This window comes from Bradyrhizobium sp. HKCCYLS3013, assembly GCF_051167615.1.
Classification (GTDB): domain Bacteria; phylum Pseudomonadota; class Alphaproteobacteria; order Rhizobiales; family Xanthobacteraceae; genus Bradyrhizobium.
Genome location: NZ_JBNPTK010000003.1, coordinates 397,599 through 455,269 on the forward strand (window position 1 = coordinate 397,599; position 57,671 = coordinate 455,269).

Annotated in this window: 50 protein-coding genes, 1 tRNA gene and 1 pseudogene (1 of these 52 only partly in view); 34 read left to right on the forward strand and 18 right to left on the reverse strand. The window is 65.4% G+C overall.

Going from position 1 to position 57,671, the window contains the following annotated elements; genetic code table 11:
- The 4 genes from ACQR1F_RS08585 to ACQR1F_RS08600 all read right to left on the reverse strand — a co-directional run.
- On the reverse strand, positions 1-597 hold the 5' portion of the coding sequence (locus tag ACQR1F_RS08585) for an isocitrate lyase/PEP mutase family protein (RefSeq protein WP_434912828.1). The gene continues 270 nt to the left of window position 1, outside the view; 597 of the gene's 867 nt are visible here — the first part of the coding sequence; the start codon lies at positions 595-597; the stop codon falls past the left edge of the window.
- A gap of 112 nt (positions 598-709) precedes the next feature.
- Positions 710-2,725: an acetyl-CoA carboxylase biotin carboxylase subunit gene (locus ACQR1F_RS08590; protein WP_434847795.1), complete on the reverse strand. Its 2,016-nt coding sequence runs from the start codon at positions 2,723-2,725 to the stop codon at positions 710-712.
- Between the two features lie 157 nt (positions 2,726-2,882).
- The gene (locus tag ACQR1F_RS08595; RefSeq protein WP_434912829.1) at positions 2,883-3,110 is read right to left on the reverse strand and encodes a hypothetical protein; all 228 of its coding nucleotides are present in this window, start codon (positions 3,108-3,110) and stop codon (positions 2,883-2,885) included.
- Positions 3,111-3,178: 68 nt separating this feature from the next.
- Positions 3,179-4,306: a zinc-binding metallopeptidase family protein gene (locus ACQR1F_RS08600; protein ID WP_316182146.1), complete on the reverse strand. Its 1,128-nt coding sequence runs from the start codon at positions 4,304-4,306 to the stop codon at positions 3,179-3,181.
- A 226-nt stretch (positions 4,307-4,532) separates the two neighbouring features.
- Between ACQR1F_RS08600 and ACQR1F_RS08605 the strand changes: the two genes are divergently transcribed.
- From ACQR1F_RS08605 to ACQR1F_RS08635, 7 genes are all read left to right on the forward strand, one after another.
- Complete coding sequence (locus ACQR1F_RS08605; RefSeq protein WP_434912830.1) at positions 4,533-6,998, forward strand: PAS domain-containing protein; 2,466 nt, start codon at positions 4,533-4,535, stop codon at positions 6,996-6,998.
- A gap of 116 nt (positions 6,999-7,114) precedes the next feature.
- Positions 7,115-8,560, forward strand: coding sequence for a sensor histidine kinase (locus ACQR1F_RS08610; protein WP_434912831.1), 1,446 nt, complete (start codon positions 7,115-7,117; stop codon positions 8,558-8,560).
- Positions 8,545-9,900: a sigma-54-dependent transcriptional regulator gene (locus ACQR1F_RS08615; RefSeq protein ID WP_434912832.1), complete on the forward strand. Its 1,356-nt coding sequence runs from the start codon at positions 8,545-8,547 to the stop codon at positions 9,898-9,900. The genes ACQR1F_RS08610 and ACQR1F_RS08615 overlap by 16 nt, the downstream gene beginning before the upstream one ends.
- A gap of 112 nt (positions 9,901-10,012) precedes the next feature.
- Positions 10,013-10,714 carry a hypothetical protein gene (locus ACQR1F_RS08620; RefSeq protein ID WP_316182202.1) on the forward strand — a complete coding sequence of 234 codons (702 nt, stop codon included), beginning with the start codon at positions 10,013-10,015 and terminating at the stop codon, positions 10,712-10,714.
- Positions 10,715-10,759: 45 nt separating this feature from the next.
- Positions 10,760-11,413 carry a hypothetical protein gene (locus ACQR1F_RS08625; protein ID WP_434912833.1) on the forward strand — a complete coding sequence of 218 codons (654 nt, stop codon included), beginning with the start codon at positions 10,760-10,762 and terminating at the stop codon, positions 11,411-11,413.
- 40 nt (positions 11,414-11,453) lie between these two features.
- A complete protein-coding gene (locus ACQR1F_RS08630) occupies positions 11,454-12,728 on the forward strand; it encodes an MFS transporter (protein ID WP_434838318.1) in 1,275 nt (424 codons plus the stop codon).
- 22 nt (positions 12,729-12,750) lie between these two features.
- Entirely contained in the window at positions 12,751-14,004 is a 1,254-nt protein-coding gene (locus ACQR1F_RS08635; protein ID WP_434912834.1) for an arsenic transporter, read from the forward strand.
- A gap of 13 nt (positions 14,005-14,017) precedes the next feature.
- Here the strand turns inward: ACQR1F_RS08635 and ACQR1F_RS08640 are convergent, their stop codons facing one another.
- The gene (locus tag ACQR1F_RS08640) at positions 14,018-14,512 is read right to left on the reverse strand and encodes a ferritin-like domain-containing protein (protein ID WP_316216083.1); all 495 of its coding nucleotides are present in this window, start codon (positions 14,510-14,512) and stop codon (positions 14,018-14,020) included.
- A gap of 204 nt (positions 14,513-14,716) precedes the next feature.
- On the opposite strand from ACQR1F_RS08640, the gene ACQR1F_RS08645 reads away from it, so the two are divergent.
- Positions 14,717-16,573 carry an alkaline phosphatase family protein gene (locus ACQR1F_RS08645; protein WP_434894043.1) on the forward strand — a complete coding sequence of 619 codons (1,857 nt, stop codon included), beginning with the start codon at positions 14,717-14,719 and terminating at the stop codon, positions 16,571-16,573.
- Positions 16,574-16,761: 188 nt separating this feature from the next.
- Here the strand turns inward: ACQR1F_RS08645 and ACQR1F_RS08650 are convergent, their stop codons facing one another.
- On the reverse strand, positions 16,762-17,886 hold the full coding sequence (locus tag ACQR1F_RS08650) for a S1C family serine protease (protein WP_434912835.1): 1,125 nt from the start codon (positions 17,884-17,886) through the stop codon (positions 16,762-16,764).
- A gap of 172 nt (positions 17,887-18,058) precedes the next feature.
- A complete protein-coding gene (locus ACQR1F_RS08655) occupies positions 18,059-18,628 on the reverse strand; it encodes a hypothetical protein (RefSeq protein WP_434838322.1) in 570 nt (189 codons plus the stop codon).
- A 366-nt stretch (positions 18,629-18,994) separates the two neighbouring features.
- On the opposite strand from ACQR1F_RS08655, the gene ACQR1F_RS08660 reads away from it, so the two are divergent.
- Positions 18,995-19,654 (forward strand): peroxiredoxin, encoded by a 660-nt coding sequence (locus tag ACQR1F_RS08660; RefSeq protein WP_315804903.1) that lies wholly within the window; start codon positions 18,995-18,997, stop codon positions 19,652-19,654.
- A gap of 108 nt (positions 19,655-19,762) precedes the next feature.
- On the opposite strand, the gene ACQR1F_RS08665 is transcribed toward ACQR1F_RS08660, so the two are convergent.
- The 3 genes from ACQR1F_RS08665 to ACQR1F_RS08675 all read right to left on the reverse strand — a co-directional run bounded on the left by ACQR1F_RS08665 (position 19,763) and on the right by ACQR1F_RS08675 (position 22,827).
- Positions 19,763-20,164 (reverse strand): DUF2177 family protein, encoded by a 402-nt coding sequence (locus ACQR1F_RS08665; RefSeq protein WP_434886679.1) that lies wholly within the window; start codon positions 20,162-20,164, stop codon positions 19,763-19,765.
- 58 nt (positions 20,165-20,222) lie between these two features.
- Positions 20,223-22,211 (reverse strand): DEAD/DEAH box helicase, encoded by a 1,989-nt coding sequence (locus ACQR1F_RS08670; protein ID WP_434912836.1) that lies wholly within the window; start codon positions 22,209-22,211, stop codon positions 20,223-20,225.
- 109 nt (positions 22,212-22,320) lie between these two features.
- Entirely contained in the window at positions 22,321-22,827 is a 507-nt protein-coding gene (locus ACQR1F_RS08675) for a Spy/CpxP family protein refolding chaperone (RefSeq protein ID WP_315804900.1), read from the reverse strand.
- Between the two features lie 112 nt (positions 22,828-22,939).
- Between ACQR1F_RS08675 and ACQR1F_RS08680 the strand changes: the two genes are divergently transcribed.
- From ACQR1F_RS08680 to ACQR1F_RS08705, 6 genes are all read left to right on the forward strand, one after another.
- Complete coding sequence (locus ACQR1F_RS08680; RefSeq protein WP_315804899.1) at positions 22,940-23,449, forward strand: DUF6789 family protein; 510 nt, start codon at positions 22,940-22,942, stop codon at positions 23,447-23,449.
- Positions 23,450-24,237: 788 nt separating this feature from the next.
- Positions 24,238-26,322, forward strand: coding sequence for a hydantoinase/oxoprolinase family protein (locus ACQR1F_RS08685; RefSeq protein ID WP_434847782.1), 2,085 nt, complete (start codon positions 24,238-24,240; stop codon positions 26,320-26,322).
- A 2-nt stretch (positions 26,323-26,324) separates the two neighbouring features.
- Positions 26,325-27,980: a hydantoinase B/oxoprolinase family protein gene (locus ACQR1F_RS08690; RefSeq protein WP_434893563.1), complete on the forward strand. Its 1,656-nt coding sequence runs from the start codon at positions 26,325-26,327 to the stop codon at positions 27,978-27,980.
- Between the two features lie 269 nt (positions 27,981-28,249).
- On the forward strand, positions 28,250-29,251 hold the full coding sequence (locus ACQR1F_RS08695) for a TRAP transporter substrate-binding protein (RefSeq protein WP_434912837.1): 1,002 nt from the start codon (positions 28,250-28,252) through the stop codon (positions 29,249-29,251).
- Complete coding sequence (locus ACQR1F_RS08700) at positions 29,244-29,849, forward strand: TRAP transporter small permease subunit (RefSeq protein WP_434912838.1); 606 nt, start codon at positions 29,244-29,246, stop codon at positions 29,847-29,849. Before ACQR1F_RS08695 ends, ACQR1F_RS08700 begins: the two co-directional genes overlap by 8 nt.
- Before the next feature lie 373 nt (positions 29,850-30,222).
- On the forward strand, positions 30,223-31,527 hold the full coding sequence (locus tag ACQR1F_RS08705) for a TRAP transporter large permease (RefSeq protein ID WP_434912839.1): 1,305 nt from the start codon (positions 30,223-30,225) through the stop codon (positions 31,525-31,527).
- Positions 31,528-31,536: 9 nt separating this feature from the next.
- On the opposite strand, the gene ACQR1F_RS08710 is transcribed toward ACQR1F_RS08705, so the two are convergent.
- Positions 31,537-33,240, reverse strand: a complete 1,704-nt coding sequence (locus ACQR1F_RS08710) for a methyl-accepting chemotaxis protein (protein ID WP_434912840.1) — start codon at positions 33,238-33,240, stop codon at positions 31,537-31,539.
- 126 nt (positions 33,241-33,366) lie between these two features.
- Between ACQR1F_RS08710 and ACQR1F_RS08715 the strand changes: the two genes are divergently transcribed.
- Both ACQR1F_RS08715 and ACQR1F_RS08720 read left to right on the forward strand, forming a co-directional pair.
- Positions 33,367-34,812, forward strand: coding sequence for a cryptochrome/photolyase family protein (locus tag ACQR1F_RS08715; RefSeq protein WP_434912841.1), 1,446 nt, complete (start codon positions 33,367-33,369; stop codon positions 34,810-34,812).
- A gap of 72 nt (positions 34,813-34,884) precedes the next feature.
- On the forward strand, positions 34,885-35,190 hold the full coding sequence (locus tag ACQR1F_RS08720; RefSeq protein ID WP_434900230.1) for a histone: 306 nt from the start codon (positions 34,885-34,887) through the stop codon (positions 35,188-35,190).
- 249 nt (positions 35,191-35,439) lie between these two features.
- Here ACQR1F_RS08720 and ACQR1F_RS08725 read toward each other — a convergent pair whose 3' ends face one another.
- Complete coding sequence (locus ACQR1F_RS08725) at positions 35,440-35,883, reverse strand: hypothetical protein (RefSeq protein ID WP_315804890.1); 444 nt, start codon at positions 35,881-35,883, stop codon at positions 35,440-35,442.
- Positions 35,884-36,106: 223 nt separating this feature from the next.
- Here ACQR1F_RS08725 and ACQR1F_RS08730 point away from each other — a divergent pair, with 223 nt between their 5' ends.
- The 3 genes from ACQR1F_RS08730 (at position 36,107) to ACQR1F_RS08740 (ending at position 38,015) form a co-directional block, all read left to right on the forward strand.
- Positions 36,107-36,367: a hypothetical protein gene (locus tag ACQR1F_RS08730; protein WP_316182112.1), complete on the forward strand. Its 261-nt coding sequence runs from the start codon at positions 36,107-36,109 to the stop codon at positions 36,365-36,367.
- Between the two features lie 116 nt (positions 36,368-36,483).
- Positions 36,484-36,560: transfer RNA gene (locus tag ACQR1F_RS08735), tRNA-Arg, on the forward strand.
- Positions 36,561-36,788: 228 nt separating this feature from the next.
- Positions 36,789-38,015, forward strand: coding sequence for a tyrosine-type recombinase/integrase (locus ACQR1F_RS08740; protein WP_434912842.1), 1,227 nt, complete (start codon positions 36,789-36,791; stop codon positions 38,013-38,015).
- Between the two features lie 33 nt (positions 38,016-38,048).
- On the opposite strand, the gene ACQR1F_RS08745 is transcribed toward ACQR1F_RS08740, so the two are convergent.
- The 3 genes from ACQR1F_RS08745 to ACQR1F_RS08755 form a co-directional block, all read right to left on the reverse strand.
- A complete protein-coding gene (locus ACQR1F_RS08745; RefSeq protein WP_012044950.1) occupies positions 38,049-38,273 on the reverse strand; it encodes a helix-turn-helix domain-containing protein in 225 nt (74 codons plus the stop codon).
- A gap of 428 nt (positions 38,274-38,701) precedes the next feature.
- Positions 38,702-39,415, reverse strand: a complete 714-nt coding sequence (locus tag ACQR1F_RS08750; protein ID WP_434912843.1) for a hypothetical protein — start codon at positions 39,413-39,415, stop codon at positions 38,702-38,704.
- A gap of 667 nt (positions 39,416-40,082) precedes the next feature.
- The gene (locus ACQR1F_RS08755) at positions 40,083-40,673 is read right to left on the reverse strand and encodes an RNA polymerase sigma factor (RefSeq protein WP_434912844.1); all 591 of its coding nucleotides are present in this window, start codon (positions 40,671-40,673) and stop codon (positions 40,083-40,085) included.
- A 115-nt stretch (positions 40,674-40,788) separates the two neighbouring features.
- On the opposite strand from ACQR1F_RS08755, the gene ACQR1F_RS08760 reads away from it, so the two are divergent.
- From ACQR1F_RS08760 to tnpC (ACQR1F_RS08780), 5 genes are all read left to right on the forward strand, one after another.
- Positions 40,789-41,697, forward strand: a complete 909-nt coding sequence (locus tag ACQR1F_RS08760) for a protein-L-isoaspartate O-methyltransferase family protein (RefSeq protein WP_434912845.1) — start codon at positions 40,789-40,791, stop codon at positions 41,695-41,697.
- Between the two features lie 613 nt (positions 41,698-42,310).
- The gene (locus tag ACQR1F_RS08765; protein WP_434912846.1) at positions 42,311-42,784 is read left to right on the forward strand and encodes a hypothetical protein; all 474 of its coding nucleotides are present in this window, start codon (positions 42,311-42,313) and stop codon (positions 42,782-42,784) included.
- Positions 42,781-43,167, forward strand: coding sequence for an IS66-like element accessory protein TnpA (gene tnpA, locus ACQR1F_RS08770; RefSeq protein WP_434912847.1), 387 nt, complete (start codon positions 42,781-42,783; stop codon positions 43,165-43,167). Before ACQR1F_RS08765 ends, tnpA begins: the two co-directional genes overlap by 4 nt.
- The gene (tnpB, locus tag ACQR1F_RS08775; protein ID WP_434912848.1) at positions 43,164-43,517 is read left to right on the forward strand and encodes an IS66 family insertion sequence element accessory protein TnpB; all 354 of its coding nucleotides are present in this window, start codon (positions 43,164-43,166) and stop codon (positions 43,515-43,517) included. Before tnpA ends, tnpB begins: the two co-directional genes overlap by 4 nt.
- Before the next feature lie 69 nt (positions 43,518-43,586).
- The gene (tnpC, locus tag ACQR1F_RS08780) at positions 43,587-45,113 is read left to right on the forward strand and encodes an IS66 family transposase (RefSeq protein WP_434912849.1); all 1,527 of its coding nucleotides are present in this window, start codon (positions 43,587-43,589) and stop codon (positions 45,111-45,113) included.
- Positions 45,114-45,547: 434 nt separating this feature from the next.
- Here the strand turns inward: tnpC (ACQR1F_RS08780) and ACQR1F_RS08785 are convergent, their stop codons facing one another.
- The gene (locus ACQR1F_RS08785) at positions 45,548-46,636 is read right to left on the reverse strand and encodes an IS110 family transposase (protein WP_434912850.1); all 1,089 of its coding nucleotides are present in this window, start codon (positions 46,634-46,636) and stop codon (positions 45,548-45,550) included.
- A 741-nt stretch (positions 46,637-47,377) separates the two neighbouring features.
- Between ACQR1F_RS08785 and ACQR1F_RS08790 the strand changes: the two genes are divergently transcribed.
- The 4 genes from ACQR1F_RS08790 to ACQR1F_RS08805 all read left to right on the forward strand — a co-directional run bounded on the left by ACQR1F_RS08790 (position 47,378) and on the right by ACQR1F_RS08805 (position 49,342).
- A complete protein-coding gene (locus ACQR1F_RS08790; protein ID WP_434912851.1) occupies positions 47,378-47,971 on the forward strand; it encodes a glycosyltransferase in 594 nt (197 codons plus the stop codon).
- Between the two features lie 316 nt (positions 47,972-48,287).
- Entirely contained in the window at positions 48,288-48,572 is a 285-nt protein-coding gene (locus ACQR1F_RS08795; protein ID WP_434912852.1) for a hypothetical protein, read from the forward strand.
- Positions 48,569-48,946, forward strand: a complete 378-nt coding sequence (locus ACQR1F_RS08800; RefSeq protein WP_434912853.1) for a hypothetical protein — start codon at positions 48,569-48,571, stop codon at positions 48,944-48,946. The genes ACQR1F_RS08795 and ACQR1F_RS08800 overlap by 4 nt, the downstream gene beginning before the upstream one ends.
- Positions 48,947-49,108: 162 nt before the next feature.
- On the forward strand, positions 49,109-49,342 hold the full coding sequence (locus ACQR1F_RS08805) for a hypothetical protein (protein WP_434912854.1): 234 nt from the start codon (positions 49,109-49,111) through the stop codon (positions 49,340-49,342).
- A gap of 477 nt (positions 49,343-49,819) precedes the next feature.
- Here the strand turns inward: ACQR1F_RS08805 and tnpC (ACQR1F_RS08810) are convergent.
- Positions 49,820-50,524: pseudogene (gene tnpC, locus ACQR1F_RS08810) on the reverse strand (IS66 family transposase); the annotation flags it as partial.
- 211 nt (positions 50,525-50,735) lie between these two features.
- Positions 50,736-51,038: a hypothetical protein gene (locus tag ACQR1F_RS08815; protein ID WP_434912855.1), complete on the reverse strand. Its 303-nt coding sequence runs from the start codon at positions 51,036-51,038 to the stop codon at positions 50,736-50,738.
- 109 nt (positions 51,039-51,147) lie between these two features.
- Here ACQR1F_RS08815 and ACQR1F_RS08820 point away from each other — a divergent pair, with 109 nt between their 5' ends.
- The 5 genes from ACQR1F_RS08820 (at position 51,148) to ACQR1F_RS08840 (ending at position 57,632) form a co-directional block, all read left to right on the forward strand.
- A complete protein-coding gene (locus ACQR1F_RS08820; RefSeq protein ID WP_434912856.1) occupies positions 51,148-52,791 on the forward strand; it encodes a hypothetical protein in 1,644 nt (547 codons plus the stop codon).
- Between the two features lie 306 nt (positions 52,792-53,097).
- A complete protein-coding gene (locus ACQR1F_RS08825) occupies positions 53,098-54,267 on the forward strand; it encodes an asparagine synthetase A (RefSeq protein ID WP_434912857.1) in 1,170 nt (389 codons plus the stop codon).
- Complete coding sequence (locus ACQR1F_RS08830; protein ID WP_434912858.1) at positions 54,264-55,142, forward strand: class I SAM-dependent methyltransferase; 879 nt, start codon at positions 54,264-54,266, stop codon at positions 55,140-55,142. The genes ACQR1F_RS08825 and ACQR1F_RS08830 overlap by 4 nt, the downstream gene beginning before the upstream one ends.
- A gap of 143 nt (positions 55,143-55,285) precedes the next feature.
- Positions 55,286-56,221: a radical SAM protein gene (locus ACQR1F_RS08835; protein WP_434912859.1), complete on the forward strand. Its 936-nt coding sequence runs from the start codon at positions 55,286-55,288 to the stop codon at positions 56,219-56,221.
- A gap of 13 nt (positions 56,222-56,234) precedes the next feature.
- On the forward strand, positions 56,235-57,632 hold the full coding sequence (locus tag ACQR1F_RS08840; RefSeq protein WP_434912860.1) for a B12-binding domain-containing radical SAM protein: 1,398 nt from the start codon (positions 56,235-56,237) through the stop codon (positions 57,630-57,632).
- The last annotated feature ends 39 nt before the right edge of the window (positions 57,633-57,671 follow it).

The window sequence follows — 57,671 nt, forward strand, 5'->3', positions numbered from 1 at the left end:
GGCCGCGATCGCGTCGAGCTGGTCGCGCGCGGTGATGCCGGTGAAGAACAGGCCGTCGACGCCGCACGCCTCATACGCCCTGGCTCGCGCGATCGCGTCGTCGAGCGAGGTGATGGAGACCGCGCCCGTCCGTCCCAGGATGACCAGCGCGGGATCGTCGCGGCCGTCGAGCGCGGCCTTCACCTTGCCGACCCCCTCGGCCAGCGAGATCAGTTGCGGCTTCGCTTCGCGATAAGCCTGCGGCAGCAGCGTATCCTCGATGGTGAGTCCCGCGGCGCCGGCAGCCTCCAGCTCCTGGACGGTACGGCGCACGTTCATCGCATTGCCATAGCCGTGATCGGCATCGACCAGCACCGGCAGCGCGGCCGCGCGCGACATCCGCCGCATCTGCTCGGCGAGCTCGGTCAAGGTGATCAAGGCAATGTCGGGATCGCCGAGGACGGCGAGCGAAGCCGCCGAGCCGCCGAACATGCCGAGTTCGAAACCGAGGTCCTCGGCAACGCGGATCGAAATCGCGTCGTAAACGGAGCCGGGATGGACGCAGCGATCGCTGGCGAGGATTGTGCGCAACGCTTCTCGGCGAGTACGGAACGTCATCACGCCCTACCTCTCTCCGTCATTGCGAGGAGCGAAGCGACGAAGCAATCCAGAGTCTCTTGCTGGGCCCTGGATTGCTTCGCTTCGCTCGCAATGACGGCGGTTAGACTTACTACGCAAACTCCAGGATCAGCGCATCCACCGCGAGCGTCGCGCCGGCGGTCGCGTGGATCTTCTTCACCGTGCCGTCCTGTTCGGCGCGCAGCACGTTCTGCATCTTCATGGCTTCGACCACGGCCAGCGTCTCGCCGGCCTTGACCTCCTGCCCTTCGGTCACGGCGATCGAGACCACGAGGCCGGGCATCGGGCACAGCAGCTTCTTGCCGCTATCACCCGCGGTGACGACCGGCATCAGCCGCGCCGCGGTCGCCTCGGTTTCCGTGTAGACGTAGACCGGTGCTTCGACGCCCTGATGCGCGAGCCGCACACCGTTCGCAATCAGGCGCGTCTGCACGGCGATGGCCGCGCCATCGATGGTGCCGTGCCAGACCGCATCGCCCGGTTTCCAATCCGACACCAGCTGATGCGCCGGGCCGACCTTGCCGTCGCCCCCGACGAAGCGGACCGTGATCGCGCCGTTCTCCCTGGTGATGTCGAGCAGGATCTCGTCGCGCCCGAGCCACACCGCGCGGCGGCCCTGCCGCTTCACAGGCCGGCCGATCATCTGCTGCGAAATCTGCCGCTTGCGCTCGCCGAGCACGTGGTCGATCGCAGCACCCACCGCCGCCAGCCGGCGCGCGATCTCGCCTTCCGGCGCGCGCGCGGCAAAGCCCTTGGGAAACTCCTCGGCGATGAAGCCGGTCGACAGCCGGCCCTCGCGCCAGCGCGGATGGTTCATCAGCGCCGACAGGAACGGGATGTTGTGACGGATGCCGTCGACATAGAACGCATCGAGCGCGGTCGACTGCGCCTCGATCGCGGCAGCCCGCGACTCCGCATGGGTGACGAGCTTGGCGATCATCGGATCGTAATAGATCGAGATCTCGCCGCCCTCCTGCACGCCGGTGTCGTTGCGCACGGTGATGCCATCAGCCTTGCTCTCGGCCGGCGGGCGATACTTCACGAGGCGGCCGATCGACGGCAGGAAGCTCCGGAACGGATCTTCCGCATAGACGCGGGATTCCACCGCCCAGCCGGTCATCGTCACGTCCTTCTGCGCAAGCGAAAGCTTCTCGCCGGCGGCGACGCGGATCATCTGCTCGACGAGATCGATGCCGGTGACGAGCTCGGTCACGGGATGCTCGACCTGCAGGCGCGTGTTCATCTCAAGGAAGTAGAAGCTCTTGTCCTGGCCGGCGACGAACTCGACGGTGCCGGCGGAGTCGTAGTTCACGGCCTTGGCGAGCGCCACGGCCTGCTCGCCCATCTTGCGCCGCGTCTCCTCGTCGAGCAGCGGCGACGGCGCCTCCTCGATGACCTTCTGGTTGCGGCGCTGGATCGAGCATTCGCGCTCGCCGAGATAGATCACGTTGCCATGCTTGTCGCCGAGCACCTGGATCTCGATGTGGCGCGGATCCGTGATGAACTTCTCGATGAAGACGCGATCGTCGCCGAACGAGGCCTTGGCCTCGGCCTTGGCGAGATTGAAGCCCTCGGCCACTTCGGCAGTCGAATGCGCGATGCGCATGCCCTTGCCGCCGCCGCCGGCGGAGGCCTTGATCATCACGGGGTAGCCGATCTCGTCGGCGATGCGCACCGCGTGCTTGTCGTCCTCGATGACGCCGAGGAAGCCGGGCACGGTCGAGACCTTGGCCTTGGCGGCCGCCTTCTTCGATTCGATCTTGTCGCCCATCGCGGCGATCGCGCCTGGGTTCGGGCCGATGAAGACGATGCCGGCCTCGGCCAATGCCCGCGGGAAAGCCTCGCGCTCGGACAGGAAGCCGTAGCCCGGATGCACCGCCTCGGCGCCGGTCTTCTTGCAGGCCTCGACGATGCGGTCGATGAGGAGATAGCTCTCGGCGGCGGCGGGCGGGCCGATCAGCACGGCATCATCTGCCATCTCGACATGCAGCGCATCGCGGTCGGCTTCCGAATAGACCGCAACGGTTCGGATTCCCATGCGGCGGGCAGTCTTGATGACCCGGCAGGCGATCTCGCCGCGGTTCGCAATCAGAATGGTTTTGAACATGTTCTTGCTTGATACCTTTGGGCGGGCTCCCCGCTCGTGGCACAGGCGTCACACCGCGAGCTTGATCGGTTCGTCTATACCAAAATCGCCCGCGCGCAACCCGCCTCTCGTTCCGACCGTGCCGTCCGGCGAGGCATGCCAGCCGCAGGCATTGCCGTTACCCGGAATAGCTGTGGAAACGTCCGCGGGCATAGGCGTGGGACACCGCCTTCATGAGCTCACCGACCTCGGTCTCGAGAAAATCGTTCGCAACAATCAGGGCCCGAATGGCCGCGCGCAGATCGCCGCCGCAGGCAGCAATGGCCTGGTCCACGGCGGCCTCCAGCGCGAGGTGTTCAGCGTCCGCGGCTTGAGCATCGATGTTGGATTGCGATCTGGGCTGCATGCGCGATGACGGTCCTCGCTCCGGTCACGCCGCCATGTTCACTTTATGTTCGCTGGAGTCAAGGCGGATCACGCCGCCCCGATCTCTTGATGCTGCGGCTCGGCCTGCGGCTTTTCGGGCGCCAAGGTGACGGACGTCTCCCGGCCGCCCTGCCGCACCAGGCGGTGGATGAAGCCCAGCTTGCCGATGACCGGCGGCGTCAGGATGAAGGGATAGAGATCGCGCGCGCCCATCGCCCGGGCGACACTGTTCATGGCGAAGGTGAACGGCAGCCAGGCGTTGACGATGGTGTCGAAGTCCTCCGCGACATACGGATCGAAGGTGACGCGCGCTGTCAGTCCGCCGATCTGGTCGGCGGGCGGATCGATCTCGATACCGAACTCGGAGGCCATCTCCAGCGTATCGACGATGTGGAGGTAGTGCGCCCAGGTCTCGGCAAAATCCTCCCACGGATGCGTGGTGGCGTAGGCGGAGACGAAATTGTCCTGCCAGTTCACCGGCGGCCCCTGCTCGTAGTGCCGCTTCAGTGCCTCGCCGTAGTCCTGGGTATCGTCGCCGAACACCGCCCGGCATTCGTCGAGCCGGCCGGCATCGCGCACCAGCACGTCCCAGAAATAGTGCCCGACCTCGTGGCGGAAATGACCGAGCAAGGTCCGGTACGGCTCGCCCATTTCCAGCCGGCGCCGCTCGCGCTCGAAATCGTCGGCCTCGGCCAGCGCGATGGTGATAAGGCCGTTGTCGTGGCCGGTCATGACCTTCTGCTGGCCGGCGGGGTCGTCGGCGAGGAAGTTGAAGATCAGCCCGTGCTCGGGATCCTCGATGCGTGTCTTCACAGGGAGTTTCCAGCGGATCAGCGAGTAGAACAGCCGGTGCTTGGCCACCTCCAGCTCTCGCCATCCGGCGAGTTGCGCGGGATCAGACAGATTGGGAATCGTGCCGTTATGCCGGCAGGCGCGGCAGAAGCCTGCGGTCTCACCGATCTCGAGCAGCCAGTTGCAGGCGTCGTGCTCGGCATTGGCGCAGAAGAAGCGCCCCGACCCGTGGTCGGCGAGCGTCCGAACCCCCTCCTCCGCCGGCTCGATCGCCGACAGGGTCTGGCGCTCCGGCATGAAGGCGAGCTGATGGCCGCAGCGACCGCAGCTGCGATTCTCGAAATACAGGATGTTCTTGCAGGCCTGACAGACGAAGAGCTTCACGGTATGGACCTACGTGTTGCGGAGTTCAGGGCCTGACGACGCACGACAGTAACAGTCCGTTCCGGGAGCGCGGAACTTTTTATCTGCCCCGACGTTCACGTCATGCGGTCGTTTGCCCGCCTTAATCTCTGCCCAGTTTGCTTTCCTTGAACCCAATGTCGCCACGCTTCCGAACACCCGCGGTGGAATTCTCGGACGACTGCTCGCCACACCAGTACAGGTCAGCATGAACAGCGCGGATGCGCCCAGAGACGACGTGAGGCCGGAGGCTGCCGCCGACGCGCTGCGCCAGCATATCGAGGAGATCGCCCGCGATCGCGATCAGGCCTACCGGGCGCTGCAGGAGCGCGAGGCGGAGCTCGCGCGCATTCAGCGCATCGCCCGGGTCGGCGGCGTCGAGGTCGATTTGCGCGAGGGCTACCGCAACCGCCGCTCCCCCGAATACCTGATCATTCACGGCCTGCCGCCGGAGGCCGTCCACGAGACTCACGAAGACTGGGTCAGGCGCGTCCATCCCGACGACCGCGTCAAGGCCGAGCGGGACTTCATCGCCGCGGTGAAGAGCGATCAGGAGGACTACACCACCGAATACCGCATCATCCGTCCCAGCGACGGCGAGATCCGCTGGGTCCGCGTCATCGCCCGCATCGAGCGTGACTGGAACGGCCGTGCGATCCGTCTGGTCGGCGCGCATATCGATGTCACCGACCAGATGCTGGCGCAGGCCAAGCTGCGCGAGAGCGAGGAACGCTTCCGGCTGATCGCCGACAGCGCGCCGGTGCCGATCTGGGTGACGAAGCTCGACCGCACCCGCTCCTTCGTCAATCGCGCCTATATCGATTTCCTCGGCCTGCCCCCTGACGAGGCGCTGGCCTTCGACTGGCGCAAGGTGCTGCATCCCGAGGACCTTCCGCGCATCCTCGCGCAGCAGCAGTCGGGAGAGTGCTCGCTGAAGCCGTTCTTCCTCGAGGCGCGCTACCGGCGCGCCGACGGGGAATGGCGCTGGCTGCGCTCGGAATCGCAGCCACGCTGGGATGCGAACGGCAAACATGTCGGCTTCATCGGCGTCGCTCACGACGTCACAGCCGCCAAGCAGGCCGAGATCGAGCTGCGCCGCGTCAACGAGACCCTCGAAGAGCGTATCAGGGAGCGCACCGCCCAACTCGAGGCCAATGAAGCGCGCATGCGCGCGATCTTCGACACCAGCAATCAGTATCAGGCCATCCTCGACGTCGAGGGCCGCGTGATGCATGCCAACCGCATCGCGGTCGCCGGCATGCGCGCCGGTGAAGTGAACGTCATCGGCCAGCCGCTCTGGGATGCGCCCTGGTTCACCCATACGCCGGGCGTGACCGAGATGCTGCGCAAGGCGTTCGCCCGCGTTCTCGCCGGCGAAAGCTTCCGGACCGAGATGCGGCTCGACTTCGCCAGCGGCCAGCGACATTTCGAGCTGTCGATGCGGCCGCTGTTCGACCAGCATGACGTGGTCACCGGCGCGGTCGCCGAGGCCGTCGACGTCACCGAGCGCATCCAGGGCGAGGAGCTGCTGCGGCAGTCGCAGAAGATGGAGGCGGTCGGCCAGCTCACCGGCGGCGTCGCCCACGACTTCAACAACCTGCTCACCATCATCCGCTCGGCCACCGACTTCCTGCGCCGCCGCGATCTTCCCGAGGAGCGGCGCCGGCGCTATGTCGACGCGATCTCGGAGACGGTGGAGCGCGCCTCGAAGCTGACCGCGCAGCTCCTGGCCTTCGCCCGGCGGCAACCCTTGACGCCGCAGGTGTTCAATGTCGGCGAGCAGGTCGAGAACGTCGTGCAACTGATCCGTCCTCTTGTCGGCAGCCGCATCCAGATCGAGCTCGCGGTCACGGACAGCGGGCTGTTCACCCTCGCCGACGTCGCGCAATTCCAGACTGCGCTGATCAATCTCGCCGTCAATGCGCGCGACGCCATGAACGGTGAAGGTCATCTGCAGATCGGCGTGCAGCGAACCGAGAGCATTCCGGCCTTGCGCGGCCAGGGCCCCCGCCCCGGGGCCTTCATCGCGATCTCGGTCACCGACACCGGCGGCGGCATCGCGCCTCAACATCTCAACGCGATCTTCGAACCGTTCTTCACCACCAAGGAGGTCGGCAAGGGCACGGGTCTCGGCCTCAGCCAGGCGTTCGGCTTCGCCAAGCAGTCCGAAGGCGACATCGCGGTCGACAGCCGCATCGGCCACGGCGCGACCTTCACGATCTATCTGCCACAAGCCGCGGCAACGGAATCCGGCGCGGAAGCGGGCGCCGCGCGCATCGAGCCGGCGACCATCGGGCGCGGCTACCGCGTGCTCGTGGTCGAGGACAATGACGAGGTGGGGCAGTTCTCGACCGAGCTGCTTGAAGACCTCGGCTACGTCACCCGCCGCGTCGCCAACGGCGCCGATGCGCTGGCGATCCTGGCGAACGATGAGTTCGCCGTCGATCTCGTGTTCTCCGACGTCATCATGCCCGGCATCAACGGCCTCGAGCTTGCCGGCATCATCCGCGACCGCTATCCCGGCCTGCCGGTGGTGCTGACATCCGGCTACAGCCACGTGCTGGCGGAAAATGCCCATCACGGCTTCGAGCTGATCAAGAAGCCCTATTCGGTGGAATCGCTGTCGCGCATCCTGCGCAAGGCGATGGCCGAGAAGGCGCCGCTGCCGCGCTGAGCCGGCATCGGGAACCAACATTGCCGATCGGACGTTCTGTTCCGCAATGAGGTGCCGTGAGCCGCGTCCGCGCGTCGCGCCGCACTCGGTCATCCGATGTCATTGCGGACCATTTGATGCGCTCCCTTCGCTCGCGGCTGTCGGCGCTCTGGCTCATGCTGGCAGTTTCCGGCGCGGCGACGGCGTATCTTCTTGTCGAGTCGTTCCAGCAGTCGAACGACGCCCGCGTGGCGCGCGCGCAGGACCTGGTCACGCGCGGCTGCCGCGACATCGCCGACCGCTATCAGTTCTTCGTCTCGGGCTGGCGCGGCGCGCCGGTCGACGACAGCCTGAAGCAGGACCTCATCCCGCTGCTGCAGTCCGCCTTGGCCGCGACGCCCGGCGTCGAAGGCGGCATCTGGCAGACGGAGACCGGGTCGCTGGCCTACGCCTATCCGACCTACGAAGGCACCGGACCCAAGACCGACCTGCCGGCCGCCGAGCTCAGCGTGATCAAGCAGATCAACAGCGACGCGCAGCGCAGCGGCCGCCCCTTCACGACAAAGAATGCCGGACGGTCGCAGACCCTGATCGTTCATGCCTGCCCGTTGCGCGGTCCGCTCCAGAACGTCACTGCCTGGACCATGACCCGCGCCGCCGCGGCCGAAGGTCCGGCCTACACGCATCTGCTGATCGGGCTGATCGTGCTGGCGGCGACGCTGCTCGGCTCGGCGATCTGGCTGGCCTGGATCCTGGTGTCGTGGTCACGCCGCATCGCCATGATCGAGACGGCGCTGGGCGAGCCGACGGACAATGCCGACCTGCCGCAACTGCCGCACACCGGCGCCCGCGAGCTCGACCGCCTCGTCGACGCCGTCAACGATGCCGGCCATCGCCTCTCGGCAGAGCGCATGCGCGCAACCGCCGCCGAGCGCCTCGCAGCCGTCGGCCGGCTGTCGGCCACGCTCGCCCACGAGATCCGCAATCCGATCGCGGCGATGCGCCTGAAGGCGGAGAACGCGCTCGCCTCTCCCGACCCTGCGCGCAAGGCCGGCGCGCTCGAAGCGATCCTGCAGCAGGTGGCGCGGCTCGACGCGCTGCTGCGCGATCTCCTGGCGATGACCCAGGCGAGCCAGCCGAAGACCCGTCCCGTCGAGCTCGACGACTTCCTGCAGGCCACGATCGAAGCGCACCGCGATGTTGCCGCGCGCCACGGCCAGTCGCTCCGCGCCGTCGCGCCCTCCTCCGCGCGGTGCTGCTTCGATCCCGCGCAGCTGCAGCGCGCGCTCGACAATCTGATCCTCAATGCGATCCAGAACACGCCCGAGGACGGCGAGATCGTCGTCGCAGCCGAGATCGCCGATGGACGCCTGCTGTTTCGCGTCACCGACAGCGGCCCGGGCATCGCCCCCGGCATCAGGGATCGCCTGTTCGAGCCGTTCGTCAGCACCCGCGCCGACGGCACCGGGCTTGGACTTGCCATCGTGCGCGAGATCGCGCGCGCCCATCATGGCGATGCGCAACTCGCCCCTGTCAGCACCGGCACCAGCTTCGAGATCTCCCTGCCATGGCAACCATCCTGATCGTCGACGACGATGCGGCGCTACGCGACGGGCTGGCGGAGACGCTGACCGATCTCGGCCACGAGGCGATCACGGCGGCCTCCGGCCGCGAAGCGACCGGCATGGTGTCTCCCGCGACCGATGCCGTGCTGCTCGACCTGCGCATGCCGGGGCTCGACGGCATCGAGACCTTGCGCCGCATCCGCGCCGATGGCGATGCGCCTCCGGTGATCGTGCTGACCGCCTATGCCAGCCCTGAGAACACGATCGAGGCGATGCGGCTCGGCGCGTTCGATCATCTGGTGAAGCCGATCGGCCGCGACGCGCTGCGCGAGCTGATCGCGCGGCTGCCGCCGCGCCGGTCTCAGCAGCAGGACACGGCCTCCGCCGACGACAGCGGGCTGATCGGCACCAGTGAGGCGATGCGCCGGGTGCAGAAGACGATCGGCCGCGCTGCCGATGCCGATGCCACGGTGCTGATCCGCGGCGAGACCGGGACCGGCAAGGAGCTGGTCGCGCGCGCGCTTCATGTCCACAGCCGGCGCAGCGCGTCTGCCTTCATTGCCGTGAACTGCGCCGCGATCCCGCGCGATCTGCTCGAGAGCGAATTGTTCGGCCACGTCAAGGGATCGTTCACCGGCGCCAGCTCCGACCGCGCCGGCGCCTTCCGCGATGCCGGGGCCGGCACCCTCTTCCTCGACGAGATCGGCGACATGCCGCTGCCGATGCAGGCCAAGATCCTCCGCGCCCTGCAGGAGCGCGTCATCACGCCGGTCGGCGGCAAGCCGGTGATGGTGTCGGCCCGCGTCGTCGCGGCCACGCATCGCGATCTCGCCAGGCTGGTCGCGAGCGGCGCCTTCCGCCAGGATCTGTACTACCGCCTCAACGTGATCCCGATCGAGCTGCCGCCACTGCGCGAGCGCGTCCAGGACATCCTGCCACTGGCCAGCCATTTCCTGGCGCTGGCATCGGAGGGACGGCCGCGCCCACGCCTGAGCGACGCGGCCATTGACAAGCTCGCTCACGCGCCCTGGCCCGGCAATGTCCGCGAGTTGCGCAACCTGATCGAACGCGCCTGCGTGCTGACGCAGGGCGCCCTGATCGACGCCGATGACCTCGACATCGCCGACGCGCCACATGACGAGGAAACGGAACCTTCTGATCTGCCGGCGGCGGTGGCCAGGCTGGAAGAACGCCTGATCCGCCGCGCGCTGGCAGCCTGCGGCGGCAACCGCACCGAAGCGGCGCGACAACTCAAGATCAACCGGCAACTGCTCTACACCAAGATGCAGCGCTACGGTCTGGGTGACGAGCCGGCGTCAGGAAATCCGACGCGAGCCGTCGGGAAAGACGACGCCTAGCGCCGCAACCCGTCATGCAACCCATTGATTTGTCGTCGTCCGGCACTTGGCACGGCCGTTGCGAACCATCTCGCGTCACCCCTGCCAAAGGAGTTCCAGGATGACGCGAAAGATGACGCCGATCATGGCCGCGCTGATGCTCGCCGCAGCAGGCTGCGGCATGACTGCGGCCAGCGCCCAGGCCCCGCTGTCCCCGCCGGATGCGACGTGGGATGCATCGCAGCTTCCGGAGACACGCGGGATCGTCAAGCAATACACGCTGACGCCGCGCGGCGATGTCGACGGACTGATTCTCAACGACGGCACCGAGGTGAAGCTGCCGCCGCATCTGACGGCTCAGGTCGTGTTCACGATCCGGCCGGGCGACGGCGTCTCGATCCGCGGCCTGCGCGCCCGCGCGCTGCCGCTGGTCGACGCGGCCTCGATCACCAATATCGCGACCGGCAAGACCGTCGTGGACGACGGTCCGCCCGACCGCCCCGGCCGGCACGGCGCCGACCAGACGGTCAGCGGACGGATCGCCACGGTGCTGCACGGCAAGCGCGGCGAGGTCAACGGCGCGGTGCTCGATGACGGCACGTCGCTCCGCCTGCCGCCGCCCGAAGCCGAACGGCTGGCCGACTGGCTGCATCCCGGACAGACGATCTCGGTGCGCGGCGACCTGCTCGAGACCGCCCTCGGCAAGCTCGTCGACGTCAAGGCCATCGGCACCTCGCCGGATCAGATGACGGAAATCGACGGTCCGCGCCCGCCACGCGGCCCGAGGGGCGGCCCCGACCGGCTCGGCCCGCCGCCGCCTCCGCCGCGCGGCTGATCTCTTTCCTTTCGATCACGAACGAACGCACCACAGGAGACGAACATGCATTGGATCGATCCCGAAAGCCTGCCGCTCGTGAACGGCGTGCTCGAACGCTTCGTGCTCAATCCGCATGGCGAGGTCGACGGCTTCGTCATGCGGGCAGGTGACAAGGACATCCTCGTCCATACGCCGCCGCATATGGCGGCGGAGCTGACGCGCCACATCAAGGCGGGCGATACGGTCGGCGCGCGGGGCGTCAAGCCGCGCGGGGCGCAACTGCTCGCGGCGGTCGCCGTGTCGGCTGAAGATGGCCGGCAGATCATCGACCACGGCCCGGACGAGGAGCGCGAGCACCCCAAGCACGACCATCACCGGATGGACGTCGAAGGCAAGGTGCGGCTGTCGCTGTTCGGCCCCAAGGGCGAGCTGCGCGGCGCGCTGCTGACCGACGGCACCGTCGTGCGCATCGGGCCGAAGGAAGCCAAGGAGATTGCCGAGCTGCTCGCGCCGAAAGCGACGCTGGCGGTTCGTGGCGACGGCATCGACACGCGCTTCGGCCGGGTCATCCACGCCCGCGAGGCGGGCCCGGACCTGAAGAGCCTCAAGCCGCTTAAGCATGGCCCCAAGAAGGGCCCTGAGCATGGTCCCAAGAACGGACCGAAGCACGGACCGAAGCACAAGCATGGGCCCAAGCACGATCACGCGCACGCGTGATCGCCTGCACTGACGCAACGAGGGACCGAGGCCTGAGAGCATGTCACAGGATGAGACTACCACGCGCCGGGCGCGCCGCGCGCTCGACGCCGCCAATTTCTTCCTGGCCGACGTGCGCGATGGCCTCGGGCCCTATCTTGCGATCTATCTCCTGACCGAGCAGAAATGGGACGAGGCCTCGATCGGCGTGGTGATGTCGCTGGCGACGATCGCCGGCATCGCCGCGCAGACGCCGGCCGGCGCGCTGGTCGACGCGACCAGGGCGAAACGGCTGGTCATGATCGTTGCCGCGATCATCGTCACGGCGGCGTCCCTGCTGCTGCCGCTAATGACGAGCTTCTGGCCGGTCGCGATCTCGCAGAGCATCGCCAATGCCGCCGGCGTGATCTTCGCCCCGGCGATCGCGGCTGTGTCGCTCGGGATCGTCGGCGCCAAGGCCTTCACGGCGCGCGTCGGCCGCAACGAGACCTTCAACCATGCCGGCAATGCCGTCGGCGCCGTGATCGCCGGCGCCGCCGCCTATGCGCTCGGACCATCGGCGGTGTTCTACCTGATGGCGGTCACGTCGGCCGGCAGCCTCATCAGCGTGCTCGCCATCCCCGAGCGCGCCATCGACCATGACGTCGCGCGCGGGCTGGCGCATCAGGCGGAGGGCAACCGAGCGGGCCAAGGCGAGCAGCCGTCGGGCCTGGACATTCTCCTGACCTGCCGTCCGCTGCTGATCTTCGCGGTCTGCGTCGCGCTGTTTCACCTCGCCAACGCCGCCATGCTGCCGCTCGTCGGCCAGAAGCTGGCGCTGCAGGACAAGAATCTCGGCACCAGCCTGATGTCGGCCTGCATTGCCGCCGCCCAGCTCGTGATGGTGCCGATGGCGCTGCTGGTCGGCGCCCGCGCCGACCGCTGGGGCCACAAGCGCTTCTTCCTGGCGGCGTTGCTCATCCTGCCGCTGCGCGCGGTGCTCTACACGCTGTCCGACGACAAGGCCTGGCTGGTCGGCGTGCAGTTGCTGGACGGCGTCGGCGCCGGCATCTTCGGCGCGATCATGCCGGTCATCGTCGCCGACCTGATGCGCGGCACCGGCCGCTTCAACGTCGCCCAGGGCGCGGTCATCACGGCGCAGAGCATTGGCGGAGCGCTGTCGACCGCGCTCGCCGGCCTGGTCGTGGTCCATGGCGGCTACAGCGCCGCATTCCTGGCGCTCGGCGCGGCTGCCGCCCTCGCCGTGATCGTGTGCTGGCTGCTGCTCCCCGAGACCGGTGGAGCAGAGGCCGCCCACCCGAACGCGGCGCCCTCGCCCGCTATCCCCGCCGAATGATTTGCTCTATCGATCCCCGATCATGTCCCTGCACGATACCTGGCTCGCCTACGCCATCATCATTCCCGCCATCGCCGGCGTCATCATCCGCCCCTTTCGGCTGCCCGAGGCCGTGTGGGCCGCCGCCGGCGCGATCCTGCTGGTCGCGCTCGGCCTGCTGCCACCAGCCGATGCGCTCACCGGCATCCGCAAGGGCGTCGACGTCTATCTGTTCCTGATCGGCATGATGCTGATCGCCGAGCTGGCGCGCCGCGAGGGCCTGTTCGACTATCTCGCGGCCTATGCGGTGGAGCATGCGCGCGGCTCGCCGCAACTGCTGTTCCTGCTGGTCTATGCGGTCGGCACCCTGGTCACGGTGCTGCTCTCCAACGATGCCACGGCGATCGTGCTGACGCCGGCGGTCTATGCCGCGACGCGCGCCGCCGGCGCCTCGCCGCTGCCCTATCTGTACGTCTGCGCCTTCATCGCCAATGCCGCGAGCTTCGTGCTGCCGATCTCCAACCCGGCCAATCTCGTCGTGTTTGGCGAACGCATGCCGCATCTGACCGAATGGCTGCGCCAGTTCACCCTGCCCTCGATGGCCGCGATCGCCCTCACCTATGTCGCGCTGTGGCTGACCCAGCGCCGCGCGTTGCGCGAGGAGACGCTGCGCACCGATGTCGAGAAGCCGCATCTCAGTCGCGAAGGCCGGCTCGCCGCGTTCGGGATCGGCGCCATCGCAGCCGTGCTGCTGACCGCCTCGGCGCTCGACGTTCAACTGGGCCTGCCGACCTTCGTCTGCGGCGTGGTCACCGCGGCCGCGATCCTGCTCGTCGGCCGGCAATCGCCTTGGCCGGTGATCCAGGGCATCTCATGGGGCGTGCTGCCGCTGGTCGGCGGCCTGTTCGTGATGGTGGAAGGTCTGAGCCGCGTTGGCGCGATCGGCCAGCTCAGCGCCTGGCTGCACCAGGGCGTGACGTCGTCGCCGCACGGCACGGCGTGGGCCGCGGGCCTGATCACCGCGGTCGCCGACAACATCGCCAACAACCTCCCGGTCGGCCTGGTCGCAGGCTCCGTCGCCACCAGCGATCACCTGCCGCATGAGGTCATCCGGGCCATCCTGATCGGGGTCGATCTCGGCCCAAACATCTCGGTCACGGGCTCGCTTGCCACCATCCTGTGGCTGACGGCATTGCGGCGTGAGAAGATCGAGGTGACGGCCTGGCAATTCCTGAAGATCGGACTCGTGGCAACGCCGCCCGCGCTGATCGCAGCGCTGGCGGCGGCCATTTGGTAAAGACGACCGAGGCTTAGGCGGCCGCCTCGTAGTTGACCGCGGTCTCAGCGATCTTGGTCAGCGACTCGTCGGTCTTGCGCTCTTCATTCAGCGTCTGGTCGAGCAGCTTGGCGGCCTTCGGCAGGTTGAGCTTGAGCGCCCAGGCCTTCAGGGTGCCATAGCGCGACATCTCATAGTGCTCGACCGCCTGCGCTGCAGCAAGAAGGCCGGCGTCGAGCGCCTGCGTCCCCTTGTACTCGTCCATGATCTCCTTGCCCTCGTCGATGATGCCCTCGATCGCATCGCACTTCTTGCCGCGGGCGGGCTTGCCGATCAGCTCGAAAATCTGCTCGAGCCGCTCGATCTGGCCTTCGGTCTCCTCCTGGTGCTTCTCGAACGCCGCCGCCAGCTTCTCCGACTGCGCCGCCTTGGCCATCTTCGGCAGCGTCTTCAGGATCTGCTTCTCGGCGTAGTAGATGTCCTTGAGGGTATCGAGGAAGAGCTCGTTGAGGTCTTTGTCGGCAGGCATGGTGTGCTCCCTGAATTGTGTGAGCCGACAACCGGGAAGCCACACCCTGGTTCCTGCCGCGGACTACCGCTCGACGAAAATCCTGTCCGGAGCGGTGCCGATCGGGCACGAGCCCCTTGTAACAAAACTGTCACCCGGCAAAACTAAAGCTCTTCCCTGCGGCGAGACGCCGCGATTCCGCCGATTGCTTTTCAGGAGTTTTCAATGCGCCGCCCGCTCGTGCTGCTGTGCGCCGGACTGACCCTGCTGTCGTCCAGTGCCGCATTTGCGCAGAACGCCACGCCCCATAACCTGATCCTGTTCATTCCCGACGGCCTGCGCGCGCTGAAGGTGACGCCGGAGACGGCGCCGGCCATGGCCGCCGTCCGCGACAAGGGCGTCAACTTCAAGAACTCGCACTCGCTGTTTCCGACCTTCACCATGGCCAACGGCTCGGCCATGGCGACCGGCCATTACCTCGGCGACACCGGCACGTTCTCCAACACGATCTTCACCGGCTACACCTCGGCGCCGGCCGGCGACACCATCGTGCCCTTCATCGAGAACGACGCCGTGCTCGGCGACATCGACGAGCATTTCAACGGCGACTACCTCAACGAGGACACGATCCTGAAGCTCGCCCGCAAGGCCGGCTATTCGACCGCCGCGATCGGCAAGCTCGGCCCGACCTATCTGTTCGACCACACCGGCTGCCCCTGCAAGCCGGGCGCGAGCTCCTCGATCGTGATCGATGACTCCACCGGCAACAAGAACGGCGTGCCGATCACCGACGAGATCAAGGACGCCCTGACCAAGGCCGGCCTGGCGCTGGCGACGCCGTCACGCGGCGACAACGGCAAGGCGGGCGACGCCAAGACGCCGGGCACGACCACAGCCAACGTCGCCCAGCAGGCCTATATGGTCGACGTCGCCACCAAGGCGGTGCTGCCGATGTTCAAGGCCCGCAACAAGCCGTTCGTGCTGGTGTTCTGGTCGCGCGACCCGGACGGCAGCCAGCACAATCAAGGCGACAGCCTGAACACCATCACGCCGGGCATCAACGGCCCGACCTCGATGGCCGGCATCAAGAACGCCGACGACAATCTGGCCGCGCTGCGCAAGGCGCTCGATGATCTCGGCCTGGCGGCCTCGACCAACATCATGGTCCAGGCTGACCACGGCTTCTCGACCATCTCCAAGGAGAGCAAAACGAGTCCCTCCGCCAAGGTCAGCTATGACGACACGCCGAAGGACTTCCTGCCGATGGGCTTTCTGGCGCTCGACCTCGCCAAGGCGCTCGACCTGCCGCTGTTCGACCCGAACGACAAGAACGCGGCGGTGCCCGAAGGCAAGCACCCCAAGGCCGGCAATGGCGTGCTCGGCAAGGACCCGGCCAAGCCCGATCTCGTCGTCGCCACCAATGGCGGCTCCGACTTGATCTATTTGCCCAACAACGACAGGAAGCTCGCCCGCCGCACCGTCAAGGCGCTGCTGGCGCAGGACTACGTCTCCGGCATCTTCGTCGACGACAAGCTCGGCGAGATCCCGGGCACCTTGCCGCTGTCGCAGATCAACCTGCAGGGCAAGGCGGTGACGCCGCATCCGGCGATCGTGGTCAACTTCCGCACCTATGTCGCGCCGGGTTGCGACCAGCCGTCCAACTGCCAGGTCGAGGTCGCCGACACCGTGCTGCGCCAGGGCCAGGGCATGCACGGCTCGTTCGGCCGCGGCGATACCTACAACTTCATGGCGGCCATCGGTCCGGACTTCAAGGCGGACTTCGTCGATCCGCTGCCCGTCAGCAACGCCGATGTCGGCGCCACCGCCGCCAGGCTGCTCGACCTCAAGGTCGCTCCGAAGGGCAGACTGATCGGCCGCGTCATGACCGAAGCGATGCCGAACGGCGCGACGCCCAAGGCTGTGTCGGACGTCGTCAAGTCCGATCCGGCCGCCGGCGGCCTGCGCACCGTGCTGAAGCTGCAGCGCGTCGGCACCCAGCGCTATTTCGACGTCGCCGGCTTCCCCGGCCGCACCGTGGGGCTGGATGACGAGGCGCCGAAGCAGAAGGCCGCGGCGAAGTAGTCAGTCGATCGCCAGTACTTCCATGCGATCACCGGAGTGCCCCGCGAAAGCGAGACACTCCTGTTTCGATCAAACGCGATGCCGTAGCCCGGGTGAGCGCAGCGACACCCGGGGACACTTTTCCCGCATGTCGCTTCGCTCATGCGGGCTACGGCTATCTCCTCGCCGACGGAGTGTGGTCCACTTACTCACCGCGCGACGTCCAGCGTCACCCGAACCTCGACGGTCTTGCCGCCGCGGAGCACGCGCAGCACCACCCGGTCGCCCGGAGCCTTGTTCTCCAGCGCGCGCGTCATGTCCTCGGGCGACTCCACCGCCTGCCCGTCGACCGCCAGCACGACATCGCCGAGCGCGAAGCCGCCGTCTCGCGTCAGCCTCGCCGGAACGAGCCCCGCCTTCTCGGCCGCCGAATCCTGCTCGACATCGAGCACGAACACGCCGGACAGGCCGAGCCGCGCCGACAGCGCCTCGTTGGCCTTGGGATCGGTGCGGATGCCAAGGCTCGGGGTGACGTAGCGGCCGCTCGCGATCAGGCGCGGCACGACCCGGTTGACCCTGTCGACGGGCACGGCGAAGCCGATACCGGCAGAGGCGCCCGAGGGGCTGTAGATCGCGGTGTTGACGCCGATCAGCCGTCCCGCGCTGTCGAGCAGCGGGCCGCCGGAATTGCCCGGATTGATCGCGGCATCGGTCTGGATCAGTCCGTTCAGGGTGCGGTCCTGCGTGACCTGCAGGTTGCGGTTGAGCGCCGAGACGATGCCGGTGGTGAGCGTGCTGCTGAGACCGAACGGATTGCCGATCGCGAACACCTTCTGCCCGACCTTGAGGTCGGCGCTGGTGCCGAGCGGCAGCGGCTTCGGCCGGTCGACGCCGACGCCGATCACGAGCACCGCCAGATCGTTCTCCGGACTGGCGCCGACCAGCGCGGCGCGGAACGAGCGTCCATCGGTCAGGCTGACCAGCGCCTCGGTCGCGCCTTCGATGACGTGATAGTTGGTGACGACGTGGCCGAGGTCGTCCCACACGAAGCCCGAGCCGGTGCCGGAGCGCTCCTGCTGCGAATTGCCGGTCCACGGGTTGACCGATTGTTGAACGGTCGTGATGAAGACGACCGAGCCGCTGCGGCTCTCGAACAGCGCGATCGTGCTCTTCTCGTCGGCGGCGAGATCGCCGCGCGGCGTGATCTCGCGGGGCTTGGCGCGCATCCCGAGCAGCTCGGCCTGGATCAGCGGAAAGGTCTGCCAGGCCATCATGAGCAGCAGCGCCGTCGCCGCCACCGCGAACAGACGCGCGGCGAAGCTCCATCGGCTCATCTCGACATTCTCCGTGTTCGGTCGCATCACCGCCGATTGATTCACCGGCCGGGCGGCGCCATCAAGAGCCGTGATGCGATCGCCGCCGGTCAGAAAGACCGGTCAAAACGAAAAGAGCGCGATGAGATCATCGCGCTCGTCGAACTCATGCGGCTGGATGAACGCGACGCGCCTACATCCCGATGTCGATCATCGAGGGCAGTTGCGCCAGCGGCAGCACGGTGACGCCGACCAGGGTCGCGACCATCGCCATCAGCGCGCGGTTGCCCTGGCGCTTGCCGCGCATCTGCTTGGCGACCCATTCCAGCGCATCGGTGCGAATGCCCCGCGCATTGATCGGAGCCCAGCTCTCGATCGCCGTCTCCGGCGACAGCGCAACGCTGCGCGGCGGCACCGGCAGGCCGGAGGCGGCCGCGGTGTGATGCGCCACCGCCTTGGCGAGCAGATCCTCGAACCGGCCGTCGTCCTTGCGCTCGGTCGCGGCGGCATCGATCGCGAACAGCGCCTCGGCCTCGGCGCGGCTGACCGGCACGTCGTTGATCGCGGCGGCGCTCAGAATGCGCGCGCACCAGGCTGCGTCATCGGCATCGAGCACGCGGGAGAAATGCACGCGTCCCGCCGTGGTCGGCCCCTCGCCGGTGATCACGCCGTCGCGCACGATGCCGAGCGCGAAGGCAGCGGTCTCGCAGGAGGACGGTTCGAGACCATCGATGCCGATGGTTTTTGGTGCAGAGGTAGCCATGTTCTCTTCTCAGTTGCTGTGTTGACCCACCTTGTCGGCGCGCGTCTGAACGAGTGGTTAACGGTTCGAAACGGTGCTGTGGGTTTTTGTATCGGTTGCCGATTTGCCGCAGTGACCTCGATCACGGTTCAAAGCCGTGGGGCGTCCTGGGGGCGGCGTGTTGCGACCAGCAGATGGCGAAATCTGGGCAAGCGGTCGTCTGACGGATGTTTCGCCGCAGCCCGGGAACTCAAAAGAAGTTGTTGGCCTCGTGAGCTTTGGGGCAATTATCTTCTCTTTTCCGTCAGCCGGTTCCCTTTCGCGGCGGTATTTCCTATACTGTTTGGAAGATTTATTCCCACCACCTGCAATGAATTGAGGACTGCCATGGCTCTCCAGATCGGCTCCACTGCCCCCGACTTCGAGGCAGACACCACCGAAGGCAAGATCAAATTCCACGACTGGATCGGCGACAGCTGGGCGCTCCTGTTCTCGCATCCGAAGGATTTCACCCCGGTGTGCACCACCGAGCTCGGCGCGCTGGCGCGGCTGAAGCCGGAGTTCGACAAGCGCGGCGTCAAGCTGATGGGCCTGTCGGTCGACCCGGTCGACAACCACGCCAAATGGTCGGAGGACATCCGCGAGACGCAGGGCGCGGCGCCGAACTATCCGATGATCGGCGACACCGACTACAACGTCTCCAAGCTCTACGACATGCTGCCGGCGGCGATCTCCGGGGACCCGTCCAAGCGCAGCGCGGCCGACAACCAGACCGTCCGCAACGTCTTCATCATCGGCCCGGACAAGAAGATCAAGCTGATCCTGGTCTACCCGATGACCACCGGGCGCAACTTCCAGGAAATTCTCCGCGTCATCGATTCGCTGCAGCTCACGTCGAAGCACCGCGTCGCCACCCCCGCCGACTGGAAGCAGGGCGAGGACGTCATCATCGCCGGCTCGGTGTCCGACGACGAGGCCAAGACGATCTATCCGAACGGCTGGAAGGCGCCGAAGCCCTATCTGCGCGTGGTGCCGCAGCCGAAGTGAGGTCGGCAACCGACGTTTGACGACGTCATCCCGGGACGCCTCGCAGAGGCGGCCCCGGGATCTCGGTCGACTGGGATTGCACTCCGAGCGCTTCGGGCCGATGCCCCTTCATCCCCGCGGCGTGACCCAGTCCGCGATCAGCAGCCCCGCTGTCGCCGACACCGCCGTGACGAACACGCCCCAGCTGATATCGACCGCCACCACCGTCCAGGTCCACTGCTTGAGCATCGCGAGCGAGGTCAGCTCGAAGGTCGCGTAGCAGAACAGCCCGAACAGCGCGCCATAGAGCAAGGTCGAGCGCCAAGTCGCATCAAGCGTGCCGCTGACGAAGATCAGCACGCCCACGACATAGAGCAGATAGAACAGCACCGCCGGCACGGGACGGATCTCGCCGAGCATCTCGCCGACCTGCGACTGGAAGAAGCCCTTGGCGACGATGCTCAGGAACGGGATGTCGAAGCCGAGCAGCACGGCCAGGGTTGCAAAATACAGGACGGCGTAGCGGCTCAAGGACGGCTCCTCCTTCACGTTTCACGCACTGCCGTCGGCGCGGGATCGGCCGGTGCCGTCAGCCGCGACGCTTGGTCTTGGGCTTCTTTCCACCAGGCGCCTTCGACCGTGGGCTATGAGACGGAAACGCCGGTCCGCCACGGCTGGACTTGTCGCCGTGCTTCTTTTTCTTCGTGAACGCCTGGGCATGGCCGGACTTCGACGGCGGAGCGTCGTGATGCGCCCTGCTCCGCGGCGGAGCTTCCTTGTCCCGGCGAGGCTGATCGCGATGCAGCGGATGGTAGGCGCTTTCCTCTGCCTGGCGCCGTGGCTCGGCCTCGCGCCGCGCCGCCCGCTTCTCCGGACGCGGTTTGTCGGCGGCCCCCTGCCCCGACGGCGCAGCCGCCAGCGGCTCGATGCGGATCGTATCCTCCTTGTCGGGACGGCGGATGTTGGCGGCGAAGGCGTCCGCGACCCGCGCGGCGATCTCGAACTCGGTCGTCGTGTCCTGGATCTTGATGGCGCCGATGTCGTGCTTGTCGATGCCGCCGCGCCGGCAGATCATCGGCAGCAGCCAGCGTGCCTCCGCATTCTTCCTGCGCCCGATCGTCGCCCGGAACCAGACGCTCGGCTCGCCCATGCCGTGGCGGGCCGACGGCTTCCCGGTCTTCGTTCGGGGCGACGCTGGCCGCTCCTCGCCGCGCGCCGGCCGGGCGGTGTCGCGACCACGATCCTGGCGCGGGCGGCCGCGGTCCTGGCCCGGATCCAGAATGTCCTCCGGCGACGGCAGCCGCGCGCGATAGAGCCGCGCCAATGCGGCGGCGATGTCCTCGGCCGACCGCTCCGCCAGCAGCGCTTGCGCGAGCGCCAGATCCTCCGCCGTCGTCTCCTCGGTGAACACCTGGTCGTGCAGCATGCGCTCCTGATCGAGCTTGCGGATCTCATCAGCTTGCGGCGCCGCGCCCCACGCGGCCTCGATGCCGGCGAGGTTCAGCAGCGTTTCCGCCCGCCGCCGCCGCGCCGGCGGCACCAGCAGCACGCTGACGCCCTTGCGGCCGGCGCGGCCGGTGCGACCCGAGCGATGCTGCATCACCTCGGGATCGTTCGGCAGCTCGGCATGGATGACGAGATCGAGATTGGCGAGATCGATGCCGCGCGCCGCGACGTCGGTCGCCACGCACACCCGCGAGCGGCCGTCGCGAAGCGACTGCAGCGCCATCGTGCGCTCGTTCTGCGTCAGCTCACCCGACAGCGCGACGACGGAAAAGCCGCGCTCCAGCAGCGCCGCCTGCAGATGCCGCACCGCCTCGCGCGTGTTGCAGAACACGATTGCGCTCGGCGACTCGTAGAAGCGCAGCACGTTGACGACCGCATGCTCGACATCGTCGGCGGCGATGCGGATGGCGCGGTACTCGATGTCGGCATGCCCGCCTTCATCGCCCTCGACCTCGATCCGGAACGCGTCGTCCTGATACTGCTTCGCCAGCGCCACGATGCCGCGCGGAAAGGTCGCCGAGAACAGCAGGGTCCGGCGCGTCTCCGGCGTGGTCTCGAGAATGAACTCCATGTCCTCGCGAAAGCCGAGATTGAGCATCTCGTCGGCCTCGTCGAGCACCACGGCCTTCAATTCCGAGATGTCGAGACGCCCGCGCCGCAGATGGTCGCACAGCCGCCCGGGCGTGCCGACCACGATATGGGCGCCCGCCTCGAGCTCGCGCTGCTCGCGGCGTGGATCCATGCCGCCGACGCAGGAGACAACGCGCGCGCCAGCGTGCTGATAGAGCCAGCCGAGCTCGCGCTGGACCTGCAGCGCCAGCTCGCGCGTCGGCGCCACGATCAGCGCCAGCGGCGCCGCCGCCGGCGCGAACCGTTCGGCGTCACCCAACAGATTCGCCGCCATCGCCAGCCCATAGGCGACGGTCTTGCCAGACCCCGTTTGGGCCGACACCAGGAGGTCGCGATCGACGGCGTCGTCCGCGAGCACCGCGAGCTGGACGGGCGTGGGAGTCTCATAGTTGCGCTCGGCCAGGGCGCGGGCGAGCGGCGGATGGGTCGCGGGAAAGGGCAATTGACGGAAAACCTCGTTTGATTCCGATGGCTTTACGCCATGCGGAGCGAAATCGCCATGCCCGCCCGCACCCAATCAACGCGGCGCTCCCCGGCCCCCCGCTACGCCGCTACTCGTCGCTCCACGGCCAGTGCCAGTGACGCCAGCCCCAGTTGCGGGGCCCGCTGCTGTCCATCGCCGCCTTCTGCTTGTCGTCGAGCGAGTCGTAGAGCGCCTGGAACGCTGGCCGGACGATCTTGATCGCCTGCTGCATCGTGTCGAGGCGCTGCTCCGCCAGCGCGAGGCGGTCGGTCGCCTTGGCCGGCGGCGTCGCCGGGCAGTCCTTCGTGATCAGCTCCGCAGCTTTGGCCGATGCCGCCTTGAGATCATCGAGCCGCGCCCGCTGCGTGTCGTTCGGCTTGATGGCCGCCTCGATCTGCGACATCCGCCATTCGGCAAATCCGGCCATGCGGGGATTGCAGAGGAAGCCGAACCCCCGGCCGCCCATCATCCCCGGCCCCATCATCATGCCCGGCCCCCAACCCGGTCCGCCTGCGCCCGGCTGGGCAAGGCCCGGGGCGGCGGTGACGGTCACGATTGCGGCTGCGAACACCAGCGCGCGTGGATCTAATCGCATGGCAGAACTCCTCGACGTGGCACCAATGAGTTCGCGCAAACTAAGCGCACGGCGAACTTGCCTTTTGAGCAAGATCAACGGACCAATGATGGGCGACGGCCAAATTGAGGAGATGACAACGATACGCAGCTATCGCTGGATATGGACGTCGGCGGTCGCATCGGGCTGCGGGACGTTGGCTCATATAGGCCTGATGGAGCTCAAGAGCGGGCTTCACCTGTTGCCGCAGTTCGATCCCGCCTCGGCGCTGCTCGATACGCTCCAGCCCCTGTTCGCCCGAGCGATGCAGGACGGGGCGCCGCTGTGGCTGCTCTCGCAGCTCAACGGAGCCTTCCTGATCGGCCTGCTGTTCGGGCGCTTCTTCCACCGCCTGCCCGGCGGCAGCGGTGTCGCCAAAGGCTTCCTGCTCGGGCTCGCCGGCTGGCTGCTGCTCGGAATCGTGTTGTTTCCCGCCATCGGCCTTGGACCGTTCGCAACGTCGCTCGGGCTGGGCGCCGGCCCGGCGCTGTTCTCGCTGGCGATGGTCGAGGCGTATAGCGTCGTGCTGGGCGCCGTGTATGCGGCTCTGCAGGGACCGGATCAGAAGATCGAGGTCGGCCGCGGAGACGGCGGTCACGTCTGAGCGCCGCCGGGAGGGACCCCTGGCGTCATTTCGAAAAGACCGAATTTTTTTCTTTCGTTTTCTCGTAACTCATGTATGATCCGCGTCGTCCTGCCCATGCAGAGGGACGTACGCGTCGTCACGAACGTCGGTGCGGGATGCGGTGGCCGCGATTCATGCCGGACGCGCATTTCGCGCAGACGACCGGCATGATTGCGGACGTGAAGTCGCAGCGTCCCGATACCCCGAAGCTGGTATCACGCTCGTGACGATGCTTGCGCATCGCGCGGACAATGGTGGCCAACAAGCCGGCGCACCAGGGAGACTGCGTATAAGCGTGAAGACCACCGCGCAGGGAATGCCGGAGTGTTCGGCTTTGCCTGTGGTACCTGCCGCCTGCATTTTTTTCGCAGGCGGGCCATGGGTGAGGCCTTCACCCGGCATTCCCTGCACCCTCTCGTTTGCGGAGGGTGAGCAAGCAGCAGAAACTCGGGCCCATCGTGCCGCGGGAATGCGAAGTCATGTTTGGCGCGTTCGATCAACACACGGTGTCATTCCGGGACGCCCGCACGGCGAGCCCCGGAATGACGTTGTGGAGATGGTCGTCGGTCTCACGCCAATCGTCGCGCGTGGCGACATGACGGTGTCGCAAACAACAGCAAGCCGATCGGCCAAGTTGATCGCCCATCGCACCGCGACTTCAAGTCCGCACCGCAGCAAACGCAGAGCAGCAAACTGCATCCCCGCTGGCGCAATGGCATGGGACTTGCTCAAATCGCACATCAGTTCGTCGCTTGCGGAGACATGGAATGCTTGAAGGAGCCGAAGTCCGGCTGGCCGTCGATATCGGGGGCACGTTCACCGATATCGTTCTCGACATCGGTACGCAGCGCCGGACGCGCAAGCTGCTGACCACGCCGACGCAGCCGGAGCAAGCCGTGCTGGACGGCACCCGTCTCATTCTCGCCGACGCGAAGGCGCGCATCTGCGACATCGATGTCTTCATTCACGGCACCACGCTCGCGACCAATGCCATCATCGAGCGCCGCGGCGCCAGGACCGCACTGATCGCAACGTCCGGCTTCCGCGATGTTCTGGATATTGGAACCGAGAGCCGCTACGACCAGTACGATCTCTCGATCGACAAACCGAAGCCGCTGGTGCCGCGCTCCCTGCGCTTCACCGTGCCCGAGCGCGTTGATGCCCACGGAGACGTCAGACTGCCGCTCGACGAAGCGGCGGTGCGCGCGCTGGTGCCGCAGTTGCGCGCCCTCGATGTCGCCAGCATCGCCGTCGCCTTCCTGCACGCCTACGCCAATCCCGCGCATGAGCGCCGCGCTGCCGAGATCCTGACCGAGGCGATGCCTGATGTCTCGGTCACTTTGTCCTCGGCGGTCTGTCCCGAAATCCGGGAATACGAACGCACCTCGACCGCGGTCGCCAACGCCTATGTGCAGCCGTTGATGGACAGCTATCTCGCGCGCATGGAGCGGGCGCTGCAAATCGAGCAGTTCCGCGGCGCGATCTATCTCGTCACCTCGGGCGGCGGCGTCACCTCGATCGCCACGGCGCGCCGCTTCCCGGTGCGGCTCGTCGAATCCGGTCCCGCGGGCGGCGCGATCTTCGCCGGCCAGATCGCAGCTACGCTCGGCGAGCGCAAGGTGCTGTCGTTCGACATGGGCGGCACCACCGCCAAGATCTGCCTGATCGAGAATTTCGAGCCGGAGAGCTCGCGTGTGTTCGAGGTCGACCGTGCCGCGCGGTTCCTCAAAGGCTCGGGCCTGCCGGTGCGCATCCCCGTGATCGAGATGGTCGAGATCGGCGCCGGCGGCGGCTCGATCGCGCGCATCGATGCGATGAAGCGCGTCACCGTGGGCCCGGAGAGCGCCTCTTCCGAGCCGGGTCCGGCCTGCTACGGCCGCGGCGGCCAGCGCCCGGCGGTCACCGATTCCGATGTCGCGCTCGGCATGATCGATCCCGACGCGTTTGCCGGCGGCACCATCAGGCTCGATCCCGAACTGTCGAAACAGGCCCTGCTCCGCGACGTCGGCGCCCCGCTCGGCTTGGACGCCGAGACCGCTGCCTACGCGGTGCACGAGGTCGTCTGCGAGAACATGGCGAGCGCGGCGCGCGTCCATGCCGTCGAGCGCGGCGCCGTCATCGGCCAGCACACGCTGATCGCCTTCGGCGGCGCAGCGCCACTGCATGCCGCGCGCGTCGCCGAGAAGATCGGCGTCGCCAGGGTGATCGTGCCGTCCAATGCCGGTGTCGGCTCGGCGGTCGGCTTCCTCGCCGCACCGATCGCCTATGAGCTGGTGCGCAGCCGCCATGCGAGGCTCGACGATTTCGACACGGCGCTCGTCTCCACTCTGCTGCAGGAGATGGCCGATGAGGCCCGCGCGCTGGTGGAGCCTGGTGCGGCCGGCGCACCGTTGCGCGAGCGCCGCTCGGCTTTCATGCGCTATGTCGGCCAGGGCCACGAGATCAATGTCGAGTTGCCGAACCGCCCCCTGACGGCGGACGACCTGCCCACCCTGCGTACGACCTTCGAGGCCGGCTACGCCGCGCTGTTCGAGCGCCCGATCCCCGGTGCGGCGATCGAGGTCCTGAGCTGGTCGGTGCTCGCGACGACGGATGCGCACCAACCGCCCGCCGTCACCGAGGTGCAACGCAAGCCTGCGGGCAAGGCTGCGGGGCACCGCAGGTTCTTCGACGGCCGCGCCGGACGCTTCGTCGAGATCCCGCTGTATCGCCGCGAGCAGATGGCGCCGGGCGCGGTCATCGCCGGCCCCGCCGTGATCGCCGAGGACGAGACCTCGACTTTCATCTCCAACAGTTTTGACGCGCATATCGATGGTGCCGGCAGCATCGTCATGGAACGGAAGGCGGCCTGACAATGAGTCCATCACAGAGCAGCCTGATCGACTTGCAGATCATGTGGCACCGGCTGATCGCCGTGGTCGAGGAACAGGCCCAGGTGCTGCTGCGCACCGCCTTCAGCCCGATCGTGCGCGAATGCGGCGACCTCTCCGCCGGCGTGTTCGACCTGAACGGCCGCATGCTGGCGCAGGCCGTCACCGGCACGCCGGGCCACGTCAACTCGATGGCGGAGTCGGTGAAGCACTTCATCGCGCATTTTCCGATCCACACGATGAAGCCCGGCGATGCCTACATCACCAACGATCCCTGGATGGGCACCGGGCATCTCAACGATTTCGTCGTCACCACCCCCTGCTTCAAGGACGGCCAGCCGGTCGCCTTGTTCTCCTGCACCAGCCATCTGATGGATATCGGCGGCATCGGCTTCGGCCCCGACGGCACCGACGTATTCATGGAGGGGCTGTACATCCCGATGCTGAAGCTGATCGACCAGGGCGTCGTCAACGAGACGCTGATGGCCATGATCCGCGCCAACACCCGGCTGCCGGTGGACACCGAAGGCGACACCTATTCGCTCGCCGCCTGCAACGATGTCGGCTGCCAGCGCCTGGTCGAGATGATGACCGAGTTCGGCATCGCCTCGCTCGATGCGCTCGGCGACTACATCTGCGACCGCTCGCGCGACGCCGTCCTGGCCGAGATCGCCAAGCTGCCCAAGGGCACCTGGCGCAACGAGATGGTGGTCGACGGCTATGATGCGCCTGTCACCCTGAAGGCGGCGCTGACGATCTCGGAGAGCGGCATCCACGTCGACTTCGACGGCACCTCGCCCGCCTCGAAATTCGGTATCAACGTGCCATTGTCCTACACCACGGCCTACACGGTGTTCGGGCTCGGTTGCGTCGTGGCCTCCGCGATCCCCAACAATGCCGGCTCGCTGTCGCCGCTGACCGTGTCGGCGCCATCGGGCGCGATCCTCAATGCGCCGAAGCCGGCGCCGGTCGCCTCGCGTCATGTCATCGGCCAGATGCTGCCCGACGTGGTGTTCGGCTGCCTGCGCCAGATCATCCCCGAGCGCGTGCCCGCCGAAGGCACGTCGTGTCTGTGGAATCTCAACGTCCGCGGCCAGACCCGCTCCGGCGCCGGCGGCAATTACGGGTTCTCGATGGCGGTGACGTCGAACGGCGGCACTGGCGCCCGTTTCGACAAGGACGGGCTGTCGGCTACCGCCTATCCCTCCGGCGTGCGCGGCACGCCGGTCGAGATCGCGGAGACGCAGACGCCGCTGATCTTCTGGCGCAAGGAGCTGCGGCCGGATTCCGGCGGCGCCGGCCGCACCCGCGGCGGCCTCGGCCAGATCATCGAGGTCGGCAGCGGCGTCGACGCGCCGTTCGACATCCTCGCCGCCTTCGACCGCATCGACCACCCGCCGCGCGGCCGCGACGGCGGCCACCATGGCGAAGCCGGCTATGTCGGGCTCGCGTCGGGCAAGAAGCTGCGTGGCAAGGGTTTTCAGACCGTGCCGCCGGACGACCGGCTGGTGGTGCTGACGCCGGGCGGTGCAGGCATCGGCGATCCCCGCGAACGCGCGGCGGAGCTCGTGCAGAGCGATGTCGAGAGCGGGCTGGTGTCGGCGGACAACGCGGCAAAGGTCTACGGGCAGGCGCGGTGAGATCTCATGCCAGTCGAAACATTGGTGGCCTCATGGTTCGAGACGCGTCGCAAGAGCGACGCTCCTCACCATGAGGGTTTAGCACCGCTATCGGTGCTGCACATTGACCATGAGGGGCGTCCTCATGGAGAGGATCAGCATCTGGCCGCGCAACGAGCCCTCATCCTGAGGAGCCCGCCGCAGGCGGGCGTCTCGAAGGATGGCCACGACCACACGGCTCGCCAAACCTCTTCCATTTCCCTTAGCTCAGCAACGAAGCGGAGACACTGATGATCACGCGACGGACGTTCACGGCAGGTGCAGCGGCGCTGCTCACGGCGAGCCAGGTCTCGACAAGGGCACGCGCGGCGACGACCAACTGGGACATGTCGACGGTCTGGCCGGAGGGCAACTTCCACACCCAGAACGCGATGGCGTTTGCCGAGGAGGTGAAGAAGCAGACCAACGGCGCCGTCAACATCACCGTGAAGGCAGGCGGTCAGCTCGGCTTCAAGGGCCCGGAGCATCTGCGCGCGGTGCGCGACGGTCTCGTCCCGCTCGCGGACGTGCTCAACATCCAGCAGGTCGGCGACGAGCCCTTCATGGGCGTTGAGAGCATCCCGTTCCTCGCCGGCTCGATGGACGAGCTCAAGGTGCTGCACAAATACGTGCGGCCTGAATATGAGAAGATCGCCGCGCGCAATAACCAGAAGATCCTCTACATCGTGCCGTGGCCGACGCAGTATCTGCACCTGAAGGTCAAGACATCAGACGTCGCCGGCCTGAAGAACATCAAGATCCGCGTGCCCGACAAGAACGCGGTCGACATGCTCAACGCCATCGGCATGGCCGCGGTCATGATCCCCTGGGGCGAGACGATCCCGGCACTGGCCTCCGGCGCCGTGGCGGGCGTCTCGACGTCGTCGGTGTCGGGCGTCGACGGCAAGTTCTGGGAGTTCCTCAAATACATCTATCCGACCAACCATGTGTGGTCATCGCAGATGCTGAACGTGAACCTTGATTCCTGGAAGGCGCTGACGCCGGAGCAGCAGACAATCATCACCGACATCGCCGGCAAGATGGAGCCGACCTTCTGGGCCAACTCGGTCAAGGCCGACGTCGACAGCCTCAACCGCCTCAAGGAAGGCGGCATGGAGGTGGTGCCGGTCTCGGACGCGATGATGACCGAGATCCGCGCCAAGACGGCGCCGCAGATGGAGGCGTTCCTCAAGCGCGTGCCGGCAGCGGAAGCGCCGGTGAAGGCCTATCTCGCCGAGATGAAGCGTGGCTGAGGCCCTCGCGGAGCCGCCGCCGGGCCCAACGGCGAGCCTCAACGCAGCGGCGCCCGCGCCGCTGCGCATTCTGCTCGACGTCATCGACCGGCTTGGCCGGCTCGACGGCTGGATCGGCGGCGGCTGCCTGCTGGCCCTGACGAGCCTGATGCTCGCCGAGGTCACGACGCGGGCGCTGTCGAATGTGCTGCCGTTCTTCCCGCCGACCATCTCGATCGCGTGGGAATACTCATCCTATCTGATGGCGGCGTCGTTCACTTTCGGCGCCGCCATGACGCTCCGCGTCGGCGGCCACATCCGCGTGGTGCTGCTGCTGAAGAACGTGCCACCACCGCTGCAGCGCGCGCTGGAGGTACTGGCGGCGGCCGCCGGCTTCGCCTTCATGGCATTCCTGACCTCCGCGATGACCAAATTCGCCTACGGCTCCTTCATTCGCGGCCAGGTCTCGACGTCGAGCGACACGCCGCTGTGGTTTCCGCAAGCCGTCGTCACCTTCGGCATGCTGTTGCTGACCCTGCAATTCCTCGCGCGCGCCATCCAGGCCGCGCTGGGACTGCCGCTGGAGGATCACCGCATGAAAGCGTCGCCGGTCGAATGAGAGAGCGCGCCCACGTCGCGACGATCGGTTCGCCGCGAGCAGCGGCCGCCGAACTACGCAGTTCTTGTCCATCAACTGATAGGCGAACTCTCGCCCCGCACGCGGTGCGCCCCCTCTCCCCGTCCTTACGGGGAGAGGGTTGGGGTGAGGGGCAGACGCACGGGAAGTGCGTGCGGAGAGACCTGTACCCCCTCACCCGGATTGCATCTAGCGATGCAATCCGACCTCTCCCCGCAAGCGGGGCGAGGTTGCACCGCGCTCGCCACGCGAGATGTGCACATCAGAGGCTCGGGCAGCAGCGATGGCAACCACCCAACTTGCCGTCCACAACCCATTTCCCGCCCGCCTCCCTCACCGCGGACTCCCCCTCCCCATGACCATCGAAGTCATCAGCCTGTTCGTCATCCTGTTCGCGCTGCTCGCCGGTGGCCTGTGGATCGGGCTGACGCTCGCCTTCACCGCGACCCTGCTGCTGGCGATGTTCCGGTCGATCCCGCTCGACAAGCTGCTTCCGCAATATGCCTGGAACATCCTGACCACCCAGGAGCTGCTGGCGCTGCCGCTGTTCATCCTGATGGGCGAGCTGCTGTTCCGCACCCGGCTGTCGCGCTCGCTGTTCCAGGGGCTGGCGCCATGGGCCGGGCTGCTGCCGGGCCGCCTGCTGCACGTCAACGTCATCGGCTGCACCATCTTCGCTGCGATCTCCGGCTCCTCGGCGGCGACCACGCAGGTGATCGGCCGGATGTCGCTCAACGAGCTGCTGCGCCGCGGCTATTCGCGCGACATCGCGATCGGCTCGCTCGCGGGCGCCGGGACGCTCGGCTTTCTGATCCCGCCGTCGAACATCATGATCATCTATGGTGTGCTCGGCGACGTCTCGATCCTGAAGCTGTTCACCGCCGGCGTATTGCCGGGCCTGCTGCTGGCCGGCACCTTCATGGGCTGGGTGATGCTGCACACGACGCTGAAGCCTTCGATGGTGCCAGAGGCGGAGGCGCAACTGTCACAGGTGCCCTGGGCGGAGCGGTTCGCGGCGCTGAACGATCTCGCCCCTGCCCTGTTCCTGATCGCCTGCGTCCTCGGCTCGATGTATGGCGGGTTGGCGACGCCGTCGGAGGCCGCCGCCGTCGGCGTGCTCGGCGCGGCGCTGGTGGCCTATTTCCAGGGGGCGATGTCGCAGCAGGTGGTGCGCGACGTGATGATCGGCTCGGTCATCACCTGCTCGATGATTGCGCTGATCGTGCTCGGCGCCTCGATCCTCGGCAATGCCGCAGCGTTCCTCGGCATCCCCCAGGCGGTGGCCGCCTTCGTCAAGGGACTCGGCCTGTCGCCGTTCATGCTGATCGCCGTGCTGATCGTGTTCTACCTGATCCTCGGCTGCTTCCTCGACGGCTTCTCGATGATCGTGATGACCTTGCCGATCGTGCTGCCGATCGTGAAGGGCGCCGGCTTCGACGAGGTGTGGTTCGGGGTCTTCCTGGTGCTCGCCGTGGAGATGGCCCAGATCACGCCGCCGGTTGGCTTCAACCTGTTCGTGATCCAGGGCCTGACGGAGGACGGTCTCGGCTATATCGCCCGCGTGACCGCCCCCTATCTCGCCATCATGGTCGCCTTCGTGCTTCTGCTCACGCTGTTTCCGGGCATCGTGACCATCCTGCCACGATTGCTCTACGGGTGAGCAGCCGTGTCAGGCCGCGCGCATGCCGTCGAGGAACTTCTGCACCTCGGCCTTCAGCCGCAGGCTTTCACTGGACAGCGCCTGGGCCGAGGCGAACATCCGGTTGGAGCTTTCGCCGGTCTCGCCCGCTCCGCGCGCCGCGCTGCGGATGTTCTCGACGACCTCGGCGGTGCCGGTCGCAGCCGAGCGGACGCTCTGGGTGATGTTCTGCGTGGCGGCGCGCTGCTGTTCGACGGCGGCCGAGATCGAGGCGGCGATCCCGTTGATGCGCTCGATGGTCGAGCCGATCGCCTTGATGGCGTCGACCGATTCCTGGGTCACGGTCTGCATGTTGGCGATCTGGCTGGAGATCTCCTCCGTCGCCTTGGCGGTCTGGCCGGCCAAAGTCTTGACCTCCTGGGCGACCACCGCGAAGCCGCGGCCGGCATCGCCGGCACGGGCGGCCTCGATGGTGGCGTTGAGCGCCAGCAGGTTGGTCTGCTCGGCGATCGAGGTGATCAGCTTGACGACGTCGCCGATGCGGTTGCCGGCGTCGGACAGCTCCTTGATGCGCTGGTCGGTCGCGGTCGCCTGGTTGACCGCCTCGGCGGCGATGGCGTTGGACTCCTGCACGCGACGGATGATCTCGGCGATCGAGCCGGACAGCTCGTCCGAGGCAACGGCCGCGGTGCGGACGTGCTCGGAAGCGCTTTCCGAAGCGCCGGCCGAATGGCCGGACAGGTCGGCGGTGGTCCGCGCGGTCTGGGTGAGCTGGCGCGCCTCGCGCTCGAACTCGCCCGACGACGTCAAGACGTTCTCGATGATGCCGCCGATGCTGGCCTGGAAGGAATCGACGAAACGCTGCAGCTCGGCCTTGCGCTGCTCGACAGCCGCAGTGGCCGCGGCCGCCTGCTCCTCGCGCATCCGGCGCCGCTCGCTCGCGGCACTGCGGAACACGACCAGGCTGCGCGCGATCTCGCCGATCTCGTCGCTGCGGTCATCGGACTTGATCGCAACGTCCTCGCGCCCCTCAGCGATTGCGGTGAGCGCGTCGGTCACGGCGGCGAGAGGCTTGGTGACACGTCGCACCGCCAGCATCGTCAGGCCGAGCACCAGCAGCGCAGCGATCGCCGCGGCGACGACCATGGTCCGCATCGCCTGCGACAGCATGGCGTCGAGCTCGGCCATGGGCACGCCGACATAGAGAATGCCGATCACCTTGTCCGCCGGATTGGTGACGGGAAAATAAGCGGTCATGAACGACTTGCCGAACAGCGTCGCGGGGCCCTTGTAAGCCTCGCCGCGGCGCAGCAGCGCCTGCGCCGGATGATCCGCGGCAAGCTGGGTGCCCACAGCGCGGTCGCCATTCTCCTTCTTCACGTTGGTCGAACGGCGGACGAACTGTCCGCTGTCATCGACCACGAACAGCGTGGCGCTGCCGCCGACATAGGACACCGCGCGATCCACGATCGCATGATCCTTGATCTCGGGAATCGCCGGAATCTCGATGCGCGTAACGACGCCGTTCTGCACGCTGACTTTCGCATCCTTGAACGTCTCGGTGAACGTCAGCGCAAAGGTGCGCAGATTGCCTTCGATGTCGCGCTTGGCGCGATCGGTGAAATCGGAGGACAGCGACCAGTACGCTGCGCCGACGACCAGGGCGGTATTCAGGGCGATCACGACAACGGCGCCGATCAGCGCCTTGGTGCCGAGTTTCAATTTGACGGACACGTCATAAACCTTCCAGGGGAACTGCAACTGAATCTCAAAGTGCCCGTAGTTGGTTTCAAAGCAGTTATTTTCCGGAACGTAGAATACCGGAACTCACGATAAAAACGGCAATAAGATACCCTGATCATGTCCTCCTCCCCCATCATCGTATGGTTTCGCGAGAGCCTGCGGCTGTCCGACCACCCCGCGTTGTATGAAGCCGCGAAGTCGGGCGCTCGGATCGTTTGTAGTTACGTCCACGATCAGGAAAGCCCCGGGTTGCGTCCGCTCGGCGGCGCGTCGCGCTGGTGGCTCGCGCAATCGTTGCGTGCACTCCAGGCCGAACTACATGCGCTCGGCGCCGACCTCGTGATCCGGCGCGGACCCGCGGCCACCGCGCTCGGCGAGCTGGCACGCCAGACCGGCGCGAGCGCGGTGCACTGGAACGATGTCGCGCAGGCCGCACCGCGCGCCGTGGCTGCCGATGTCGAAGCAGCACTCGCCGAGATCGGCGTCGCCTCACGCGTGTTTCCCGATGACCTTCTGGTCGACCCCGCCGAGTTGCGCGGCAAGGATGGACGCGGCCCGCGCGTGTTCACGCCGTTCTGGAAGCGCGTGCTCGCTCTGGGCGATCCGCCGAAGCCGCTGCCGCGGCCGGCCCGGCTGTCGCACGCCCCGGGCGTCACGAGCCTGACGATCGACGAGCTCGCGCTCGAGCCGAGCAAGCCGGACTGGGCCGGTGGACTGCGTGCGACATGGCAAGCCGGCGAGCGCGCGGCGCAGGCGCGCCTCGCCAGCTTTCTCGAAACGGCCGTGCAGACCTATGCCGCCAATCGCGACCGGCCCGACATCGAGGCGACCTCCCGGCTGTCGCCGCATCTGCGCTTCGGTGAGATCAGCCCGCGCCAGGTCTGGCATGCGGCGCGATTTGCCGCTGCCGAGCGCCCGGCTTCCGCCGCCGGCATCGACAAGTTCCTGAGCGAGCTCGGCTGGCGCGAGTTCAGCCGGCACCTGCTCTACCACAATCCCGACCTCGCAACCCGCAACCTGCAGCCGTCCTTCGATGCCTTTCCCTGGGCCGGGGATGATGCGGCGCTGCAAGCCTGGCAGCGCGGGCGAACCGGCTATCCAATCGTCGACGCCGGGATGCGCGAGCTCTGGCATACCGGGAGCATGCACAACCGCGTCCGGATGGTCGCAGCCTCGCTGCTCGTGAAGCACCTGCTGATCGACTGGCGGCGCGGCGAAGAGTGGTTCTGGGACACGCTGGTCGACGCCGACCCGGGCAGCAATCCGGCAAGTTGGCAATGGGTTGCGGGATCGGGCGCCGATGCCGCGCCCTACTTCCGCGTCTTCAATCCCGTGCTGCAGGGCGAAAAATTCGATTCTCGCGGGACCTATGTCCGCCGCTGGGTCCCGGAGCTGGCACGCCTGCCGGCCGCGCTGATCCACCAGCCCTGGGCGGCGAAGCCGCTCGAGCTTGCCGAGGCCGGGGTTGCACTCGGCCGCACCTACCCGGCGCCGATCGTGGATCACAAGCCCGGGCGGGAGCGCGCGCTGGCAGCCTACGCGAGCTTGCGCGCAAGTGATTAGTTGGGGCGCGCTTTGACAGCACGGAGAATCCAGCTATCGTCGCAGGGTTTCCAACAAATCGGGGGACCCGATATGGACGACACTCCACTCTCTGATCCGACCGTGACCGAAACCAGCATGCCCGCCGAGGCGCCGAAGGATCCGGTGACCGCGACGGCACCCAAGGCCCGGCGAGCGGCCAAGAAGACCGCGAAGAAGACCTCCAAGACGGCTGCACCCAAGCGGGCCGCCGCCAAGGCCAAGAAGGTCGCGACCAAGAAGTCCGCCAAGAAGACTGCGAAGAAGACCGTGAAGAAGGCGGCCAAGAAAGCTGCGAAGAAGACGGCCAAGAAGGCCACAAAGAAAGCGGCCAAGAAGACGAAGAAGGCCAAGCGCTGATTCTGCCTGGCTCGGGACCGAAGGCGACTCGTCACCGTCGCTGATGGTCTTGGCGAAACAATCCAGTGCCCGGTAGTGGGGACGATCTGGCGCTGGATTGTTTCGTTTGTCGCCGTGCGGTTGGGGGCCGGGACCTCGCATCCGCGGCGCGACACGGCAAACGGTGATGCCGCGCGGATGCCGGACCGGCTTGCGGTCGGATTGCCGGCAGAGGTCTGCTTGGACAGAGCTTTCGTGCGGGCGGCGCCCTCACCAGACGTCAGGACAGGGGTCGACGATCTTCCAGAGTTCGATGCCGTTCTTGATCCGCTTCATCTCGGTGGTGAGCCCGCCGTTGCGCCGGATCCAGTCCTTCACCGAATCGGGGTAATAGGACATCAGCTCGGACGTCCCCTCCACGCTGGTGACCTTGATGCCGAACGTGAACGCCTTGTCGTAATAGGCCTGGTGGAAGCCGAGGCTGGCCCTGGGCGTGACGCAGATCCTGTTGAGCGGCACAAAGCCGAAGACGAGCGTGCAGGCGGAATTGCAGATGCCGTCGATGATGACGCGCTGACGCGTTTCCCTGACGCGCTTGTACTTGGCCTTGTACTCTTCGATGTAGCCACCGTGATCGCGCGTAATGTGCAAATCCGCACGCGCCGGGCTAGCGGCGACCAGCAGGAGCAAGACGCTTGGGATCAGGCGATTCATGGACAGGACGGCAAACCCGGTCTTTTCTGGCGCTGTCGCGACAACGCCTCGGGCCCAATGCGCGACGGCACTTGCCGGACCTTGTCATGGTCTTCTTAAGCACGCGGAAAAGGCCAAAAATTTGACGGATTGTCGCCTTTTGCGCACCCTTTCCGCCACTTCCGCGTTAGGCTATCAGCCGGACGGCCGGCCTTGACGTCGTTTTCCGGAGAAGAGAAAAGTCATGAGCAAGCTCGCATCCCTCGCCGCCGCCTTGATCGTGTCGATTGCCGCCCTGGTGCCCACCACGTCCGAGGCGCGCAGCCATCATCGGCATCACCGCCACCACTACGGGCTGCCCTACACCGTCAGCTTCCTGCACAATTATGGCCCCGGCCCGCTGCCCGGCACCTTTGCGTTCTATGACGGTCCTTCCACCAACCACTGCTACCAGAGCTCGGCCGCCTATATCGGCCAGGACCGACGCCGGCATCCCTGCTTCTGACGCCATCCAAGGACGCCCGGCCAGCTTCGGCAAACGACCGTTGATATCCGACAGAGGCTGGCCTTGCCCATCCAAGTCTGGTATCCCGGTCACGCGGGAGATTTGGCCCGCATCGCGCGCTCGTAGCTCAGCTGGATAGAGCATCGGATTTCGATTCCGAGGGTCGGGAGTTCGAATCTCTCCGAGCGCGCCAGGCCCGTCTTCGCCCCCCTTCACCCGCCATCGCCGACCAACACCGAAGCGCACGCTAACACCTTGTTGGATCGTGTTTTTTCGCGCTTTCGGTGACTGCAGCGTACGATCGGCGATCGTCGGCGAACTCCGCCAGGCCGTCCATTTGGCCATCCCTCGATCTGAGTTAGAATCCCCCTCACCTGAAACGCTGCATTTTTTCAGCGAAGGACAGGAGTTCGAATCTCCCATGCAGCTTCTAACTCAAAAGCCCGAGATCACTGCCAAGAACTATTTCTCCGTCGGGCCCGGTGAATACCCGTGCGGCAACAATCTCTACCTGATCGTCACCCCAAGTGGCGGCCGCCGCTGGACGTTCCGATACCAGCGCAACGGCATCGTCAAGAAGATGGGCTTCGGTTCGGCCAAGGAAACAGGCCTGAAGCTCTCCGAGGCCAGGGACAAGGCGATTGACGCGCTGCGGCTGCTGGCAAAGGGGACCGATCCGAGAGAGCACCGTGACGTCGAGAAACGCCGCACCCAGGGATCGCGCCAGTTCGGCGAATTCGCCGAGGAATGGCGGCGCACCTACGAGACCGGCATGAGGCACAAGGCCGCAAAAGCAAAGTTGAAGCGCATCGTGCAGGTCATCTGCCGTCCGCTCCACAAGCACTGGGTCCACGAGATCGAAACTGCCCATGTCGTCAATGTGCTCATGCCGATCTGGCAGCAGCCTGAGACCTCCCGCTGCGCTCGCCAGATCATCAAGAAGATTCTCGACGCAGCGATCGCCCACAACCTGCGACCGAAAGACAACCCGGCTGACTGGGCCAGCCGATTGCAACCGATCATGCCGAGGCAACGGCGGCGTGGCACGATACGGGGCGGCCACAAGGCGATGGACTACCAAGATCTCCCGGCGTTCATGCACAAGCTCAGCGCCATCTCGACGCAAAGCGCGCGGGCGCTCGAGGTCATCATCCTGACCTTGGGACGAACCGCCGAAGTTCAGAACATGCGCTGGGCGCAACTCGATCTCGATAACGGAATCTGGGATCTTGGCTTTCTCGGCACCAAGAACGAGCGGTTGAAGCGCACGCCGTTACCCCGGCAGACGCTGACCTATTTGCGCGAGGCTTACGACAGCCGCGTGAGTGACGAATTCGTGTTTCCAGGTCGCAGTCTGAAGCGACCGATGAGCAACATGACCATGCTCAAATATCTCAAGGAGCTCACCGGAGACGACTCCCTGACCGTGCACGGCTTCCGCACGACGTTTCGAACCTGGGCGCAGGAGCAGACCCACTTCGAGGAGGAAATCGTCGAGCATTGCCTGCACCACATCACAGGCGATGATGCCGAAAAGGCCTATAAGCGCGGCGAGGCCCTGAAGAAGCGACTGCATGTGATGCAGACATTCGCAGACTTCGCAACGCAACCACCAAGGAGCAATGTGACCCCGATGAAGGTCGCCTGAAAGTTCAGACTATCCCCTGCCCCGCCGAGGATGTCACAGCTCGGGCTGCTTGGTCGCGTCGGGCAGGCCTTCCAAGAAGGAGGCGAGATCCGCGCGCGTGATGATCGTACGCGTGCCATACTTTCGGATTCGCAGCCGCCCTTCTTTGATGGCCTTGTAAAGGGACGTTTGTCCCAGCGAAGACAGTAGCGCAGCCTCAGGAACGGTGAGGGCGAGCTTTTCCGCAGCGTTTCGAAGCATCGGTTCGCGCTTTGGCATCCAGGGGTGGTCTCGCCTCATTTGATTGCCGCGGCGACATCGAAGGCACGCAGATCAGACGGATGAAGGCTGAGCGAATGCCTGGCAACATCCGAAATCCCCTAGGCGGAGTTTCGGACGCGATTTCGTACAACTGGGATAGTTGAGAATCCTGACTGAATTAACTGGCAGCGAAGCGCGGATGCCGAGACCAGCTGAGAGGGCAGCCGCAGCGTCAACCTGGTTGGAGCCGATCCATTCGCTTCAGTCTCCTTAGCCCGCTCTGGGCCTTGCAGCGCATGTTCACGAGGAGGCATAGATCAGGACGATACACGGCATAGTTCCGGTTCGGCCCCTGGACCACCCCGCCGCCTCCCCCCAACGGTTTGGAGCTTCGTCACGTCACTGCGCGCAGCACAATCTGGGCGCCCCGCGACAGCCCGATCCGCTTACCTGCCTTTCGGCCGACCGCCATCCAGCAAATGTCGGTATCGGATCCGGATCTCTATGATCGCAAAGCGGTCGAGCTCACCCCGACTGTAGCGTTGACGCAACTCATCCCGCGCGGGGTCCGGGAGCGCGGCGATCAATTCCCAACCTTCAGCAACGTCGTCGAAGAGCGCGACAATCCCTGGATCAAGGCGAGCGTCATCTTGGAGCCCGGCCATCTGATCGCGCATCACGCCGATGGTTTCCGGCCGCCCCTCAAGAGGGAGGCCCGCCGGCAATGCAGATCTGTTTTTATATAGTTCTTTATAGGCAGGTCCCTCAGGGCCCTGCGGTGAGTCTTTATACGCAGGTCCCTTTTGGACCCGCGGAGCCGCAGGTCCCTTTCGACCCCGCGGACGCGCCGACTTATCCACAGGCGCCGGCACGTCACGGACGACGTAATCAATCTCACCGAACCGATGTCCGTCGACAATTCGTTGCGCTTCGCGGGTGACGTAGCCGGCGGCGATCAACTCTCGGAAGATGCGCTGGAGCTTCTTGCGGCCGACGAGGAGGGTTCGCCCGATATGATCGAGGCGGACGTGCCATTTGTGGGGACGCGACAAGAGATAGCCGAGAACGCCCTTGGCCTCGACCGAAAGGCGGGAATCCGCGAAGACCGCGTTCGGGACGATGGTAAACTGCGCCCTGTGCTCGCGGCGTACGATCGTCACTGGCGGCACACCGCCCAGGCGCGTCCGTCCAGATCGTTGCGAACTTCAGCCGGCCGACGGCCCAATTGCCCTACGCGATGACGTGCGAGGCTCTCACGAGGATACGTGCCGTTCAGGCGCTTGCAGGACCTCGCATTCGTCGGAGCGCGCAACTCGCGCTGGCAATGGCTGCACGACGACATAGGTCGATTGTGCCACAGCAACTCCGGGCTCGCATATCGCCGAGTCTTCGCTGTGCTACGCCGCTATGCGATCGACAGGTCGCGGGGGTCTGGGAGACGTAAGGGCGCCAACCAGAATGAGCGTCGCCAGTGCGAGGCTCGCCGTGCACCGCATGCAGTCCCCCAAAACCGGCCGCCCCTCTTCAGCCGACCGTCCCTCAAAGAGGCCGGCTCCCCTACTCTTCCAGGCCTTCTCCCACTCGATCAGTGCCGATTGTGATGTGATAGGACTGACTCAAGGCCGCGTTCTGTATCGCTAGAGCTCACAATGCGGGGCTCGCCGCCCTCGGCCGCCTGCGCCGCCTTAACGAGACGCCTGACCTGCCGTGCAGTGCCGGCCAGGGCACGTCCCTGGATCTCCCGGAGCTCCTCATCAGTCGCCGCAATGACGTCATCGCTGAGCGCCTGGAGCAGGCGTGCGAGTTCGAGACGGGGGTGCCAGCGTGTCATGGCGAGCTCCAATTCCGTTGGTGACGGAGCAGCGCGCGCCGCATTCGCCGACGCGCAGTATCGTAATCGATTTCCGAGATGCCATACGCCCGGCAGATGTCCCTGGCCGTGAGGCCGTTGGCCAGCCCGTCGATGATCTGCAACACGACTGGATCTCCTGCAAACAGCCGGAACACCTCGGCGAGCCCTGCGACCGCCACGGCGACGCGCTCGGGATCGGCCAGTTCGTCAACGGGATCGCTCGGGACGCCGTGCTGGCCGGGATCATCGCGGCTGATCAGTAGCCGTTGCTCGCTCCGAACGCGCCGCCAATAATCGTCGCAGAGGCTGCGCATGACCCCGGACAAGAAAGCCAGGATCGGCACACCCAGCGGCCAGACCCGCGATCCGTCGAGAACGCGGAGGATGGCCTCATGCAGAACGTCGGTCCAGCCGATTCCTCCGGGCAGCCCGCGGCTCCACAATTGCGCCAGAGCTTTCAGCCGCACCAGATCGGTCTCAGACAAGGCCTCGATCGCCGCCGCTGCATCGGCGACGGTGCGACCGGCGTTTGAGCCAACTCCAGGGGTGCCAATCGATCGTTCCATCACCCCTATTATGCGGCCGAGCAGATACGTTGCGGACAGCCTCGAGAAAATTTTTCCGCCGTGTCCGCCTACCGATCCGAGAGCCGCATCCCCTCCATGCTGAGAGGAGAGAACCGTGGATCAGATCGCAAAAGCACGCCGCTGGTATGCCGAGGACCTACGCTGCAAGACGCCAATTCTGCGCAACTCACACATCGTCGAGGCCTTCGGCGCCGTCGCGCGAGAGGCGTTTGTCGGCCAGGGTCCTTGGCGGATCATACCATACCCCTACCCTGAGCCGTTCATCACCCCTGACGACGATCCGAGTTGGCTCTATCACGACGTCCTGGTCTCGATCGACCCGAGCCGGAAGTTGAACAATGGGATGCCGAGCTTTTGGGCGCGCAATTTCGAGCACCTCGATATCGCCCGAGGCGAAAGGGTGCTGCAGATCGGAGCGGGCAGCGGCTACTATTCAGCCGTGCTCGCCGAAATCGTCGGGCCCTCTGGGCAGGTGACGGCGGTCGAAGTCGACCCGGCTCTCGCCGCTCGAGCCCACACCAACCTGAAGGGCTGGCCGCAGGTCCAGGTGATCTCGGGCGACGGCCGAGATGTCCATGCCGACGCGAGCGACCATGACGTGGTGATCGTGTTCGCAGGCTGCACGCACCCCGCTCCGCAATGGCTGGATGGCCTCGCCGACAACGGCCGGCTGCTGCTCCCGCTGACCAGCGAGGATTGGTCAGGCTTCCTGCTGCGCGTGGTCCGCCGCGGTGCCTCCTTCGAGGCCTCTTCGATCGGCGGAGTCAGCATCTTTCCCTGCGCAAACGGCCGCGATGAGGACGCCAGCCGCCGGCTGAGGAGCGCCCTCGAAAATTTGACGATGATGAATGTTCCAATCCAAGCACTCCACCGCGGCACTCCATCATCCACCGCGTCCGAGCGCGTCTGGTATCAAGCACCTGGCTTCTGGCTGGAGCGACAAGGGCCCGAGGTCGATGCGACCACACAGCAGGTCGAGGGCGGCAGCAGCGACACTGCCTGACGCGCGAACCGGTGAATTGGTCTCGCCTGGGCGGAACGCGTCAGCCGATCCCCTGGGGCACGACGGCCGCGATAGGACGTCATCCTCCGGCTTGAACACTGCGGAGCGGACGCGTCGACACGCGCCGCGCTCGGGTTGATGCAAGCATCGGCCGCAGCAGGGACAACGTCACGTCGCAACCGAGCCGCGGACCAGAGCTCCCTTGTCAACGAGACAAAGACCGTACGGCGCCCTCCCCGGCAGCGGACATGGCTTGGCAGAAGATCGTTCATCGAGGCCGCGGCGGACGCTACAAAACGGCCGATCCAAAGGCGGGATTCGCTTCCTCCTTGATCGGAAGCGACGGATGGCGCTCGGGTGATTGATTTGCCGCGCCTTTTCACGAGAACAGCCAGCCGGCGTGTTCTCTATCGCAGCTGAAAATCGGGTCGAACCAACGACATGCACCCGACCGCCGTCGGTGCTTTTATCTCGCCATCCAACCCGCACTCGTAAGCGTGCGGTCTCTGCACACCTTCCCCCTCGTGTGTGTTGTCGTTCCATTTCGGGCTCTCTGCTGCTCTGGAGAATCTACGGTGGGACCGAAACACTTCCAAAACATAGCGCGCCGCGAATGGTGTTCGCTGCACATCAAAGCAAGGCGTCGCAGCGGTCTCGGGATCCGCAAATACTCCCAGCAACAACGTCTCACCGAGACCGCCTCGCGGCCTTCGCGAAGCGGCTGACCGGACAACGAGATGCGTTTGAGCTCAAGAAATATCAGACCGAACTGCGCCGCGAGCGCGCCCAAGAAGAACGAGAAAAGGCGCTCCGAAAGAAGAAGCAGCGCAGGTTCACGATCACCTCAGTTGTACGCAATCGGCCGTCGCAGGCGTTCTGGGCGATGCATGTCGAGGCGCTGAACTGGAGCGAAATGGAGCTCCGCGCCTATGCCGCGGCGATACAGCTGTCGCCGCATTCGCTGCGCAAATGGCGCGACCAACTGGCCGCTAGCGAGGTCACGATCGACTGGCGCGCCATCTTCACCCCTCCGCCCGTCCGGCCGTTAGCACTGGTGCTAGGAACTCTCAGCCCGAACGCTGCTTGACAGCCGCCGAAATCGGCGATCCGGCGGCGCCGCTGGCACCGGTTCGGCGCTTCTTCAGCGACGAGGAAAAGCTAGCGATCGCGAAGGAAGCCGAGCTACCAGGCGCCAAGGTCTCTGCCGTCGCGCGCAAGCATGGGATTGTCACCGGGCTGCTGTTCCGCTGGCGCGCGCAGTTCGGCATCGCGCAAAAGAAGCGCTCCAGGCTCGCCCATGTCGTCCTGCCCGACGACATGCCCGCCGCACGCGCCCTGCGCGATCTCGTACGTCCGCCGGAGGGCATGATGGCCGTCGACCTCCAAGATGGACGGCGCGTCTTCGCTCCCGCCGGCAGCGATCCGGATGCCGTGCGAGCGCAGATCGAGAGCAAAGAGGCCGCACAATGATGTTCGTTCCCGCAGGCGTGAAAGTGCACCTGGCACTCGGCTACACCGACATGCGCAAGGGCATGGACGGCCTTACAATGCTGGTCCAGGACACGCTGAAGAAGGATCCGTTCTCCGGCCATCTGTTTGCCTTCCGCGGCAATAAGGCATCGATCTTGAAGGTCCTGTTCTGGGACGGAAACGGGCTTTGTCTGTTCACCAAACGCATAGACCAGGGCGACTTCGTGTGGCCGGTGATGGCGGGTTATGATGGCTCGATCACCCTCACGCCAGCGCAGCTCTCGATGCTGATCGAAGGCATCGATTGGCGCGCGACAGAACGCGTATGGAAGCCAGCGATTGCAGGATGATTTGCAAAAACTGGTGCTGAACTGAGTTGCGATTCTTCTACGAGGAAGCCGGTTCGAGTACCATCGGACATGCAGCTTGATCTCACCAATCTCTCCTCCGATCCTGAGCTTCTGCAGCGCCTGGTGCGCGACATTGCTGCTGCGATCGACCATCGCGACACCGAGATCGAACGTCTCAAGTCCATCATCAAACAGCTGCAGCGAATGCAGTTCGGCCGCAGCTCCGAGCGCATCGATTCCGACCAGCTTGCACTCGGTCTGGAGGATCTCGACAGCGACATCGGCCGCGTCGAAGAAGCGCAACCGAAAGTCACTCCGGAAGCCAAATCTCCGCCGCGACGTCGTGCGCTGCCTGATCATCTGCCACGCGAAGACGTTCTGCTTGACGTACAAGACCGGGTCTACGGCTGCTGTGGCGGTGCTCTCCATCTGATCGGTGAGAGCGTCAGCGAGATGCTGGATTGGGTACCAGCTCAGCTTCGCGTCCTGCGAACGACCAGACCCAAATACGCTTGCCGAGCCTGCAAAAAGGTCGTGCAAGCCGGTGCGCCCGAGCGGTTGATCGCTGGCGGTCTGGCGACGCCAGCGCTGCTCGCCCACGTGTTGATCAGCAAGTACTGCGATCACCTTCCGCTCTATCGGCAGTCGCAGATCTTCGACCGTCATGGCGTCGATCTCTGCCGCTCGACGCTCGCTGGCTGGGTTGGCGGGGCGTGCTGGTGGCTCGAGGCCTTGCACGAACGGCTGTGCAAGAACGTATTCGCCTCCAACCATCTCTTTGCCGATGACACGCCGATCCCAGTACTCGATCCTGGCCGCGGACGAACCAAGACGGGACGGCTTTGGGTGTACGCGCGTGAGCAACGGCCCTGGAGCGGCCCCGAACCTCCGGCTGCCATCTATTTGTTCGCTCCGGATCGCAAGGCAGAGCGACCGGTCGCACATCTTGCCGCCTTCAAGGGCATCCTGCATGTCGACGGATATGCTGGCTTCGAGCAGCTGGCCGACGAGGAGGGTATCACGCTCGCAGCTTGTTGGAGCCACTCGCGACGCAAGTTCTACGATGTGGCCGAAGCCACGGCGTCTCCCGCGGCAACAGAAGCCCTGCGCCGGATCGGCGAGCTCTATGCCATCGAGGCGCGCATCCGCGGCCAGTCGCCGGCCACCCGACTTGCCGAACGCAGGACGTTCTCCAAGCCGATCGTCGACGCGCTGAATGTCTGGTTCGATGCCCAGCTCCGCCTGGTCTCCGGCCGCAGCACGCTGGCTGAGGCGATCCGCTATGCGCTCTCGCGCTGGCACGGACTTACACGCTTCCTGAACGACGGCCGGATTGAGCTCGACACCAATCCGGTCGAACGGGCGATCCGTCCTGTCACGCTCGGTCGCAAGAACCACCTGTTCGCCGGCAGCGACGGTGGCGGACATCGTTGGGCGGTCATTAGCTCGCTGATCACGACATGCAAGCTGAATGACGTCGAGCCCTACGGCTACCTGCGAGACGTACTGCAGCGGATGATCGATGGACATCCCGCCAACCGTCTCGACGAATTGCTGCCGTGGAGCTGGAAGCTGACTGATCATGTCAAGCCCTGAGGCATGTGCGGCGGCCGGACGCTTACGGCCCGGTGGTCTGCCTCTCTGCCACGATCGTCTTCGTCGCTTTCGCCATCGGTGCTCTCCATCCTCATCGTCAAAAACACGTCTGAAGCGCAGCCTGATCTGCAGCTCGTTGACAGCGAGGAGTCCCAGTGCGCCGTGCAGCTTTCCGCGCTCAGCGACGGCATCGCGCTGCTGCACGATGGCAGCAGCATAGCCGTTGCGGCGCAATTTTCCATCGGTCTGACGGAGCCACGCCACAGGCAATTTTGCGCGATCGCGCCGTCCCTTCGGACACCGCCTCGCAGGCAAGATAGCGTGCGTTCCGCCGTCTTGGATCTGCACCGGTCCTCATCCGCTGACAGCGGAGCTCCATCACTTCGCGCGTCGTCCGCGACGCCCGTTCGTTGCTGCCGGGCTGTTGCTACGATTCATGCCAGCGCGCCCAGCAACCTGCGGTCCTTGCGCTTCGCATGCGCGGCAGCGTCGGCGGTGCTGACGGCCTGATCGCCGCAATACGTCGTGCCGTCGCACCGCATCGCGTGCATGATCACGGCGAGTTTGCCCGCCACCGCAACCACCGCCTTGCGGTGTCCAGACCGCCTGGCAACCGCCAGTCCCCAGGTCTTCACCTTGTCGCGACGCTTGAAGCGCGTCAGCAGCGCGCTCGCTGCCTCGTAGAACGCGCGCCGCACATCGGCGTCGCCCGCCTTGCTGATCCGCCCCTGCACATCGATCGAGGTGCCCGACTGCCAGCGCCGCGACGTCAGGCCAAAATACGCCGCGACATCGCGTGACCGCCGAAAGCGCGACGGATCGTCGATCGCCGTCATGAAGCTCAGCGCGGCGATCGGCCCGACGCCTGGAATCTGCATGAAGCGCCGGCACAGCTCGTGTCCGGCGACCAGCTTGACGACCAGGCCGTGCAGCCGACAGTACTCCTTCCACAGCGCCGCTCGGGCATTGAGCATGGCATCGATCAGCTCGCTGATTAGCGCGTCGCCGGCCACCGCGTCGCGCACGGCTTGCGCAAAGCCGCCGCGGCCGACGCGGTTGAGCCGGATGCCGAACGCCTTCAAGGAGTGCCGGATCGCGTTCTCGATATCGAGGAATTTGCGCTTGAGATTGCGTCGATGCGTCAGCAGCAGGCGCAGCCGGTAGCATGGCGCGGTCTTGATGTGCGCGCGCCGGAACCAGCCAGTGCGCATGATGTGCGCGATCCCGAGCGCGTCCGCACGGTCGGTCTTGTTGCGCTGCGCATGCAGCGCGGCGCGCACGTGCTGGGTCTCCAGACAGATCGCCGGCAGGCCAAGACGCAGCAATTCTGGGTGCAGCCACGGCGACAGCGCGCCGGCCTCGTGGGCGACCCGCCGCAGCCGGCCGAGATACGGCGACAGTGCGCCCTTGATCGCGTCCGGGTCGGTCATCGCCGCGACCTCCAGCAGCACTTCGCCCCTATCGTCGACCACGCAGATCGCGGTCTGATCCATGCCGACATCCAGTCCGCAGAAGAACTCCATGGCGCGCCTCCTGTGTTGGTGAGAGCGCGCATTCTGCATGGCCGCCGCCGTCGCGTCAGCAGCTGGACGGTCAGGCCGATTACGGACGGCAATCGGCCTCTGCCCTCTTCTCATCTGCTCTTCCGACAAAGATTCCTGTCGGATTATTGCTAAGAGGCTAACGGTCGAACCGCCAAGAATAGGCCGGCAGTTAGATTTCCGTGGCGAGAGCTCACCACCATCGGTCGGCGGAGATATTGTTCAATTGTGACCATCATCCCGCTTCTGATCTGCACCAGAGGTGCATAGGGTGTGAAAATTCCTTCCCTTCTCTTCCTTAAGCCTTCGCCTAGCTTCTCGTTTTCTTGCACGCTCTGTGAACCAACCCAACCTCAGCCACCAGCATGCATTCCTCCTGCGATCGACGGATCGAGACGGCCACTTTGAAGCTGCCAACTCGCTGCCGTCCAACTGCGGAATTCACGCACTCTGGTTGCAGAAGAATGAACGAAATTTCCTTCCACGGCTGCACGTCCAAGAGGATCTCTCGGCACTCCTGCTGCAGATCGACCGCACTTGGTGGCGCTGACTTGCGCACATCATCGCCAAACCGACAGCGTTGAGCGAAGGGAAACGAAACCCTCAAAAGACCAGGGTTTAAGGCCAGCGTGTTGACGGTGGCGCTTCGACTCGCACTCTACGCACCTGCAGTGGCTGAAGTGTCGTCCGCAGCCGCCCGCGCGGCGGTGTGCCCAGGGTAGCGTGACGATCGTCATTCCATTCGGAGAGCCGTCGCAGGGCGCCAGCCGCCTGCCCCAGCTTGCCGCCACACTGGATTGGGCGAGGCGCAGCCGACCCGCGCTCAAGCTGCTGGTGGCGGAAGCCGCGCCCCGCCCCGTGGCCGGCGACCTATGCCGGGAGCACGGCGTCGCACACGTCTTCGTGCAGACTCCACCGGGACCGTTTCACAAGACTCGCGCCCTGAATCATGGTGTACGGGTCGCCGACACCAGCCACGTCCTGTTCCTAGACGCCGACCTGTTGCTTCCGCCCGATTTCGTGGCCGATGCACTGCTGGAAGCCGAGCGCCGCGGGCTAGATGGGCTGACGCCTTGGCGCACGATCCTGTTCCTCTCGGAGGCCGACAGCCTCGCGGTGATGCGCGGCGAGCGCCAGCCGCAAGCCTGCCAGCCGATCGCGCGCTTCACGTCAACCGGAACAAACAGGGCGGGCGCAGTGCTGGTGAGCAGCCGTCTCATCGCCCAGTTCGGCGGAATGATCGAACCTTCCAGGGATGGGGCGGCGAGGACAACGGCTTCGCTGCAAAGCTGGAACGTCTTGGCCGAGCCGGTGTGACGCAATCGCCGGTGCAGCACCTCTATCATCTTTACCATGAACTCTCGGCCCTGGACCGGGCGGCGGCCGCTGCGGCAAATCCCCACCACTCGGAGAACGTCGCGCTGCTGGCCCGCGTCAGATCGTTGCGAACCGCGGGGCATTTTTGCGCTACTTTTCCGTGAAGGAGCGACTCGAGTCGCTTGATTGACCGCGCGGGCCACGCCGTAGCGATCTTCGCGCGAGTGGTATTATATTATGATGCGGGAGGCTAGACAATCGACGACTAACCTTCCGGTGAGATGGCGTCAGGAAGCCCTGCGGGCCTTCGCCGCGCGTGAAGATTCCGAGCGAGGACGCCGCGACAGCTGGCGATGACCTCGAATTCGTGCCGGAGTCTAGCTATTTCCGCGTCCGGCTTTTGGCGATGCGACTCGCCGAAGGCGGTGAGTATTTTGTTGATTACCTTCCTCTGGGCGTTTGTGTTGCAGAATACACCTATGGACCGGAGCGCAGCCACGTTCCGTTGATCCTCAGCAACGAAACCGTCAAGCAAATGCCGGCGGACATGGGCGGTCAACCGGGGCATGTGAATTTGCCGATCGTGCGACGCGCGCCGTGAAGCAGGACAACGTCGCGTTATTCGTCGGACTGTTCCGGATGCCGTATACCGACATTGCCCGGTCGGTCCTGCAACTCGCCGCGGATGTCTCCGCGGAAGTTGGGGGAGCTGCTTTCAGTACGGGGGCTCGCGTTGCGAGCAAACTTTTTGTCAGAGTGGCAGCTATCTTTTCGCTCAGCACCGCCCAGCAACGCCTCGCATTTTTCGACGGCATGGCGCTGTCGAAAAGCGGCTATCTGCTCGTTTCCGGACCGTTGCCTCCGAACATGACAGCAAACGATCTCGTGGTTGCGGACAATCAGTTGCGCTTGAACCGCGATCCGAAGGGGCGCGCCCTAAATGGCTTTGATTATTGCTTGTTAGCGACCGAGTAGTGCGGAAGCTTGTTTGCTCCCATCGAGAACAAGCCGGCGAGATCGATGCTTGGTTCGCTGGCCGGGCTGCCGTTTCACGAACGCTAGCGCGGCGTCAGCGCCCTGATCGCGCAGCGCAATACAGCCGACGCCGAGCAGGCTCTGCTGACGCTGAAGGCCGAGGTGATTGCGTCACCAGATCTGACGGAGGAAGATCGCCAAATTGAGATCGGGGGCTACGACGTGGCTTACACTCAGTATGAGCAGCAACTGATCGGCAAGGTGGGAGAAACGGCCACTCGAGGATGTCGCAGCGGCACAGCGGTGAAGGGATTGAAAGCGGTGGCCACGGCTCGGAAGAAACGAGGTGATAAGGGCACCAGGAACACGCTTGATGCGATCGCCCTGAAACTTTAAAGCGCCCAGGCTGGAGGGAGGCAGCTCGTTGATGGAGACACGGACGACCTATTGGCAGAAGCCTTCTTAGGGCTACGCACGCCGATGGCGACTGCACGATCGCAAGGCGTTCGGGCAGCAACTTTGGCCACCGTGTTGTCGGTTGGACAAGCAAAGAGTTGAAGATCGGCTCTGGATCCCGATCGGGAAACCAAACAATTAGCTCCAACAAGAGGATCGAGCGAGCGATCCTGGACCACTGTTCACACCCAACGAGCACAAGCGTCCCGGCCGATTACCCAAACTCGCCGCAAGGGGGGACGGGAAAAACTCGGCCTCCGCTCCTTTGGGCGGTGGACGTTGCGCCGAGAACCTCCCAAGAACGATGAAACCAAGTCCAGGACTTATTCTGGGACTTTTGGACCGGAAATCTCAGATTGTTCGGGTTTTTGTTCGATTTTCGTGCTCGGTCGAGAAGCCGGGGACGGACTAAAAACCCGCCTGCATCGGTCCGGCATAGGTCGCAAGATGCGCCTCTGGATGGGTGCCGGAGCGGTCGGGCGAGTAGAAGAACAAGGCGGCCGGCGGCGCATGCCAGGCGAAGGGCCGATCGTCGCGCACATAGGTCCAGACGCGCCCCGTACGCGTCTTGCCCCTGGCCAGAACCGGCACCGTGGTGTCGTCGGCATGGATGCGCTCGGCAGCGAGGACATGCGCCTTGATCGCCTCGGCCAGCGGCATCAATGTCGCGGCCGCCGCGCCGACCCAGTCGGCCGGCGTCGAGACACCCAGCGTCACGCCCTCATGCGCGCAGGTCATGCTCTGCCGGTTGAGCGGCAGGTGCAATCAGTATATGGCGAACAGGGTGTGCGCCAGCAAGCGCGGCCCGGCGCGTCCCCGCGAGATCGGACGAAACGGCGCTGGCGGTTGCGTGATCGCCTCGCAGGCGCGGCATGAGAACTTCTCGCGCACGTGCTGGATCACCTTTCACTGCCGCGGCACGAGCTCCAGCCTCTCCGTCACGTCCTCGCCGTTCTTGCGCAGCCTGTCGCCGCCGCAGCACGGGCAATTGGTTGGCGCCGGATGCACGATGCGCTTGCGCGGCAGATGTCCGGGCAGCGGCCGACGTGCTGGGCGCCGGCGTTTTGCGCGCACGGCTTGGATCGCAGCCTGCCACGGGTGCAAAGCCAACGCTCGTTCATCCGAACAGAATGAGGCCTTGCATGCAGCCGACGCCGGCGTCGTAGTCCCAATTAGTTGATCACCATGAAAACACTCAATTAATACTTGCGGAGCCGCTCTCCGTGGCGATGAGCCAAACGGTCGAGCGGCCAATTCATAACATCTTTGGCCTACTCAGCCGCCTATCCTAATTTTGGCGACTCGTTGGCGACCCAACAGCCTCGCGCGCCGCTTACTGCACCTTGACCGTGATGGAAATGCAGGACTCGTTGATGCAAACCTGGGCGAAGAAAGGACTGTTCTTGGTGAACTTCACCCGCGCATCGGCCGGCAACTCCACGTTTCGGCTCATCAAATAGCCTTTGGCGTCCGCCATCGCGCGCTCGAAGTCCGGTGTGCCATCGAGTTCGGACATGAGCAATTCGCTGAGAGCATCAGCAAAGGTTTCATTTTCCGCAAGGAAATTGGCGAGTGTCTTTGCGTCCTGTGTGGTTTCCTTGACCCGTGTCCGGGCTAATTCCCTCGAATTGGCCATAATATGCTCCTTGGTTTAGGACAGTGACCAACGCCTAGTGCCATTAGTCTATCAGCTACGCCAATCCGCGCCAGATACTTTTTTCACCATGTTTTCACCAGGTGATCCCATGACAACCATCGATAGTATTTCCGAATTAGCGCATTGGCTTCGTCGCACCGGCCACAGGACCGAGAACGTGCCCTGCACCATCGCGCCCTCCGTGATCTCCGCGCTCGACCGCATCGCAACGCTGTTTTCCCAGTGTAGCCGGGGCGACCAGAGACTGATGAGCGCGTCCTTGTTCATATCGACCTTGCGTGAACATGCGGGAACTCCGGACCGACTGTCCGAGTTCATGGCCTGGCTCGCGACGGCGGCGCCGCAGCGCGCCGCCAGGGTTGCCGATCTACTGTCGGCGGTGGAGAGCTATCGAGGCGACCAGATTGAATTGGCAGCGGCGCTGGACAGCTTCGCCGACCACATCGGTACACCCGAGCTTGCGCGCGACTTCATCAACCTCACGCTGGCTCATGCCGAGCGAACCTGCGCTCGCTACTCCGATCCGCGATACCCTGCCGCCGTGTCATCTCTCGACGACTTCCAGGCCTTGCCGACGTTGCGGCGACGCGAGCTGGAAATGGACTTGCCTTCCATCTGCGCCGACGGAGAGCCCATCGACTTCTACACGGCGACATCCGCGACGACGACCGGTCGATCGTTACTGGTCCCGCACTGCCGCGCCGAGCACGCGGCCTTGTCCGACTGGGGCCTGATGGGCGAGACCGCACCCGCCCCTTCCGGAATGACGCTTCGGCTGATGCCGGCGGGGCGCCTGATCGGAGCGCCGCTCGGCGCCAGCGACACCGTGCTCGCCACCTACGAGACCAACGCATTGCACGAGAATGTGTGGGACCTGTGGGACTACATCGCAGGGCAGGTGTTCGCTGAATTTCCCTCTCCCAAAGGCACGCGGCAGATCGAGACGATCCACGCCACCCCCTCGTTCGGGCTGATCCTTCTGACCAAATACATGCTGCAACGCGGCTTGTCGCCGCGCCAATCCGCCGTCAGAACACTGCTTGTCACCGGCTCCTGGATCGGTCCGGTGACGCGGCGCTGGCTGGAGGACAGCTGGGGCGCACAGCTGCACACGGTCTACAGCTGCTCAGAACTGGTCGGAGGCGCAGTGGAATGCCCGGCCCAGCCGGGCCGCTATCATTTCGCCCCAAACCTGTATCCCGAGGTGCTCGACGCCCAAGGCCGGCAGGTGGCCGAGGGTGCGCAGGGCGGGATTCACCTGACCGCGCTGTATCCCTTTCAACGCTCGGCCGCGTTCCTGCGCTATGAGGTCGGTGACTGGGGCCGATGGGGCGGCCGCGGCCCCTGCCCTTGCGGGCTGCACGGCCCGGCCATCGAGCTCCTCGGGCGAACCACGGACGTGCTGACGGTCACCAGTGCCGATGGCACGCGGTGGCCGATCCCGCCGGTCCCGATCCGCAACGCGCTCGACCGGTTCGACTGCGTGCCGAAGATTCCGCGCCCGCAATACAGGCTGCGGATCGAGCCCGGCAACAGGATCGAGTTGCGCGTCGATGTGGAGTGCTACGCGCTCGCCGGCGCCGATTGGCAGTACCGAACGCGCAACGCCATCGCCGCGGCGATCCTCGACGAAGACCGCTCGATCGGCGGGCTTGCGTCGGCCGGCGAGTTGAATCTCGACGTCAACCTGTTTTCCCGTTCCAAGCTCACCAACATCAGCAGCGTGATCTGAGCCCGAATCCGCGTATCCCACACTGTGTGGCTGCGCGCATCGTGGCTGCGGCGGGCGTGCTCGCGCGCGATAAGATGGCCAAGCGCCCATCGCATCTGCGACGGCGCGGGCATCGCCAGGTCGGTCTCATCCGCAATCTCGCGAGCGATGGGCTCTTGCAATGCGATACGTCTTTTACAACTTGCGCAATATTGCGCCCTGTGTTTCAATCATAAGGTATTTCGTTTTACAAGACATAAGTTCAGTCAAGCGGGCCTGCTATTTGGACCAAACCGCATGTCGTTCATAAAGAGGTTTCGAGACGCCATGACCGAGCCGATGGGTAGGAACGTAATCGCACGGGGTCAGTCATCTTACGGCGTCGAGGTCACGGAGCACCGACTTTCCGAACGTGACCTTCAGGACGATGACGTGGACACGTTGGACCGAGCGCGGGCACCGGCACGCGGCGAAGCCGGTCCGCGGCTGAAATCACCGCAATCATGGCGACAGCCCGACGCCCATCTGGAGACGCTGGTCACGACACCCTGGTACCCCGCGATATTCGAGCTTTTCTCGGTGCTGAACTTCGCCACCCATGATTTCTTTCGGCTCGAGGCCGCATCGATTGCGTTCGCGCCGCTGACGACGGGAAGCATCTCGAGCCCCATGGGTCTGGCCTCCGACTCCGTCCCAGTGCAGGCACAGATCGGCGGCCGCACGATCTATCTTGCCGACTCCATGCAATTTGCGCTGGAGCTGGCGCTGAGGGTGACAGGGCGTCCGACCTACTACTTGCTGCCGTCGTTCCGCGGCGAAGGATCGGACGCGCGCCATCTCAATCAGTTTGTTCATGCCGAGGCCGAGATGCGCGGCGGGCTCGATGACGTCATGGCGTTCGTGGAGCGCTATTTTCGTTTTCTGACACGGGCGCTCCTGAGCGAGGCCCGCAAGACGCTGAACCTGTTTGGAAGCAATATCAAAAGCCTCGACTCCGTCGCGGCTGGAACTGGACCTTTCCGGCGCATCCGCTTTGCCGAGGCCGTGCGCGTGCTGGCCGATTGCGACGGGGCGTTCGAGCGCTGCGAGACCGGCGATCTGCGGATCACCTCCCTCGGTGAGCGGGCCCTGCTCGATCGCCACCGGGCACCGATCTGGATCACCCATATGCCTGCGCGCACGGTGCCGTTTTATCAGGCGATATCGCCCGACGACCCTGAGATCTCGCTCACCGCGGACCTGCTGACCGGGGTCGGCGAGACCGTCGGCGCCGGCGAGCGCGCGTTGACCGACGCGGATGTCATAGCAAATCTCGCCCGCGGGCAAGTCTGTGCGGACGACTATCGCTGGTACATCGACATGAAACGTGCCCAGCCCTGGCGCACCGCGGGCTTCGGCCTCGGCGTCGAACGCTTCCTCATGTGGGCCACCGGGACACGTGACATCCGCGACTGGTCCTTCCTGTTGCGCAATGAATTCGGCGAGGGATCGCCATGACTACCGCGCCGGGATCGATTCACGCGCCTGCGGTGTTCGACCTTTCGTCGCTGACGGAAGCCGACATCGGCGCCATGAGCTACAATGACCTGATCGGCCTCGTGCGAGAAACCAACCGTTTCCCGGGCGGGCGGCGGTCCGTTCATCTGATCGCTTCGCGGCTGATGCTCAACCGCCAATCCCGCGTGCTGGAGATCGGCTGCGCCACGGGGTCAACGTCGATCGAGCTCAGCCGACTCGTCGGATGTCGTCCGACGGCCATCGACATCAACCCGCGCTCGATCGCCGAAGCGCAGTATCGCGCCGCCACGGTCGGCGCGGACGTCGCGTTCATGGTGGCCGACGCCACCGAGGTGCCCTTGCCCGACGCCTCGTTCGACGCCGTGATCTGCGGCAACGTTACGGCGCTCGTCGCGGACAAGTCGGCGATCGTCGCTGAATATCGCAGGCTGCTTCGGGACGGCGGCGTGCTGGTCGCCGCGCCAATGTATTACGTGCGCCAACCGCCAGACGATCTCGTCGAACGCGTGCGTGCCGCCATTCAGGTCGATATCCCCGTGCTGTACCGGCACGACGCGCTCGAGTTCTTTCTGACGCTCGGCTTCGAGACCTACGATCTGCTGGATTTCGAGTTCGACGACGTCGCGCAGCAGAATGTCGATCAGGTCTGCCGCGACGTCCTCGGCCGCGCCCATCTCCACTCGCTTCCCGCCGGCTCGAAGCGCGCACTCGACCGCATCTATTCAGACTATATGACGCTGTTTCGCGAAAACATGGCGACGCTCGGCTTCACCGTGCTGTTCCTGCGCAAAACCCGTTTCATCGAGGATTCCGAGCTGTTCACGGCCCACCCGGTCAGAAGGGCGCCGCCATGACGTCGCGGACGCGCTTCAGTTTCCGCGCCGAGGATTGGGGCGGGCTTGCGCTGGATCGCGAGCGAGACCGGGTCTGGGCGTTCGACAGGCCGTGGTTCGAGCGAGTGCGCCACGACCCCGATCAGATCGCGCTTCGCACCGGCGTGCGCGACCCGTTCTGCTATCGCGGCAATTTCTGGTTCGGCGACTTCCCTCGCCCCGAAGGCTTCTCGCTTCGTGCTCCGATCAGCGTGTCGTGGATGGTGACGCGGCGCTGCCAGTCGGCGTGTATCTTCTGCTGCACGGACAGCCACAGCCGCGCGCCCTTGGGGGCCGACATCGCAACCATCAAGCGTGCATTGGACCGATTGTCGGAATGGGGCGCACTGCGGCTGATCGCGGGCGGAGGCGAGCCCTTGGTCCGGCACGATATTGCGGACATCCTTGACCATGCGAGCGGCCGCGGCCTGGCGCCCACTCTGGCGACCAACGGCTTTCTTCTCGATGCAGGCATGGCCAAACGTCTGGCGCCCTCTGTGATGCAATTCCAGATCAGCCTCGACAGCGTTCGTCCGGATGAGTATGCAGCGTTGCGCGGCGCTGCCGGCGGGCCGCATCTGGCCCTGCGCGCGATCGAGAACGCCGCGGACGCGGGCGGCAACGTCCGCGTAGTGACGGTGCTCAATTCCCGCAACATCGATCATCTCGAAGAGGTCGCGGCCGCGGTCGAGCGCTCCGCGGCGACACAATGGTTTCTCTTTGCCGTACTGCCGAGCGGACGCGGCGCGCGGCTGCAGCACAAGCTCGGCCTGCGCGACCTCGCGGCAGCTCGCGGCCGCGTCGCCGACGTCAGGAAGAACCTGCGCGATGACCTGGCCGTGTGCTTCTGGGGCGACAGCGCAGACGACAGCGTCGCGGTGTATTTGACCGAGGACTGCCAGATCGAACTGAAAGACTATTCGACCAACTCGCGCCGCAATCTCAATCTCGATCTCGGCAGCGCGCTGGTCACCGACTATCACAACGCCTGGCGCCAGATCGACGCGGGGGCAAAACATGCGACCCTCAAGAATTTTGTCTCGCCCGTCAGGGCCGTCTGACATGGCGCGGAGCATGCAGTCGCCGGCCGGACGCCGCAGCAGGCCCCATGTCGCCCTGATCCGTCCGCGGGAATGCACTGGCGTCACCGAGTTCAGTCTTGGGCTTGGCTATATCGCGCGGATGTTCCTCAATGCCGGCTTCGAGGTCACGACGCTTTGCCGTGACCTCACCAATGATCCGACGGCGATTTTCCGCGAAAAACTTCGCGCCACCGATGCCGATCTGTTCGCGATCGGCGGCATGTACGGCTCGTATCCTGACTTCATCGAAATCTGCGGGCTGATTCGCGAGGTCTGCCCCGGCCGGCCGATCGTACTCGGCGGTGCCCTGCCGACCTCGGAGCCCGAGCACGTCATGATGAAGACTGGCGCCGATTATGTGTGCATCGGTCCGTCCGACGATACCGTGATCGAACTAGCACAGGCGCTGGTCGGTGACGGCGACGCCCGCGACATCCACGGCCTGTGCCTTCGCGACGGCAGCGGCTTTCTGCGGACCCACATCCGTGCTCAGCCGCGATTTCTCGATCCGGGCCGCGACAGTTGGCCGGCATGGGAGCTGTTCGACGGTGCCGCCTATACGCGCGGCACGATGTATTACCCGTTCACCGCCGATGACGTCGCGGCACCGATCCTGACCGCACGCGGCTGTCCCTACTCGTGCAATTTCTGCTTTCAGCCGATGGCCTATGCCCGACGCCAGCTCGACGACGTGTTCGACGAGATGGAATGGTTGATCGACCGCTACGGCGTCAACGCCTTCTACATCGAGGACGATCTTTTCATGCTGGATCGCAAGCGCGTGCTGGCGTTTTGCAACGGCGTTCACACGCGTAACTTACGGATCAAATTCACCGCGACCGCCCGATTCAACATCGTCGACAGGGCGCTCCTCGTGGCGCTCAAGGAGGCCGGCTGTGTGACACTGTTCTACGGCGGAGAAGCGACCGACGACGACATCCTCGAACAGATGAAGAAGAAGATCACCGTCGACCAGATGCGCGACGGCATCGCGCAGACCCGCGATGTGGGACTCTTTGCACGCATCGGCTTCATGTTCGGCCAGCCGGGCGAGACAAGCCGGCATCTCGATGCGACGGTGCGCTTTCTGAAGGAAATCGCCTACGCCAACTTCGAACCACGATTGATCTACGGATGCATTCCGTTTCCCGGAACGGACCTGTTCAAGCACTGCCTTTCCCATGATCTGCTGGCCGACGAAGAGGACTTCTACAATCGGTTTCGCTTCCAGAAGCGCCTGCTCGATCAGATGCCCGCGAACATGACGGCGATCCGCAACGCCGACCCGATGGATCTGCTGAGACGCGCCAATGCGGAGTTGCTGGCTTACTATCAGGACAAGGCACCGCAATGGATTCAATCGCTGAACAGCGAACTGACCGCGGCTTGACGCGGGGGCGACGCCAAGTCGATGGCTGGATTCGGTCGC

Bases quoted from the DNA above. Each gene is read 5' to 3' on its own strand.
- ACQR1F_RS08590 (WP_434847795.1), bottom strand. From the start codon at position 2,725: ATGTTCAAAACCATTCTGATTGCGAACCGCGGCGAGATCGCCTGCCGG.
- ACQR1F_RS08595 (WP_434912829.1), bottom strand. From the start codon at position 3,110: ATGCAGCCCAGATCGCAATCCAACATCGATGCTCAAGCCGCGGACGCT.
- ACQR1F_RS08605 (WP_434912830.1), top strand. From the start codon at position 4,533: ATGAACAGCGCGGATGCGCCCAGAGACGACGTGAGGCCGGAGGCTGCC.
- ACQR1F_RS08610 (WP_434912831.1), top strand. From the start codon at position 7,115: ATGCGCTCCCTTCGCTCGCGGCTGTCGGCGCTCTGGCTCATGCTGGCA.
- ACQR1F_RS08615 (WP_434912832.1), top strand. From the start codon at position 8,545: ATGGCAACCATCCTGATCGTCGACGACGATGCGGCGCTACGCGACGGG.
- ACQR1F_RS08620 (WP_316182202.1), top strand. From the start codon at position 10,013: ATGACGCCGATCATGGCCGCGCTGATGCTCGCCGCAGCAGGCTGCGGC.
- ACQR1F_RS08625 (WP_434912833.1), top strand. From the start codon at position 10,760: ATGCATTGGATCGATCCCGAAAGCCTGCCGCTCGTGAACGGCGTGCTC.
- ACQR1F_RS08630 (WP_434838318.1), top strand. From the start codon at position 11,454: ATGTCACAGGATGAGACTACCACGCGCCGGGCGCGCCGCGCGCTCGAC.
- ACQR1F_RS08635 (WP_434912834.1), top strand. From the start codon at position 12,751: ATGTCCCTGCACGATACCTGGCTCGCCTACGCCATCATCATTCCCGCC.
- ACQR1F_RS08640 (WP_316216083.1), bottom strand. From the start codon at position 14,512: ATGCCTGCCGACAAAGACCTCAACGAGCTCTTCCTCGATACCCTCAAG.
- ACQR1F_RS08645 (WP_434894043.1), top strand. From the start codon at position 14,717: ATGCGCCGCCCGCTCGTGCTGCTGTGCGCCGGACTGACCCTGCTGTCG.
- ACQR1F_RS08650 (WP_434912835.1), bottom strand. From the start codon at position 17,886: ATGAGCCGATGGAGCTTCGCCGCGCGTCTGTTCGCGGTGGCGGCGACG.
- ACQR1F_RS08655 (WP_434838322.1), bottom strand. From the start codon at position 18,628: ATGGCTACCTCTGCACCAAAAACCATCGGCATCGATGGTCTCGAACCG.
- ACQR1F_RS08660 (WP_315804903.1), top strand. From the start codon at position 18,995: ATGGCTCTCCAGATCGGCTCCACTGCCCCCGACTTCGAGGCAGACACC.
- ACQR1F_RS08675 (WP_315804900.1), bottom strand. From the start codon at position 22,827: ATGCGATTAGATCCACGCGCGCTGGTGTTCGCAGCCGCAATCGTGACC.
- ACQR1F_RS08680 (WP_315804899.1), top strand. From the start codon at position 22,940: ATGACAACGATACGCAGCTATCGCTGGATATGGACGTCGGCGGTCGCA.
- ACQR1F_RS08685 (WP_434847782.1), top strand. From the start codon at position 24,238: ATGCTTGAAGGAGCCGAAGTCCGGCTGGCCGTCGATATCGGGGGCACG.
- ACQR1F_RS08690 (WP_434893563.1), top strand. From the start codon at position 26,325: ATGAGTCCATCACAGAGCAGCCTGATCGACTTGCAGATCATGTGGCAC.
- ACQR1F_RS08695 (WP_434912837.1), top strand. From the start codon at position 28,250: ATGATCACGCGACGGACGTTCACGGCAGGTGCAGCGGCGCTGCTCACG.
- ACQR1F_RS08705 (WP_434912839.1), top strand. From the start codon at position 30,223: ATGACCATCGAAGTCATCAGCCTGTTCGTCATCCTGTTCGCGCTGCTC.
- ACQR1F_RS08715 (WP_434912841.1), top strand. From the start codon at position 33,367: ATGTCCTCCTCCCCCATCATCGTATGGTTTCGCGAGAGCCTGCGGCTG.
- ACQR1F_RS08720 (WP_434900230.1), top strand. From the start codon at position 34,885: ATGGACGACACTCCACTCTCTGATCCGACCGTGACCGAAACCAGCATG.
- ACQR1F_RS08725 (WP_315804890.1), bottom strand. From the start codon at position 35,883: ATGAATCGCCTGATCCCAAGCGTCTTGCTCCTGCTGGTCGCCGCTAGC.
- ACQR1F_RS08730 (WP_316182112.1), top strand. From the start codon at position 36,107: ATGAGCAAGCTCGCATCCCTCGCCGCCGCCTTGATCGTGTCGATTGCC.
- ACQR1F_RS08740 (WP_434912842.1), top strand. From the start codon at position 36,789: ATGCAGCTTCTAACTCAAAAGCCCGAGATCACTGCCAAGAACTATTTC.
- ACQR1F_RS08745 (WP_012044950.1), bottom strand. From the start codon at position 38,273: ATGCCAAAGCGCGAACCGATGCTTCGAAACGCTGCGGAAAAGCTCGCC.
- ACQR1F_RS08755 (WP_434912844.1), bottom strand. From the start codon at position 40,673: ATGGAACGATCGATTGGCACCCCTGGAGTTGGCTCAAACGCCGGTCGC.
- ACQR1F_RS08765 (WP_434912846.1), top strand. From the start codon at position 42,311: ATGGTGTTCGCTGCACATCAAAGCAAGGCGTCGCAGCGGTCTCGGGAT.
- tnpB (WP_434912848.1), top strand. From the start codon at position 43,164: ATGATGTTCGTTCCCGCAGGCGTGAAAGTGCACCTGGCACTCGGCTAC.
- tnpC (WP_434912849.1), top strand. From the start codon at position 43,587: ATGCAGCTTGATCTCACCAATCTCTCCTCCGATCCTGAGCTTCTGCAG.
- ACQR1F_RS08785 (WP_434912850.1), bottom strand. From the start codon at position 46,636: ATGGAGTTCTTCTGCGGACTGGATGTCGGCATGGATCAGACCGCGATC.
- ACQR1F_RS08815 (WP_434912855.1), bottom strand. From the start codon at position 51,038: ATGGCCAATTCGAGGGAATTAGCCCGGACACGGGTCAAGGAAACCACA.
- ACQR1F_RS08820 (WP_434912856.1), top strand. From the start codon at position 51,148: ATGACAACCATCGATAGTATTTCCGAATTAGCGCATTGGCTTCGTCGC.
- ACQR1F_RS08825 (WP_434912857.1), top strand. From the start codon at position 53,098: ATGACCGAGCCGATGGGTAGGAACGTAATCGCACGGGGTCAGTCATCT.
- ACQR1F_RS08830 (WP_434912858.1), top strand. From the start codon at position 54,264: ATGACTACCGCGCCGGGATCGATTCACGCGCCTGCGGTGTTCGACCTT.
- ACQR1F_RS08840 (WP_434912860.1), top strand. From the start codon at position 56,235: ATGCAGTCGCCGGCCGGACGCCGCAGCAGGCCCCATGTCGCCCTGATC.